At 69.3% G+C, this 57671-nt stretch carries 51 protein-coding genes and 2 tRNA genes (1 of these 53 running past the window's edge); 25 read left to right on the top strand and 28 right to left on the bottom strand.

Translation table 11 applies throughout. From position 1 onward, the window contains the following. The 4 genes from G531_RS0104500 to G531_RS0104485 all read right to left on the bottom strand — a co-directional run. On the bottom strand, positions 1 to 1516 hold the 5' portion of the coding sequence (locus G531_RS0104500; RefSeq protein WP_026926331.1) for a serine/threonine-protein kinase. Its footprint begins 131 nt before the window's first position; only the first 1516 of its 1647 coding nucleotides appear in the window; the start codon lies at positions 1514 to 1516; the stop codon falls past the left edge of the window. 63 nt (positions 1517 to 1579) lie between these two features. Next, positions 1580 to 2509 carry a prolipoprotein diacylglyceryl transferase gene (gene lgt, locus G531_RS20415; protein ID WP_211221764.1) on the bottom strand — a complete coding sequence of 310 codons (930 nt, stop codon included), beginning with the start codon at positions 2507 to 2509 and terminating at the stop codon, positions 1580 to 1582. Between the two features lie 61 nt (positions 2510 to 2570). Further along, entirely contained in the window at positions 2571 to 3734 is a 1164-nt protein-coding gene (locus G531_RS20410; protein WP_051215039.1) for a PTS sugar transporter subunit IIC, read from the bottom strand. Between the two features lie 15 nt (positions 3735 to 3749). Next, on the bottom strand, positions 3750 to 4355 hold the full coding sequence (locus G531_RS0104485; RefSeq protein WP_026926330.1) for a DUF1269 domain-containing protein: 606 nt from the start codon (positions 4353 to 4355) through the stop codon (positions 3750 to 3752). Between the two features lie 149 nt (positions 4356 to 4504). On the opposite strand from G531_RS0104485, the gene G531_RS0104480 reads away from it, so the two are divergent. Beyond that, positions 4505 to 5845: a PucR family transcriptional regulator gene (locus G531_RS0104480; protein WP_026926329.1), complete on the top strand. Its 1341-nt coding sequence runs from the start codon at positions 4505 to 4507 to the stop codon at positions 5843 to 5845. 118 nt (positions 5846 to 5963) lie between these two features. Here the strand turns inward: G531_RS0104480 and G531_RS0104475 are convergent. The 6 genes from G531_RS0104475 to G531_RS0104450 all read right to left on the bottom strand — a co-directional run bounded on the left by G531_RS0104475 (position 5964) and on the right by G531_RS0104450 (position 11321). Continuing rightward, positions 5964 to 6036 (bottom strand) — tRNA-Arg (locus tag G531_RS0104475). A gap of 76 nt (positions 6037 to 6112) precedes the next feature. Continuing rightward, positions 6113 to 7699, bottom strand: coding sequence for an ArnT family glycosyltransferase (locus G531_RS0104470; RefSeq protein WP_026926328.1), 1587 nt, complete (start codon positions 7697 to 7699; stop codon positions 6113 to 6115). Further along, positions 7696 to 8274: a GtrA family protein gene (locus tag G531_RS20405; RefSeq protein ID WP_051215038.1), complete on the bottom strand. Its 579-nt coding sequence runs from the start codon at positions 8272 to 8274 to the stop codon at positions 7696 to 7698. The genes G531_RS0104470 and G531_RS20405 overlap by 4 nt, the downstream gene beginning before the upstream one ends. 5 nt (positions 8275 to 8279) lie before the next feature. Further along, a complete protein-coding gene (locus G531_RS0104460; protein ID WP_026926327.1) occupies positions 8280 to 8993 on the bottom strand; it encodes a glycosyltransferase in 714 nt (237 codons plus the stop codon). A gap of 124 nt (positions 8994 to 9117) precedes the next feature. Next, entirely contained in the window at positions 9118 to 10305 is a 1188-nt protein-coding gene (glf, locus tag G531_RS0104455; RefSeq protein ID WP_026926326.1) for a UDP-galactopyranose mutase, read from the bottom strand. A 134-nt stretch (positions 10306 to 10439) separates the two neighbouring features. After that, positions 10440 to 11321, bottom strand: a complete 882-nt coding sequence (locus G531_RS0104450; protein ID WP_026926325.1) for a glycosyltransferase family 2 protein — start codon at positions 11319 to 11321, stop codon at positions 10440 to 10442. A 102-nt stretch (positions 11322 to 11423) separates the two neighbouring features. Between G531_RS0104450 and G531_RS20400 the strand changes: the two genes are divergently transcribed. Continuing rightward, positions 11424 to 12722 (top strand): polysaccharide biosynthesis protein, encoded by a 1299-nt coding sequence (locus tag G531_RS20400; protein WP_145978579.1) that lies wholly within the window; start codon positions 11424 to 11426, stop codon positions 12720 to 12722. Between the two features lie 6 nt (positions 12723 to 12728). On the opposite strand, the gene G531_RS0104440 is transcribed toward G531_RS20400, so the two are convergent. Continuing rightward, on the bottom strand, positions 12729 to 13718 hold the full coding sequence (locus tag G531_RS0104440) for a glycosyltransferase family 2 protein (RefSeq protein ID WP_026926324.1): 990 nt from the start codon (positions 13716 to 13718) through the stop codon (positions 12729 to 12731). Positions 13719 to 13771: 53 nt separating this feature from the next. Further along, positions 13772 to 14482 (bottom strand): SDR family NAD(P)-dependent oxidoreductase, encoded by a 711-nt coding sequence (locus G531_RS0104435; RefSeq protein WP_026926323.1) that lies wholly within the window; start codon positions 14480 to 14482, stop codon positions 13772 to 13774. A gap of 107 nt (positions 14483 to 14589) precedes the next feature. Between G531_RS0104435 and G531_RS0104430 the strand changes: the two genes are divergently transcribed. The 4 genes from G531_RS0104430 to G531_RS0104415 all read left to right on the top strand — a co-directional run bounded on the left by G531_RS0104430 (position 14590) and on the right by G531_RS0104415 (position 17755). Continuing rightward, positions 14590 to 15456, top strand: a complete 867-nt coding sequence (locus G531_RS0104430; RefSeq protein ID WP_026926322.1) for a helix-turn-helix transcriptional regulator — start codon at positions 14590 to 14592, stop codon at positions 15454 to 15456. Positions 15457 to 15641: 185 nt separating this feature from the next. Further along, positions 15642 to 16202, top strand: coding sequence for a hypothetical protein (locus tag G531_RS0104425; protein ID WP_145978578.1), 561 nt, complete (start codon positions 15642 to 15644; stop codon positions 16200 to 16202). A 28-nt stretch (positions 16203 to 16230) separates the two neighbouring features. After that, a complete protein-coding gene (locus G531_RS0104420; protein ID WP_026926320.1) occupies positions 16231 to 16821 on the top strand; it encodes a hypothetical protein in 591 nt (196 codons plus the stop codon). A gap of 208 nt (positions 16822 to 17029) precedes the next feature. After that, positions 17030 to 17755: a hypothetical protein gene (locus tag G531_RS0104415; protein WP_026926319.1), complete on the top strand. Its 726-nt coding sequence runs from the start codon at positions 17030 to 17032 to the stop codon at positions 17753 to 17755. Positions 17756 to 17910: 155 nt separating this feature from the next. Here the strand turns inward: G531_RS0104415 and G531_RS0104410 are convergent, their stop codons facing one another. Continuing rightward, positions 17911 to 18423 (bottom strand): flavodoxin family protein, encoded by a 513-nt coding sequence (locus tag G531_RS0104410; protein WP_026926318.1) that lies wholly within the window; start codon positions 18421 to 18423, stop codon positions 17911 to 17913. Between the two features lie 139 nt (positions 18424 to 18562). On the opposite strand from G531_RS0104410, the gene G531_RS0104405 reads away from it, so the two are divergent. The 3 genes from G531_RS0104405 (at position 18563) to G531_RS20395 (ending at position 24626) form a co-directional block, all read left to right on the top strand. After that, positions 18563 to 20485 (top strand): NAD(P)/FAD-dependent oxidoreductase, encoded by a 1923-nt coding sequence (locus G531_RS0104405; RefSeq protein ID WP_026926317.1) that lies wholly within the window; start codon positions 18563 to 18565, stop codon positions 20483 to 20485. 147 nt (positions 20486 to 20632) lie between these two features. After that, positions 20633 to 22441: a phosphoenolpyruvate carboxykinase (GTP) gene (locus G531_RS0104400; protein WP_026926316.1), complete on the top strand. Its 1809-nt coding sequence runs from the start codon at positions 20633 to 20635 to the stop codon at positions 22439 to 22441. Positions 22442 to 23687: 1246 nt separating this feature from the next. Next, positions 23688 to 24626 (top strand): type IV toxin-antitoxin system AbiEi family antitoxin domain-containing protein, encoded by a 939-nt coding sequence (locus G531_RS20395; RefSeq protein WP_051215036.1) that lies wholly within the window; start codon positions 23688 to 23690, stop codon positions 24624 to 24626. Positions 24627 to 24941: 315 nt separating this feature from the next. Here G531_RS20395 and G531_RS24370 read toward each other — a convergent pair whose 3' ends face one another. The 6 genes from G531_RS24370 to G531_RS0104365 form a co-directional block, all read right to left on the bottom strand. Beyond that, entirely contained in the window at positions 24942 to 25355 is a 414-nt protein-coding gene (locus G531_RS24370) for a VanZ family protein (RefSeq protein WP_051215035.1), read from the bottom strand. Between the two features lies 1 nt (position 25356). Beyond that, positions 25357 to 26136 carry an aquaporin Z gene (gene aqpZ, locus G531_RS0104385; protein WP_026926315.1) on the bottom strand — a complete coding sequence of 260 codons (780 nt, stop codon included), beginning with the start codon at positions 26134 to 26136 and terminating at the stop codon, positions 25357 to 25359. An 81-nt stretch (positions 26137 to 26217) separates the two neighbouring features. Then, positions 26218 to 27246, bottom strand: a complete 1029-nt coding sequence (locus G531_RS24365; RefSeq protein ID WP_051215034.1) for a hypothetical protein — start codon at positions 27244 to 27246, stop codon at positions 26218 to 26220. 108 nt (positions 27247 to 27354) lie between these two features. Beyond that, complete coding sequence (locus G531_RS25615; RefSeq protein WP_145978577.1) at positions 27355 to 28227, bottom strand: glycosyltransferase family 32 protein; 873 nt, start codon at positions 28225 to 28227, stop codon at positions 27355 to 27357. A 125-nt stretch (positions 28228 to 28352) separates the two neighbouring features. Next, positions 28353 to 28443 (bottom strand) — tRNA-Ser (locus G531_RS0104370). A 50-nt stretch (positions 28444 to 28493) separates the two neighbouring features. Then, positions 28494 to 29561, bottom strand: a complete 1068-nt coding sequence (locus G531_RS0104365) for a glycosyltransferase (RefSeq protein WP_026926313.1) — start codon at positions 29559 to 29561, stop codon at positions 28494 to 28496. A 36-nt stretch (positions 29562 to 29597) separates the two neighbouring features. On the opposite strand from G531_RS0104365, the gene G531_RS26080 reads away from it, so the two are divergent. Next, positions 29598 to 30503, top strand: a complete 906-nt coding sequence (locus G531_RS26080) for a PIG-L deacetylase family protein (protein WP_162143141.1) — start codon at positions 29598 to 29600, stop codon at positions 30501 to 30503. On the opposite strand, the gene G531_RS0104355 is transcribed toward G531_RS26080, so the two are convergent. The 3 genes from G531_RS0104355 to rfbA are packed head-to-tail and all read right to left on the bottom strand — an operon-like array spanning position 30481 to position 33636. After that, entirely contained in the window at positions 30481 to 31548 is a 1068-nt protein-coding gene (locus G531_RS0104355) for a glycosyltransferase (RefSeq protein ID WP_162143140.1), read from the bottom strand. The two genes, G531_RS26080 and G531_RS0104355, sit on opposite strands and share 23 nt — an antisense overlap. 8 nt (positions 31549 to 31556) lie before the next feature. Continuing rightward, entirely contained in the window at positions 31557 to 32771 is a 1215-nt protein-coding gene (locus tag G531_RS0104350) for a glycosyltransferase (RefSeq protein ID WP_026926311.1), read from the bottom strand. Then, complete coding sequence (gene rfbA, locus G531_RS0104345; protein WP_026926310.1) at positions 32764 to 33636, bottom strand: glucose-1-phosphate thymidylyltransferase RfbA; 873 nt, start codon at positions 33634 to 33636, stop codon at positions 32764 to 32766. The genes G531_RS0104350 and rfbA overlap by 8 nt, the downstream gene beginning before the upstream one ends. 68 nt (positions 33637 to 33704) lie before the next feature. Here rfbA and rfbB point away from each other — a divergent pair, with 68 nt between their 5' ends. From rfbB to G531_RS0104330, 3 genes are read left to right on the top strand one after another with little or no spacing between them, the layout of a single operon-like run. Further along, positions 33705 to 34703 carry a dTDP-glucose 4,6-dehydratase gene (gene rfbB, locus G531_RS0104340; RefSeq protein WP_026926309.1) on the top strand — a complete coding sequence of 333 codons (999 nt, stop codon included), beginning with the start codon at positions 33705 to 33707 and terminating at the stop codon, positions 34701 to 34703. Then, complete coding sequence (locus G531_RS20370; protein ID WP_035757485.1) at positions 34703 to 36043, top strand: sugar nucleotide-binding protein; 1341 nt, start codon at positions 34703 to 34705, stop codon at positions 36041 to 36043. The genes rfbB and G531_RS20370 overlap by 1 nt, the downstream gene beginning before the upstream one ends. A 4-nt stretch (positions 36044 to 36047) precedes the next feature. Next, the gene (locus G531_RS0104330) at positions 36048 to 36782 is read left to right on the top strand and encodes a glycosyltransferase family 2 protein (RefSeq protein ID WP_162143139.1); all 735 of its coding nucleotides are present in this window, start codon (positions 36048 to 36050) and stop codon (positions 36780 to 36782) included. A 14-nt stretch (positions 36783 to 36796) separates the two neighbouring features. On the opposite strand, the gene G531_RS20365 is transcribed toward G531_RS0104330, so the two are convergent. Continuing rightward, the gene (locus tag G531_RS20365) at positions 36797 to 37780 is read right to left on the bottom strand and encodes a glycosyltransferase family 2 protein (RefSeq protein WP_162143138.1); all 984 of its coding nucleotides are present in this window, start codon (positions 37778 to 37780) and stop codon (positions 36797 to 36799) included. A 146-nt stretch (positions 37781 to 37926) separates the two neighbouring features. On the opposite strand from G531_RS20365, the gene G531_RS20360 reads away from it, so the two are divergent. Continuing rightward, positions 37927 to 38799: a glycosyltransferase family 2 protein gene (locus G531_RS20360; protein WP_035757407.1), complete on the top strand. Its 873-nt coding sequence runs from the start codon at positions 37927 to 37929 to the stop codon at positions 38797 to 38799. Continuing rightward, positions 38796 to 40694, top strand: coding sequence for an ABC transporter ATP-binding protein (locus G531_RS20355; protein WP_051215031.1), 1899 nt, complete (start codon positions 38796 to 38798; stop codon positions 40692 to 40694). Before G531_RS20360 ends, G531_RS20355 begins: the two co-directional genes overlap by 4 nt. A gap of 4 nt (positions 40695 to 40698) precedes the next feature. Here the strand turns inward: G531_RS20355 and G531_RS20350 are convergent, their stop codons facing one another. Beyond that, positions 40699 to 41523, bottom strand: a complete 825-nt coding sequence (locus tag G531_RS20350) for a glycosyltransferase (RefSeq protein WP_162143137.1) — start codon at positions 41521 to 41523, stop codon at positions 40699 to 40701. 217 nt (positions 41524 to 41740) lie between these two features. On the opposite strand from G531_RS20350, the gene G531_RS0104305 reads away from it, so the two are divergent. From G531_RS0104305 to G531_RS0104295, 3 genes are read left to right on the top strand one after another with little or no spacing between them, the layout of a single operon-like run. After that, on the top strand, positions 41741 to 42616 hold the full coding sequence (locus tag G531_RS0104305; RefSeq protein ID WP_211221763.1) for a glycosyltransferase family 2 protein: 876 nt from the start codon (positions 41741 to 41743) through the stop codon (positions 42614 to 42616). Then, positions 42613 to 43593, top strand: coding sequence for a CgeB family protein (locus G531_RS0104300; RefSeq protein WP_026926306.1), 981 nt, complete (start codon positions 42613 to 42615; stop codon positions 43591 to 43593). Before G531_RS0104305 ends, G531_RS0104300 begins: the two co-directional genes overlap by 4 nt. Further along, a complete protein-coding gene (locus tag G531_RS0104295; RefSeq protein ID WP_145978575.1) occupies positions 43572 to 44585 on the top strand; it encodes a hypothetical protein in 1014 nt (337 codons plus the stop codon). Before G531_RS0104300 ends, G531_RS0104295 begins: the two co-directional genes overlap by 22 nt. Here the strand turns inward: G531_RS0104295 and G531_RS0104290 are convergent. Both G531_RS0104290 and G531_RS20345 read right to left on the bottom strand, forming a co-directional pair. After that, on the bottom strand, positions 44582 to 45676 hold the full coding sequence (locus tag G531_RS0104290; RefSeq protein ID WP_026926304.1) for a hypothetical protein: 1095 nt from the start codon (positions 45674 to 45676) through the stop codon (positions 44582 to 44584). The two genes, G531_RS0104295 and G531_RS0104290, sit on opposite strands and share 4 nt — an antisense overlap. Further along, a complete protein-coding gene (locus tag G531_RS20345) occupies positions 45673 to 46656 on the bottom strand; it encodes a glycosyltransferase family 2 protein (protein WP_051215027.1) in 984 nt (327 codons plus the stop codon). Before G531_RS20345 ends, G531_RS0104290 begins: the two co-directional genes overlap by 4 nt. Before the next feature lie 114 nt (positions 46657 to 46770). On the opposite strand from G531_RS20345, the gene G531_RS20340 reads away from it, so the two are divergent. Genes G531_RS20340 through G531_RS0104265 form a run of 4 tightly spaced genes read left to right on the top strand, consistent with a single transcriptional unit; the run spans position 46771 to position 52576 of the window. Then, positions 46771 to 47838, top strand: a complete 1068-nt coding sequence (locus tag G531_RS20340) for a glycosyltransferase family 4 protein (protein ID WP_051215026.1) — start codon at positions 46771 to 46773, stop codon at positions 47836 to 47838. A gap of 1 nt (position 47839) precedes the next feature. Then, positions 47840 to 48991, top strand: coding sequence for an O-antigen ligase family protein (locus G531_RS0104275; protein WP_026926303.1), 1152 nt, complete (start codon positions 47840 to 47842; stop codon positions 48989 to 48991). Then, on the top strand, positions 48988 to 51156 hold the full coding sequence (locus tag G531_RS25610; RefSeq protein ID WP_145978573.1) for a glycosyltransferase family 4 protein: 2169 nt from the start codon (positions 48988 to 48990) through the stop codon (positions 51154 to 51156). Before G531_RS0104275 ends, G531_RS25610 begins: the two co-directional genes overlap by 4 nt. Next, positions 51128 to 52576: a sugar transferase gene (locus G531_RS0104265; RefSeq protein ID WP_051215025.1), complete on the top strand. Its 1449-nt coding sequence runs from the start codon at positions 51128 to 51130 to the stop codon at positions 52574 to 52576. The genes G531_RS25610 and G531_RS0104265 overlap by 29 nt, the downstream gene beginning before the upstream one ends. On the opposite strand, the gene G531_RS0104260 is transcribed toward G531_RS0104265, so the two are convergent. Both G531_RS0104260 and G531_RS20330 read right to left on the bottom strand, forming a co-directional pair. After that, the gene (locus G531_RS0104260; RefSeq protein ID WP_026926301.1) at positions 52570 to 53646 is read right to left on the bottom strand and encodes an acyltransferase family protein; all 1077 of its coding nucleotides are present in this window, start codon (positions 53644 to 53646) and stop codon (positions 52570 to 52572) included. The genes G531_RS0104265 and G531_RS0104260 overlap by 7 nt on opposite strands. Continuing rightward, positions 53643 to 55247, bottom strand: a complete 1605-nt coding sequence (locus G531_RS20330; protein WP_051215024.1) for a tyrosine-protein kinase domain-containing protein — start codon at positions 55245 to 55247, stop codon at positions 53643 to 53645. Before G531_RS20330 ends, G531_RS0104260 begins: the two co-directional genes overlap by 4 nt. Before the next feature lie 185 nt (positions 55248 to 55432). Between G531_RS20330 and G531_RS0104250 the strand changes: the two genes are divergently transcribed. Genes G531_RS0104250 through G531_RS0104240 form a run of 3 tightly spaced genes read left to right on the top strand, consistent with a single transcriptional unit; the run spans position 55433 to position 57040 of the window. Further along, positions 55433 to 56269, top strand: a complete 837-nt coding sequence (locus tag G531_RS0104250; protein WP_145978571.1) for a nucleotidyltransferase family protein — start codon at positions 55433 to 55435, stop codon at positions 56267 to 56269. Beyond that, positions 56262 to 56534 (top strand): PqqD family protein, encoded by a 273-nt coding sequence (locus tag G531_RS20325; protein ID WP_035757399.1) that lies wholly within the window; start codon positions 56262 to 56264, stop codon positions 56532 to 56534. The genes G531_RS0104250 and G531_RS20325 overlap by 8 nt, the downstream gene beginning before the upstream one ends. After that, positions 56534 to 57040, top strand: a complete 507-nt coding sequence (locus tag G531_RS0104240) for an arsenate reductase/protein-tyrosine-phosphatase family protein (RefSeq protein ID WP_035757395.1) — start codon at positions 56534 to 56536, stop codon at positions 57038 to 57040. The genes G531_RS20325 and G531_RS0104240 overlap by 1 nt, the downstream gene beginning before the upstream one ends. Positions 57041 to 57671 lie beyond the last annotated feature (631 nt).

Raw genomic sequence — 57671 nt, 5'->3', positions numbered from 1 at the left:
CGAAGGTCTGCTGCAGCACGGTCCGGGTCGTGGGGTCATTGACCTGACCCAGCGCCGTACGGGCCTGGGTCACCTTCTCGGAGTAGTTCGCGTTGCCGTCACCACTGGTGCCGTTGCCGGAATTCCCAGTGCCGGAGTTGCCGTTCCCGGAGGTCCCGCCGGTGGTCTCCCCGGCCGGGGTCGAGGGCTGCGTCGGCGGGGTCGGCTGGCTGGTCGTGGTCTCCGGCTGGGTGGTCTGCGTGGTCTGGCTGCGGGTGGGCGCCTGCGTGGTCGGAGCGGCCTTGCTGGTCGGCGGCCGCGTGGTCGGCGGCCGCGTCGTGGTGGTGGCCGTGCTCGGCTCGGTCGACCGGGCGGCCGTGGGCGTCGGGGTGGCCGGCGGCGTTACCGACGCCCCGCCGGAACCGGTGCCGGGCATCCCGAGCAGCAGCCAGGCGCCCCCGCCCAGCGCCAGCAACCCGATCACGATCGCGACCGCCCACAGCGCCCCGCGGCCCTTCTTCCGATCCTGCTCAACGGCCTGGTCCCCGTACGCCCCCGACGCCACCGGAGCCTGCTGGTACGGGCCGGCCGGAGCGTCGATCGGCGTCGGCTGATGCACCGGCTGCTGCGGCGGCAGCAACTGGGTCGCGGCCGTCGCGGTGGGGGCGGCCGAGGTGGCCGGCAGCGCGGTGGTGACCGCATCCATCGCGGTCGCGGAGTACGGATCGCGGCTGAGCTGACGGCATGCCTCCAGCAGCTGATCTGCGGTCGGGCGCTGATCGGGATCCTTGCGGAGCAGGCCGTCGATCAGCGCGCTCAACGCCGGCGGCAGGTCGGGCCGGCGATCGGCCAGCCGCGGCGGGTCCGCGGTGATCTGCTGGGTGGCGACGGTGATCGCATCACCCTGGAACGGCGGCTGCCCGGTGAACATCGTCATCATCACGCAGCCCAGGGCGTACATGTCGGACGCGGCAGTGACGCCCCGGCCCGAGGCCTGCTCCGGTGACATGTACGCCGCGGTCCCCATCGTGGTGTGCGTCGCGGTGAGATGCTCGCCGTCGGCCAACTGGGCGATCCCGAAGTCCACGATCTTGATCTGGTTCTCGTGGTACATGATGTTGCCGGGCTTGATGTCGCGGTGCACCACGCCGACCGCGTGGGCGGCCATCAGGCCCCGGGTGACCGCATCGAGGACCCGGACCCCCTCCTCCAGCGGAGCAGGACCGTTCTCCTTGAGCGCCTGCTGCAGGCTCGGCCCGGTCAGCAGTTCCATCACCAGGAACGCCAGATCACCGTCGTAGCCCGCGTCGTAGACCGACACCACGTGCGGATCGGACAGTCCGGCGGTAGCGATTGCTTCGCGCCGGAAGCGGGCTTTGTCGGTGGGATCCTGGCTCGTGCTGCGGGTGGTCTTGACCGCGACGATCCGCTCGAGCACCTGGTCCCGGGCCCGATAGACGTCGCCCATGCCACCGCCGCCGAGCCGCTCGAGCAATTCGTAGCGGCCGGCCAGCACGTAGGGCAGGTCGAGACTCATAGCGGCAATGGTGCCACGCCGGGGTGCCCGACGAAGAACTGTGCGGTGTCGCGTCTTTGGGGTTCAGTCCGCGGAATCGGCGTCGGTCTGGGGCTTGTGCGCGGTGCTTCCACCACTCCCCCTCCGGCCGGCCGCCCCCTTCGCCGCCACCGGAGCCGCTTCCGCCCGGGGCGGATGCACATTGCGTCGCCGGGCCCAGATCCATCCGATCACCCCGAGCACGATCATCGGCAGCGACAGCCATTGCCCCATCGACAGGCCGAAGCCCAGCAGCCCCAGGAAGCCGTCGGGCTCCCGGAAGAATTCCGCGAGGAAGCGCAGTGTGCCGTAGCCGATCAGGAAGGCTGCCGACACCTGTCCCTGAGCGCGTTCCCGGCGGGCGTACGCCCACAGCAGGATGAACAGCAGGACGCCCTCGAGCAGCATCTCGTACAGCTGCGAGGGGTGCCGCGGGGTCGGTCCCCCGGTCTGGAAGACCATTGCCCACGGCAGACTCGGGTCGGCCGGACGCCCCCACAGTTCCCCGTTGATGAAGTTGCCGAAGCGGCCGAAGGCCAGTCCCGGCGGGATCGCGGGCACCATCAGGTCGGTGACCTCGAGGAAGGGACGCTTGCGGCGCCAGGCGTACACCGCGAGGGCAACCACCACGCCGAGGACGCCGCCGTGGAAGCTCATCCCGCCCTGCCAGACGAAGAGGATCTCCACCGGGTTGGCCAGGTATTTCGCCGGCTCGTAGAACAGGCAGTAGCCCAGCCGGCCCCCGACGATCACGCCCACGATGATCGCGACGATGATCTCGTCGATGTCATCGGGGGTCCATTTGCGCGGCCGGGTGATCCGGGCGTACGGCTGGTGCCGGATCCGGACCCGCAGCAGCACGTACCCGACCGCGAATCCGAGCAGGTACATCAGCGCGTACCAGTGGATCTGCAACGGTCCGAGCCGGATCGCGACCGGATCGAAGTTGGGATGGGTCAGCACCAGGGGGAGCACGGCGCCGAGCCTACCCGGGGTGCGGGGGCGGACCTATTCGTCGCGGCCCGGCCGCCGCCCCTCACTCGCTGTTGCTGTCGGTGATCTCCGCGATCTGCTCGTCGGTGAGCGGTTCGTAGCGGATGAACCAGGCCACCAGGAACGCGACCCCGAAGGCGATGACGATCACCACCAGGCTGGACAGCAGGTTGCCCCACCCCTGATCACCGACGTAGAGGGTGATCGAGGTGAGGCCGGCCGGTGCCATCCCGTACACCTTGAAGCCGGTCAGGCCGGCCACCAGGCCACCTGCGGCACCGCCGCTCATCACGGCCAGGAAGGGGCGCCGCAGCGGGATCGCGACCCCGTAGAGCGCCGGTTGCGCGACGCCGAGCAGGGCCGTCGCGCTGGCGGTCAGGCTGTACGACTTGTACGAGGTGTTCTTCGATTTGAGAGCCACCGCCAGAGCCATCCCGGCCAGGGCCATATTGCTGGCCAACATCCCCGGGCCGTACACCGTGTCGAAACCCTGCGCGGTGAAGCCCGCCACCGCGATCGGGAAGAGCGCGAACGACATCCCGACCGAGATCAGCAGCGCGCCGAACATGCCGACCAGCAGCGGGACCAGCCAGGGGGCACCATTCTGGGCGGTGGTCACCACCCAGGTGATCACCTTGGTCAGGGCGGCGCCGATCGGCCCCATCACCAGAAGGCCCAACATCGTGCTCAGGGCGACGGTGATGGTGGGCACCAGGACGGTCGCGAGAAGCTTCGGGATGATCTTCTGCACCCAGCGATGGATGTAGGACATACCCCAGATCATCAGGATGATCGGGATCACCGACGAGGTGTAGGTGGTCTTCACGATCGGGATGCCGAACAGCGACAGCGGCGCGTCCGAGGCCATCGCGTCGACCATGTCGGGATACAGGAAGAACGCCACCACCGCGATCGCCAGATACGGCGAGGTATTGAAGGCTTTCGCGGTGGAGGCGCCGATAAGGAACGGCAGGAAGTAGAAGATCGCCGTGGAGATCGTGCTCAGCACGGTGTGCGTCGGCATCCCCTCATGCAGGACACCGAAGGCCACCAGGATCGACACGATGCCCTGCAGGATGCCGGCGGCGATCAGCGCCGGCAGCATCGGCAGGAAGATGTCGCTCATCACATCGCCGAAGCCCCGGCGCTTCTTCGCCGGCGCCGTCCCGGTCTCTTGCTCCGTCTCGGGAGTCTCCTGCTCACTCACTGTCGTTCCTCCGAATCACTTGATGCCGAGCTTCTCCTTGAGGCTCGTCACACGCTGGTCCCAGTTCTCCTTGCGCTCGGCCTTGCGCTCTTCCTTGGCCTTCTTCTCGGCCTCCTTGCGGGCCTGCTCGTAGGCTTCCTCGGTGACCTCGAGTTCGGCGAGCACCTGTTCAGCCGGGCGGCGCAGGATGACCCCACCCAGAGCACCCATCGCCTCGTTGAGGACCTCGGGGGTGAACTCCTCGACCTCGGCGACGATCGCGGTCCCGCCGGGCGGGATCGAGTTGCTCAGGTCGGTCAGCAGGCCGGCGGTGCGGTCCTGGCGCTGCACGTCGGAGCCGCCACCGATGAGCATGCCGGCGGTCCACCCGAACAGCATGCCGATCGGGCCGCCGAGGATGCCGATCAGCAGACCGATCAGGCCGCCGCCGACCAGGCCGGAGTCTCCTTCGGTGTCGAAACCTTCGGGAATGCTGAGGCGGCCGTTCTGGTCGCGCGTTACCAGATGAGCACCAACGAGCACGATCCTCTCGTCAGCAGCCAGATTCTTCAGGGTGCTGAACGCCTGGTAGGCGTTCGAGCTGTCGGCGAAGGAGACAACGATCGCATTGTGGTCGGTCATGGAAGTCCTTTCAATACGGGGCGGGGAGGCATGCGGTCCCCACTTCCTCAGTCTTCCAGCAGCCTCGTGGGGTGTGCACCGTCTGAGCGACCCCTTCCCGCCGGCATCGCTGTGCACACTGCACAGGGGTGGTTGCGTACGATGTGGCCATGAGCGAGGTTGCCACCATCCGCCGGATTCTGCGCCAGCTGGACTGGGACGGACCCACCACCCCGCCGATGGATGAGCAGACCCGGCTGATCCAGGCAGACCTGGGCGACGGGGCGGTGCGCTGGATGGTCGGAACCGTGGAGGCGGCCTTCCGGGAGCTGAAGCACGGTGAGCATCCCGACATGTTGGCGCCCTGGGCCAAGATCCGGGTGCTGGCGCACGGGATGGCGGCGCAGGTGCTGCTGGACCTGCTCGGGGCTGCCCCGGTTGCGGACCCCGACCCCGACCCCGGCCTGGTGGAAGACCTGGTGAGCCGCGACGTCGACATGACCAAGGTGGTGTACTCGCTACGGGTACTGCAGAATCTGTGGATCTCCACGCTGGTCGAGGCCGCGCTGCGGGTTCCCGACGGCGGATCCACGGTGCCCGCCCTGGTGCAAACGGTGACGCGCGTGGTGGACCGGGCGGCGGACCGGCTCAACGCCGCGGTGCTGGCCGAGCGCCGGCTGGTGCTGCAGCGGGGCCGGGCCCAGATCCGGCACATGATCGAGGCAATGGTGGCCGGCCAACTCCTGGACGAACGAGTTGCGACCGACACGCTCGGGATCCCGATCGGGGGCTGGCACCTGGGCTGCGTCCTGCACGCCCCACCCGGCGCCGAGGTGGCCCGGGGTGAGGTGGACGCTGCGGTCACGGCCTTCGCCGAGCTGTCCGGCGGCGATCCCCTGCTGCGCCACGAGACCAGCGAGGGGCAGGTCTGGCTGTGGGCCAGCGGCTTCCGGGCGCGCCGCTTCCCCACCGGAGCCGACCTGCGGCTGCAGTCCCCGCTGACTGCCGGCATCGGCGAACCGCATCAGGGCATCACCGGCTTCCGGCGTACGCATCTGGAGGCCGCCGATGCCCTGCGGATCGGGCTGCTGTGCCGCCAGCGCATGCGGACCCACCAGTATCGCGACGAGGGCCTGGCCGCCCTGCTCAGCCAGGACGCCGAACGGGCCCAATGGTTCGTGCACAACGAGTTGGGCGAGCTCGCCGAGGACACCCCGGAAATGGCGGAGTTGCGGCACACGCTGCGGACCTACTTCGGGGCGCAGATGCGGATCGCCCCCGCCGCGGAAACCCTGTACCTGCATCGCAATACGCTGCGGGATCGGCTGCAACGGATCGAACGGATTCTCGGCTACCAGCTGGCCCACCGGTCCGCGGAGTGTCAGGCCGCCCTGCGGCTGTGCGAACTGAGCGACAGAGGGGAAAATCCCCCGACCAACGGCCGAAGGTTTTCCGGTTCCGATGATCTGCGCACCTTCGTAGAGAGTGTGCAAACCCGTCCCCGGCCCTGAGCACCGTCCGAAGCGGGGGCGCGACATGGGTCCTGGTTCGACGGCGCTCAGCCGGCCCGGTCGCAGTTCGGGAAACAAAAATTCCTCCGACCCGATGGGCCGGAGGGAGAGGATCTTGCGCACCCGGAGGGATTCGAACCCCCAACCTTCTGATCCGTAGTCAGATGCTCTATCCGTTAAGCTACGGGTGCTCAGCCCCGGGAAAACTGCTCCCTGAACCGAGTGATTACTCTACGCACAACTGCCCGCGAGGGCAAATCGAGTGCCTCAGACCCGACAGATGAGCAGATCGCGCTCGGCGTACAGGATCTGGCCGTAGCACCGGTGCACCATGAAGCGGGCGTCGGGGAACCCCTCGACGACCAGGGCGTTCAGGGACGTGTACACCTTCACCGTCGGGGCGCCGACCCCGGGCCTGCTCTGCGCCGGAATCCCGGTGAGGATCAGCATCTCCGGATTGTGGAACCAGTCATTGATCGGCAGCGAGGGCGTGCCCGACCGCTGCAGCGCCAGCACCCCGGCCTGCTGTTGGGTACGCATCTCCCGGGCGCTGGGATCCAGGAACACCAGCACCGTCTGCACCGCCCCGAAGGCGCCGATCGCCATCGCCAACGCCGGAACCAGGAGCCGGACCGAGTGCCCGTGCACCCGCAGCGGCCGGACATGGCGCAGTTCCCGGAGCACCGCGAGTCCCAGCAGCGGCACCAGGATCAGCACGGTCGGCAGTCCCTGGCGCACGCTGTCCTGCTTGGACTGGAAGATCCAGGTCGCCAGCAGCACCACCGCACCGACGGCCAGGGCCAGCATCAGTGCGGTCATCAGGTGCTCCCGCTGCCGATCCGTACGCCCGGTCGACGCGGTCGACGACCCCGCGGCGTGCCTCCGGGCCCGGCGCCACACCGCATGAACCGCGGCCAGCACCGCCACCGCCGCGAGCACATAGCCGCCGACCGAGACCAGTTGCGCGAACGGTGTCAGCCGCGCCCACGGATCGACCACATTGGTGGTCTGCGCATCGACGAACTGCTGCAGTTCGGTGACGCTGGCCTGCCACAGCGTGATCGAGCCGCCGAAACTGATCAGCCGATAGATCTCGAAGGCGATGGTCGGCAGCACCGCCCCCGCGGCCGCCCACAGTCCGCGCACCGGGAAGCGGCGCCGCTGGATCCAGGTGGTGACGAACCAGGTCAGCAGCAGAATCCCGCCGGCCAGCACCAGGTTCGATTTGGTCTGCACCGCCAGCCCCGCGGCCAGCCCCGCCAGCAGCGGCCGGTCCCGCATCAGCCACCAGAAACAGATGTAGAGCAGGCCGACGCCGACGAACTCGCCGATCATCCGCCCGGGCACCAGGGAATCGGTCACCAGGTCCCGGCTGCCCACGTGCAGCAGCAGCGGGCAGGCCGCCAGCACCAGGCCGCCCCAGCGCCCCAGGACCTGCGCCCCGATCCGGTAGAGCACGATCAGGAAACCGGTGAACAGCGCCAGCGGGACCAGGCGTACCGCCCACAGCGCACCCCCGGAGATCCACCACAGCAGCCCGGCCGGCAACAGCATGGTCGGGCCGGTGGTGATGTAGGGGTCGAACAATTTCTTGTCGACCCCGAACATGGTCCCCTCGGTGGCATACCCGTGGCCCAGGGCCAGGTTGCGCGAGACCTCCAGGTTGTACGCCTCATCGAACTCCAGCCCGGCCCCGAGTTGGTTGACATACAGCAGCGCGTACGCGGCGACGATCACCAGCAGGGTCAGCCCCCAGGCCAGATCGGTGTTGCTCGCGCGCTCGGGCAGCCAGCCGAACAGGGTGCGCCGGGGCCGCTCGGTGCCGCGGGAGTCGGTGCTCGCGACGGCCGTCATTCCTGGCCCCGCTCGGGGTGGCCCTCGACCCGGTCCGCGGAGTCGGCCGCCTCGGGGCCGCTCGGGGACAGGCCCGGCCGGTCCTCCGTCGGTTCCCCGACCGCATCGCCCCCATCCGGAGCGCCCTGATCCGGCTCCCCCTTGTCCAGATCGCGGAAGGTCCAGTAGCGGTTCGCCAGGAACTGCAGCAGCACCACCGGCGGCAGCGTGAAGGCCTTGGCCCAGACCGGGGGCACCGCCAGGTAGTGGGTGAACACCGCGAGCAGCCCGGTGGACAACGCCAACCCGGTCAATCCGACGGCGAAGAAGCGCAGCGCGCGCTGCAGGGTCCGGTCACTGCGCCGGAAAGTGATCCGGGAGTTGAAGGTGAACGAGACCAGGATGCCGACCGGCACCGAAATGATGTTGCTGGGCAGGGGCGCCAGATGCGCCTGGTGGACCAGCAGCGTGTAGACGCCCAGATCGGACAACGCGCCCAGGCTGCCGAAGATGCCGTAGCTGATGATCTGCCGAGTGAACCGAAGCCACTTGCTCAGCGGCTTGCCGAGGAAGGACCTGGTGGAATGCGCTGCCACCGGCGTCACCGTCCGGCGCCGAACCACTGCTTGGTGGCGTTCACACAGAAGGTCAGGAAGCGCTTGGTCGGCAGCGAACGGCGGCGCTGCCCCCAGGTGGATCCGGCGGCCTCCCCGCCCCGACGATCCAGCGACTCCACGGGAAGTTCGATCACCCGCAGCCCGCGCCGGCGGCTGGCCGCGGAGATGATCAGGTTCGGGGTGTACGCGTCGGCCGGAACCAGATCCAGCAGGGGGGCCAGGACTTCGGCCCGGTAACCCCGCAGCGGGGTGTTCGCGTCGCTCGGGCGTACGCCGGCGCGGGCCTGCACCAGCGTCCGGGTGGCGAAGGAGGCGATCTGGCGGAACAGCGGATCACCCCGATGGGTCCGTACGCCCTCGACGATGTCCACGGTCCCGGTCAGGGCGAGATCGGCCACCCGGCGCAGATCCGCACCGTAGAACTGGCCGTCCCCGTCGACGGCGACCACGACCTGCGGATCGGCCCCCAGGCCGGCTCGCAGGGCCTTGACTGTGGTCGGCCCGTGCCCGGCGTTGGGGGTGGAGCGGATCAGCGTCACCACGCCGCCGTGGGCGGCCGACCAGTCCTCGACCACCTGGGCGGTGTCGTCGGAGGACTGGTCATCGACCACGAAGATGCGCGTGTCGAGGCCGGTGAAGGCGTTGGTGATCTCGGCGAGGAACTCCGGAATGCCGTTGGCCTCGTTGTATGCAGGCATTACGACACTGACGGTGGTCACTCGCTACTCCCAACTGTCGACGTCGATTGCGCCAAGCCGAAACTCTACCCGTCCCGGCGGCTGTGTACGAACCTGAGTCAGGTCCCCGGTGTCGCCGAGCGGCTCACTCGTCGACGCCGCCGCTGGTGAACTCCGCGCCCCCGGCGAAGTGCGGTTTGACCTTGTTGTCGTACATCGACAGTGCCGACCCGATGGCCATGTGCATGTCGAGGTACTTGTAGGTGCCCAGCCGGCCGCCGAACAGGATCTTCTTCTCCGCCCGGGCGCGGTCGCGGTAGCGCAGCAGGACGTCGCGGTCCTCGGCGGTGTTGATCGGGTAGTAGGGCTCATCGCCCTTCTCGGCGAAGCGGGAATACTCCCGCATGATCACCGTGGCGTCCTTGGTGTAGTCCCGTTCGGGGTGGAAGTGTCGGAACTCCAGGATCCGGGTGAAGTTCACATCCGGATCGGGGTAGTTCATCACCGGGCAGCCCTGGAAATCCTCGATCGGCAGGACTTCCTGCTCCAGGTCGATGGTGCGCCAGGTCAGGTCGCCCTCGGAGTAGTCGAAGTAGCGGTCGACCGGGCCGGTGTAGACGACCGGAATGTTGCCCAGCACCTTGCTGCGGCTGTACTCGTGGGAGTCGTCGAAGAAGTCGGTGTCGAGGCGTACCTCGATGTTGGGGTTGTCCAGCATCCGCTCGAACCACGCGGTGTAGCCGTCGGTCGGCAGCCCCTCGTAGGTGTCGTTGAAGTAGCGGTTGTTGTAGGTGTAGCGCACCGGGAGCCGGGAGATGATCGAGGCGGGCAGGTCGGAGGGCTCGGTCTGCCACTGCTTGGAGGTGTAGTACTTGATGAACGCCTCGTACAGCGGCCGCCCGATCAGCTGAATACCCTTGTCGTTCAGGTTCTGCGGGTCGGTCCCGGCCAGTTCGCCGGCCTGCTCGGTGACCCAGTCACGGGCCTGCTGCGGGGTCAGATTCGAGCGCAGGAACTGGTTGATCGTGCCGAGGTTGATCGGCATCGGGAACACTTCGGAGTTGTGCGTGGTGTAGACCCGGTGCTGGTAGCCGGTGAAGGTGGTGAACCGGTTCACGTACTCCCACACCCGCTTGTTGGAGGTGTGGAACAGGTGCGCGCCGTAGCGGTGGACCTCGATGCCGGTGTTGGCTTCCTTCTCCGAGTACGCGTTGCCGCCGATGTGCGTACGCCGATCCAGGACGACCACCTTGCGGCCGAGTTCATTGGCGACCCGCTCGGCAATGGTCATGCCGAACAGTCCCGAGCCGACTACCACGAGATCAGCGCTCACGGGGTTCCTTTCCGTCGTTCACCAGTTCCACCGCGCGTACGCCCGGTGTCGCCAACGTACCCGAGATGCGCCCCGACCGCGCTGCTCACCCGGCCGGGGCCGCGGATTCGTTCCGCGCAGCGAATTCGGGCCGGTCAGCGGACCACGTGGGTGGCGAGATTCTTCACACCACTCCACTTCTTGTTCAGCGCGGCGCGCGGCAGCAGGAACCCGGCGTGCAGCCGGGAGGACAGGTGGGCCCGGGCCACCGCCGCGGCCCGCTTCCAGCCCTTGGCGTCCATTTCCTTGGCCATCTGGGTGAAGAAGGCGCGCTCCTCGGCGAACCGGGTGCCCTCCAGGGCCTTGACCGAGGAGTCCGAGCCGGAGTGGCGGCGGTACTGGAAGCAGGCGTAGTCGTCCAGCAGCAGCGAGCCGCCGTCCATGATGATGTCCAGCGCGAGCGCCAGGTCCTGCACCACGTTGTATTCGGGGCGGAAGTTGTGCTTGGTGATCGCCTCGGCGCGCCACGCGATCGAGGGGAAGTAGAGCCAGTTCGACCCGAGCAGGGACGCGGCCAGCTTCTCCCCCGACAGCAGCCGCGGGCCGTGGCCCTTGGGGCGGGCGCGGTCCTTGATCTGCTCGACCAGGCCGTGCGCCGGCGCGCCGTGCTGGTCGATCACGAACACCCCGGGCTGGAAGATCTGCGCCTCGGGGAACTCCGCGGCCCGGTCCACCAGCCACTGCAGGTAGTTCGGCATCATCACGTCGTCGGCGCCCATCACGATCACAAGTTCGTTCTCGACCAGGCTGAGCGCCTTGCGATAGTTGCCGTTCGCACCGAGGTTCTTCTCATTGCGCTGGTAGGACACGCGCGGGTCGTTCAGTGAGGCGAACCAGCCCGGGATCGAGTCGTCGGGGTAGCCGTCATCGACCACCACCAGCCGGAAATCGGTGTATTCCTGCTTCAGCACGCTGTGGACGGCGAGCTTCATCAGGGCGACATCCCCGTAGTAGGGAAACAGTACGTCGACGGTCATCGTCATTCCTTATCCAGTGGGGATCGGCCGGACGGGTCCATGGGCGTGGTCATCATAGCCACGAGAGCGCCCGGGGGCTCAGACCCGCCTAGACTCAGCCGGGTGAGTGAGCAGAGCGCAGCCGAGCCGACCGCCCCCTCCGGGAACGAGTCGGGTGGGACCATTTCGAAGGGTCGCGCCTCCGGAATCGTGCTCGCCTCGATCGCCGCGGCGGTCTCGACGTTCGCCATCACCATCGTCGCGGCACGGACGCTGGATCCGGTCGGCAACGCCGAGTTCCTGGTGTTCTGGTCGGTCACCTTCGCGGTGATCGGCCTGATCACCGGGATGCAGAACGAGGCCACGCGGGCGGTGAGCGTGAGCCGGCAGGCCGGTGCCGCCGCGACCCAGGGCGCCCGGATCCTGCAGGGCGGGCTGGTGATCGGCTTCGTCGTCGCGGTGCTGGTGGTGGTCTCGGCGATCTGGTGGGGCGGGCGGCTGGTGCCCACCACCAGTCCGCTGATCGTGCTGGTGATCGCGGTCTCGGCCATCTCGTACGCCGCACACACCAATATCGCCGGGGCGCTGGCCGGGCTGAAGATCTGGGGCCCGTTCGCGGGGATGCTCGGCGGGGAGGCGATCTTCCGGCTGGTGCTGGTCCTCGTGGCCGGGCTGGCGCTGGGCGGGCTGTGGCCGCTGGAGATCGCGGTGGTCATTCCGTTCGCGCTGTGGCTGGTGTTCCTGGCGGCCTCCCCGGGGGTCCGGCAGGCGGCCGCGGCCCGGGCCGACGTCGGCCTGGCCCAACTGCTGCGCAACAACGCGATGGCCCTGGTCACCTCGGCCTCGGCGGCGGCGCTGCTGACCGGGTTCCCGGCGCTGCTGCGGCTGACCAGCCCGGATGCGCCGGCCCCGTTGCTGGCCGGCACCATCCTGGCGATCTCGCTGACCCGCTCCCCGATCATGATTCCGCTGCAGGCCTTCCAGGGGGTCGCGGTGTCCGCGTTCACCGAGGCCCGCGGCAACCGGCTGAAGGCGCTGGCCAAGCCGCTGGCGCTGCTCGGCGCCATCGGCCTGGTCGGGGCGATCCTGGCCGCCCTGCTCGGCCCCTGGCTGCTGGCCCTGATCTGGGGGCCGGCGTACCAGATCACCTGGTGGACCTTCGGCGGCCTGATGCTGGCCGCGGTCGCGATCGCCTGGCTGACCCTGACCGGAACCGCGACGATCGCGTTGAGTGCGCATCGGGCGTACGCCGGCGGCTGGGCGTTGGCGGCGGTGGTGTCGCTGGGCCTGCTGTTCCTCCCGCTGTCGGTGGAGGTCCGCTCGATCGTCGCGCTGATCGTGGGGCCGACGCTGGGCGTGATCACCCACCTGATCGCGATCGCCGCGATCGACCGCCGGCTGCTGACCCAGCCGACCCCCTGAGGCCGGTCACGCGGTGATGGCGTACCTCTTGTTCACGTACGCCCGGTAGAGGCGGGCGTACGCCGCCGGGGCCGCCTTCAGCAGCGACGCCGCCGCCCCGAAGGTCGGCCGCGCCTTCGTGGTGGCGCGCAGGTCGGCCGCGGAGATCCGTTTCGCGCAGGCCTTCGCGAACGGCACCACCTCAGCCTCGGGCAGCTTCGCGATCCCCTGATGGGCCGCCGACAGGTACGCCGAGGTGGACGCCACCGCCAGCGCGTCGCGGCCCCGGGCGGAATCACCGAGCAGTCCGGCGGCCTCGGTCAGGGCAGCCAGCAGTTCCTCGGTCTCGGCCACCGTCGCCACCCGGCCCCAGGTCAGCGAGGTGCCGGTGATGTAGTAGCGCACCAGCGAATCCGGAATGCAGACCACGACCCGCGATTTGATCAGGTGGGCGAGCACGAAGACCTTGTCCTCGGCGCGGTGCACCGGCTGGTAGCGCAGGTCGCCGACCGTGCTCGCCCGGAACAGTTTGTCCCAGGCGTACGGCGGGATCCGGTCCTCCAGCGCGAAGACCGCGGCATCCCAGCCGCCGATCGGATCCGTGCCGTCGGCGCCCCGGACCCGGGTCGTGCCGTCGGAGGCGATCATCGTGTGGCGACAGACCACCAGGTCGATCTCGTCGTCGGTCACCGCCGCAAGCATCTTGGAGAGCCGGTCGGGGGTGTACTCGTCATCGGAATCCAGGAAGGAGAACCACTCCCCCGTCGCCACGTCCATCCCCTTGTTGCGGGCCCGGGGCAGGCCGACGTTCGCGCCGGTCAGGATCCGCAGCCGCGGATCAGCCAGTTCGGATTCCAGGTCCTGCAGGATCTGCAGCGTCTCATCGGTCGAGCCGTCATCGACCACGATCAACTCCCAGTCGGCCCGGTCCTGGGCAAACACGCTGCGTACCGCCCGTTCGATGGTGTCCTCCGCGTTGTACGCGGTCATCACGATGCTGACGGTGGGTGTGGTCACGCGGCTCTCCGGTCCTGAGGTGGGTGGGCAATTGCGGCCAGCCTAGTTTGTCCTCACCAGGGCACGTTCCCGTCCCGGCCGAAGAACATGCCCGGGATGCTGTCGGCGGTGACCGCCTGCACGATCGCGTCGGTGCCCTGCTGGACCGTCTGCGTACCGCGGTGATCGGTGAAGTCGGTCGCGGTCCAGCCGGGATCGACCGCACAGACGCGGATATGGGGCAGCGCCTTGGCATACTGCGTGGTGATCATGTTGAGCGCGGTCTTCGACGAGGGGTACGCCAGCCCGTCCAGCGCGTAATACACGTGGGCCGCGTCATTGGCGTGGGTCAGCGACCCGACACCGCTGGAGACCATGACCAGGCGCGGAGCCGCGGACCGGTCGAGCAGGGGCAGGAACGCCGAGGTCACCCGGACCGGGCCGAGCACATTGACCCCGTACACCGCGATGAAATCGGCCGGGGTGCATTCGCGTGGCGGGACCGGCCGGCCACCAATCCCGGCGTTGTTGATCAGGGCGTCCAGCCCGGTGTCGGCCTCGGCCACCGTACGCACCGCTGCGGTGACGGAGGTGTCGTCGGTGACGTCGAGGGGGACCACGCGCAGGTCGGCGGCCGGGTACGCGTGGGTCAGTTCGATGGCGACGGTGTCGCCGGCCTCGGGGTCGCGGGCGCCGAGCCACACGGTCCAGCCGAGCGCGGCCAACCGGCGGGCGGTCTCGCGGCCGAGGCCACGGGTTGCGCCGGTGATGAGTGCAGTAGTCATGGCAACCACACTGCCGCCGCTTCCCGACCGGCAACAGGACCGGCTGATCGTGGGACTCGCAGTCCTCCCCGAATGCCGGCCACCGGATGCATGCTGGAGGGGTGAGCATGAATCGCGGGGAGCTGGCGGCCTTCCTGCGGCGCAGCCGCGAACGAGTACGCCCGGAGCAGGTCGGGCTGACGGCAGGTTCGCGGCGGCGTACGCCGGGTCTGCGACGCGAAGAGGTCGCCCTGCTGGCGGGCATCAGCGTCGACTATGTCGTGCGGCTCGAGCAGGGACGCGGCCCGGCCCCGTCCGCCTCGGTGATCGGCGCGCTCGCTCGCGCGCTGCGCCTGGAGCCCGCCGAGCACGATGCCCTGTTCTATCTGGCCGGCATGTCACCCCCGGGACCCGGCTCGATCCGGATGCAGGTGCGGCCCAGTGTGTTGCGCCTGCTCGATCGCTTCCACGATCTGCCGGTGATCGTGCTGAGCGCCAAAGGCGACGTGCTCGCCTGGAACGCGATGTCGTCCGCGCTGCACGGCGATTGGGCCGCGCTGGCGCCGGCGCGACGGAACCTGCTACGGTTGCGCTTCCTGCCCGAGCCGACGCCCGAAGCGCGCAGCAGCGTCGGCGCGAGCCCCGCGGAGGCAGCCGACGCCGACGCCCTGGTCGTAGCCAGCCTGCGGGCGGCGGCCGCCCGATACCCCGACGATCCCGCCCTCAGGTCCCTGATCGCCGAGCTGCTGGCCGGGTCGGTGCGGTTCGCTGGCCTGTGGGAATCGACGTTCGCCGGCTTCATGCGCAGTCACGCCAAGACGGTCATCCATCCCGAGCTCGGTCCGCTGCGGCTCGAATGCGACACCCTGGAGATCCCTGACGACGACCAGCAGCTGATTGTCTACTCCGCAGCCCCCGGCACCCGCGAGGCCGAGGCGCTGGAACTGCTTCGGGTGATCGGCACCCAGTGGCCGGCCCCGAGCAGCGCCGAGTGATCGCGCTCGTCCCACGCGCCCGGCCGGCGCCCGCCGGGAGGGTGAGGAGATTCTCAGCGATCAAGCCTTTCGAAGTGTTTGCACTTCTTTGCAGTTTGAAATAGTGTCTGTGTCAGTTGCCCGGCGGGCACCACCGCCCCCGGCCCGTACGAGAGGAATCCACCATGCGCCCCATCCGACCCGCCATGATTGCAATCGCAAGCCTCGCCTTCGCTGCTGCCGGTACCGGCACCGCCCTGGCCGTCACCCCGGTCCTCGCGAACAGTGCCGAGCCGATCGACGTCCTCTACTGGGAGGAGTTCGACGTCAAGCCCGACAAGGGCCCCGGTACGCAACTCTGGGTGGGCGACTCCTTCACTGTCACCGGAACGGCGAAGAGTGCCACCGCCAAGGTCAAGGACCGCCGGCCGGTGGACCCGACCCCGAAGGCGTCCAACTTCACCCTCTCCTTCCACAGCAGCTCGAACCCGGAGATGGACTGCACCGCCCAGTCCCCCGACGGCGAGGCGAAGGGGGGCACGATCACGTTCACCGGCAAGGAGTCGGGCAGCTTCACGGTGCACTGCACCCTCACCCGGGCGCCCCGGATCGTCCAGGGACTGAGCCTGAGCAGCCACAGCAGTCACACGTTCATCGGCCAGGACGCGGGCTACCGGATCATCACGGTGGGGAAGGACCGGACCACCCTGATCGTCGAAGGTCGGCGCGCCGGCTCCGGCGGCAAGCTCGCCAAGACCGGCCTGTGACCCACCGAACCCGGAGAGGAATCCACCCATGCGCATCGCCCGCCCCGCCCTGATCGCCGCGCTCGGCCTCACCCTCACTGCCACCGGCCTCGGCACAGCCCTGGCCGTCACCCCGGAGACCGGCAGCGCCTCCGCGGACCGGCCCAGGAATGTCATCTACTGGGACAACCTCGACATCGTGCCGGACAAGGGGCCTGGCACGCTCCTTGGCAAGGGCGACACCTTCACGATCACCGGCACCGCGAAGAGCGCGTCCGCAGTCGTACGCAACCGCCAGGTCGTCCAGGCCACCCCCAAGGCGTCGGAGTTCAGGATCTGGTTCCGCTCCGCCGAGCAGCGTGACGTCACCTGCACCGCACAGTCGCCCGACGGCGAGGTGACCGGGGCCCACATCAGGTTCATCCAGAAGGAATCCGCCGACTTCACCGTCACCTGCCGGATGAACACCGAGCGCGTGCAAGCCGTCCACTATCTGACGTTGGCTGCCCACAGCGAGCACTCGACCGTCGGCGAATCGACCGGCTGGTCGTTGCGTACCGCGACGACGAACGACGCGGTGCTGACCTTCCTGGGCAAGCGCTCCATCCCCGGCGGCAAGCTCGCCAAGACCGGCAGTTGAGGCGCATGGGGGTGCCGAACCGGACTTTGGGGTCAGAATCCCCTGAGATTGAATGAGCAAATCCTCAGTTGCGTAATCCCCGTTTCAGGTTTGCGCTGCTTCGCAGATCAAAATAGAGTCCGGCGCAGTTGGACCTTGACCTGACGGCAGCCGGTAGCCATCGGTACCCCAGCCAGGGCCACCCCCGAAGACGAAAGAAGGAATGACAATGCGAGCTTCTCGCCTGGCCATCACCGCGGCTTTGGGCGTTGCCCTCACCGCCGCCGGTGCCGGTACCGCCCTGGCCGCCACCCCGACCCCGACCCCTGCCGCGGACTCGAAGGCCAGCACCAAGACGGTCACCCCGCACGCCACCACCCCCGGCGCCGCCGCCCCGTCGGCCCAGCGCGACGCCGTGGTGTGGACCAAGTTCGACATCACCCCGTCCTCGGTCCGCCCGGGTGACAAGTACACGATCCAGGGCGAGGCCAAGAGCGTCACCCTTGCCACCTTGGACGGCAAGGAGGGCATCCTCAAGGCCAAGGCCTCCAACTTCAGCGTCACCTTCGAGACCAGCCCGGCCGGCGGCACCGCCACCTGCTCGGCCACCTCGACCAACGGCACCGTGAACGGTGGCAAGATCACCTTCTCCGACAAGGAGACCGGCTCCTTCACCATCAACTGCACCTACAACAAGCAGGGCCGCTTCAAGTCGGACGTGAAGCTGTCCGCCGACAGCGCCGGCTTCGCTTTCGTGGGCGAGCAGGGTGGCTACACCATCGGTATCGACCCGACCACCTCGCCGACCGCGACCAAGTCGGCCACCACCAAGCCGACCGCGACCAAGTCGAGCAGCAAGCCGACCGCGACCAAGTCGACCAGCAAGGCGACCGACCAGAAGGGTGCCGACAAGAAGGCCACCTCCGGCGGCAAGCTCGCCAAGACCGGCGCCTGATTCCTCGGATTTTCGATCCGCCCCGCAGGGGCTCGCGATGTTCATCGCGGGCCCCTGCGGCATTTTTCCGGGGTGATTGCCGCATTCCGGAAGTTTCCGTTTCGTCGGAACCGCAATTCCGACCGGGAACTTTACCCTTCACGTTTGCTGGGATTTCACAGCAGCAGCGCGGCCAGCGTCCCGCCCAATTCGTACGCCGCCGCCCGCGCGGCCCCGTCGATATCACCCATCACCCGAACCGCCGGGGAGACCGCCTTCCAGCGCAGGGCCCCGACGATCGACTCCACCGAGCGCACTGCCCCCTCCGGGTCGTAGCGTCCGTGCACCAGCAGCCCGTACGCCCGCCCGGCCGTCCCGGCCGCCCCGTCGGCGGCCGAACCGTCCGGGGCCAGCGCTCCGCCGATCTGCAGAAAGGTGGAGTCGAACACGTGCTTGAGGGCCCCGGACATGTAGCCGAAGTTGGCCGGCGTCAGCAGCAGATAGGCATCGGCGGCCAGCAGATCGCGATGATCGGCCTCGCCGCGGGCGAAGGCCAGGGCGGGGAGGTCGCGTACGTCCACCCGGCCCAGTTCGGTGAGCTCGGGATCGCGCGTCCCGGCCAGGGCCGCCCGGGTGAGCTCCTGCATCGAGCGGGTCGGCGAGTGGTGGATCACCAACAGTGTTCCCATGAGTGCCCCTTGCGGCCGAAAGTGCGTTCTGTTGAGCGTACGCGGCCCGATCCGGACACCTTTTGCCCACCTGCCGGTCATGGTTACGCCACCGAAACAACCCGCTCGCTACACTCACCAAGCAGAGTGAGGAACGAAGATGACCTTGGATTGTCTGCTGGAACCGGGACAGTGGGGGCCGCTGCCGGTCGCCAACCGGATGTTCATGGCCTCGATCACCACGCGTTATGACGCGGCGGCCAATCGTGCCTTCTTTGCCGAGAGGGCCCGTGGTGGCATCGGGCTGATCATCACCGAAGCGGTCGCCACCACCGCTGATCTGGACGTCTCCTTCGCCGATGCGGCGCTGACCACCGACTTCGACAGCGCCCTGGGCGCGGAGCAGGTGAGCCAGCTCAAGGAGACCGCCGACGCGATCCACACCGGCGGGGCACGCGCGGCGATCCAGCTGTCGGCGGGCACCGGTCGGCTCGGCCGGGGAGCCCCGGACGGCGGGCCGGCCTGGTCCGCCTCGGCCACCCCGATGCTGCGCCGGCCCGACGAGCTCTGCCGCGAGCTCGACCCCGATCAGATCGAGGCCCTGATCGCCGGGTTCGAGCCGGCGGCCCTGCGCGTACGCGAGGCCGGGTTCGACGCCATCGACGTGCACGGCAACCAGGGCAATCTGATCGACCAGTTCCTCACCCCGGTGTGGAACCGGCGCACCGACGCCTGGGGCGGGAGCTTCGACAACCGGATGCGGTTCGCCCGGGAGATCGTCGCGGCGATCCGGCGCGGGGCGGGGGCGGACTTCCCGATCAGTTTCCGACTGACCGCGCGGCATTTCATCGAGCAGGACCGGACCACGCAGGAGTTCATCGACATCGCCCAGGCGCTGCAGGGGGCCGGGATCGACGTCCTGATCATCGACGGCGGCACCCTGGAGCGCCCGGAGTACATGTTCCCGCCGTACTACCTGGAGGATGCCCCGTTCCTGACCGACATCGATGTGGTGCGCGACTCGCTCAGCATTCCGCTCGCGGCGACCGGGAACCTCACCGTGGAAGTGGGCGACCAGCTGCTGCGCGAGCGCCGCTGTGACTTCATCGGCCTGGCCCGCCCGCTGATCGCCGACCCCGAGCTGCCCCGGCATGTCGCCGAGGACAATGCCCATCTGATTCGGCCCTGCATCCGGTGCAACGAGATGTGTGTCGGGAATGCGCTGGCCCTGGACCCGATCAAGTGCGCGGTCAACCCGCAGGTGGGCTACCCCGATCGTCGGGTCGTCCCGACCGACCGGCCGCAGCATGTGGTGGTGGTCGGGGCCGGACCGGCCGGGCTGGAGGCGGCCCGGGTGGCCGCCTGGCGCGGTCATCGGGTCGACCTGTACGAGCGGACCGGCGCGATCGGCGGCCTGCTGGAGGTCGCCTCCGACGGGGTGGCGTTCAAACAGCAGTTGCATCGGATGGTGGATTGGTGGACCAATCAACTCGCCTTCCTCGGTGTCAGCATTCACCTGTCCCACGAGATCACCGAGGACTCCCCGGAGTTGGCCGAGGCCGACCGGGTGATCGTGGCGATCGGCTCGCTCCCGGTGTGGCCGAACATTCCCGGGATCGACGGGCCGAATGTGGTCGAGGTGCTCGACTTCCATGCCGGGGCTGCGGTGGCCGAGCGGGTGGTGGTCTGCGGCGGTGGGTGGTCCGGCTGTGATGCGGCGCTGGAGATGGCGACGGCCGGTAAGCAGGTGACCATTGTGGAGGCCGGGGACCGGCTGGCGCGGGGGCTGCTGGAGATCAACCGGAACGCGTTGTTGAGCCGGCTGGCCGAGGCGGGTGTCGAGGTGCGTACCGGCGCCCAGGTCTGTTCGATCGGGCCGGATGCGGTGACGATTCGGTCCGCGGCCGGGAGCGAGCAGTTGGCCTGCGACTCGGTCGTCCTGGCGTTCGGAATCGTCCCGGACCGGGTCCTTCCCGAATCGCTGGAGGACCGCAGCAAGGTCGAGGTGATCGGCGATTGCCGGGATCTGGGCAGTGCCGCCGATGCGATCCACGAGGGCTTTCTGGCCGGTCTGCGGGCCTGACTCCGCGGGCGGATTCCGGTCGATCCGGGCGGGCCGGGTGAGCAGACTCACACCACTGGGGGCCTCACACCGTACCGAACCGGCAGGGGGACAGGGATAATGTGGCCAAGAGTTGCCATGGACCGCTAACCGCAGGAGTACGACGAAGTGACTGCCATCGAAGGTCAGAAAATCCCAACCAAGCACCAAGAGCTGCTCGCCTGGGTGGAGGAGATCGCGGCGCTGACCAAGCCCGACGCCATCCGCTGGTGCGACGGGTCGGACGCCGAATGGACCGAGCTCACCGACCATCTGGTGGAACGCGGGGTCGCGACGCGGCTCAATTCGGAGGCCAAGGAGAACTCGTTCTACTTCCGCAGTGACCCGGCCGATGTCGCCCGGGTCGAGGATCGCACCTTCATCTGCTCCGAGACCAAGCAAGCTGCCGGCCCGACCAACAACTGGGCCGCCCCGGCGGAGATGAAGCAGACCATGTCGAAGCTCTACGACGGCTGCATGAAGGGCCGCACCATGTTCGTGGTGCCCTTCTGCATGGGCCATGTGGACGCCGACGATCCGAAGTTCGGGGTCGAGCTGACCGACTCGGAGTACGTGGTCATCTCGATGAAGATCATGACCCGGATGGGCACCGAGGCGCTGGAGGCGATGGGCACCGACAAGCCCTTCGTGAAGTGCCTGCACTCGGTCGGCGCTCCGCTGGCCGAGGGCGAGGAAGACGTCCCGTGGCCGTGCAACGAGACCAAGTACATCTCCCACTTCCCCGAGACCCGCGAGATCTGGTCCTACGGGTCGGGGTACGGCGGCAACGCGCTGCTGGGCAAGAAGTGCTACGCGCTGCGGATCGCCTCGGTGATCGCCCGCGACGAGGGCTGGATGGCCGAGCACATGCTGATCCTCAAGCTGACCTCGCCGGAGGGCAAGAGCTACACCATCGCCGGCGCGTTCCCGTCGGCCTGTGGCAAGACCAACCTGGCCATGATCGAGCCGACCCTGCCGGGCTGGAAGGCCGAGACCATCGGTGACGACATCGCCTGGATGCGGTTCGGGCCCGACGGTCGCCTGTACGCGGTGAACCCGGAGAACGGCTTCTTCGGCGTCGCGCCGGGCACCGGCTATGGCACCAACCCGAATGCGATGCGCACCATCGAGCGTGGCAACTCGCTGTTCACCAACGTGGCGCTGACCGATCACGGGGACGTCTGGTGGGAGGGCATGACCGAGGTCAAGCCGCAGCACCTGACCGACTGGCAGGGCAACTCCTGGACCTCCGAGGACGGCACCAAGGCCGCACACCCGAACAGCCGGTTCACCACCCCGATCGCCCAGTGCCCGACCCTGGCCGAGGAGTTCCACTCCCCCAACGGCGTACCGGTCGACGTGATCCTGTTCGGTGGCCGTCGGGCGACCACCGTCCCGCTGGTGGCGCAGGCGCGCGACTGGCAGCACGGGGTGTTCATGGGTTCGACCTGTGCGTCGGAGACCACCGCCGCCGCCGCCGGTGCGGTCGGTGTCGTACGCCGCGACCCGTTCGCGATGCTGCCGTTCATGGGCTACAACGCCGGTGACTACACCCAGCACTGGCTGGACATGGGTGCCAAGGGCGGGGACAAGATGCCGGCCATCTTCTTCGTGAACTGGTTCCGCAAGAGCGCCGACGGCAAGTTCCTGTGGCCGGGCTTCGGCGACAACAGCCGCGTGCTGAAGTGGATCGTGGAGCGCCTCGAGGGCAAGTCCGAGGCCGTCGACACCCCGGCCGGTCTGGTTCCGGCCCCGGGTTCGCTGGATGTGGAGGGTCTGGACATCACCCAGGCCGACCTCGATGCGGCGGTCAAGGTCGACAAGGAGGAGTGGCGCGCCGAGGTTCCGCTGATCGAGGAGTGGTTCGACAAGCTGGAGACCATCCCGCAGCCGGTCAAGGACGAGTTGGCGAAGCTGAAGCAGTCCGTCGAGGCGTGATTCGTTGGTGATCATTGGCCGTTGGCGCTGATCAGCGGCCTGGTACGAGGCCCCCGGGATTCCCGGGGGCCTCGTTGCGTCCGAGCGAGGGTTCGTGGCGTTCCGGCGAGGCTTGGTTTCCGTCGGGCGAGCCCGAGCACCCACGCAGCGAGCCAGACCGCCGGACCAGCGAGCCCGACTTCCGAGCAGCGAAGCCCCACCCCGGACAGCGAAGGCTGCTGACCTCGCTCCCGGAGACCTTCCTTCGCTGCTTGCCACCCGGCATCCCACGCATGCCCAGTCACCGGTGGCGGCCCGCGGGCGAGTCCCGATGGCGACGTACCAGCGAGGCCAGGCGGCCGAACAGCGACAGTCGGCGATCCGGCGCCAGCCCTCGCGGGCCCCAGCCAGAGGCAGCGAGGCTCCGCTTCCATCGGGCGAGCCCACCCCCGCAGGCGCGATCCCCACTCCCCGAGCAGCGAGCCTGAGCACCCACGCAGCGAGCAGGAGTGCCCAAGCAGCGAGCCACACCGCCGGACCAGCGAGCCCGAGCACCCACGCAGCGAGCCACACCCCCAGACCAGCGAGGCCGACTTCCGAACAGCGAAGCCCCACCCCAGACAGCGAAGGCTGCTGACCTCGCTCCCGGAGACCTTCCTTCGCTGCATGCCACCCGGCATCCCACGCAGGCCCAGCTACCGGTGGCGGCCCGCGGGCGAGTCCCCGTGACGACGTACCAGCGAGGCCAGGCGGCGGTCAGCGGTCCGACGCCAGCCCTCGCGGGCCCCCAGCCGCAGGCAGCGAGGCCCCGCTTCCGTCGGGCGAGCCCACCCCCGCAGGCGCGATCCCCACTCCCCGAGCAGCGAGCCTGAGCACTCACGCAGCGAGCCCGATCACCCACGCAGCGAGCGACACCCCCCAGACCAGCGAACCCGACTTCCGAGCAGCGAAGCCCCACCCGACAGGCAGCGAGCCCGAGCACCCACGCAGCGAGCCAGACCGCCGGACCAGCGAGGCCGACTTCCGAGCAGCGAAGCCCCACCCCGAACAGCGAAGACTGCTGGCCTCGCTCCCGGAGACCTTCCTTCGCTGCTTGCCGCCCTCAGCCCGAGCCCCCTCAGCCCGAGCCCCCAAACCCACACCCCGCCCCCCAGAACACCACCCACACTCGCCTCCACCGTCACAAACCCGGCACGAAAGAAGTTTCCCTGTGGACAACCCCGCTCCGGACCTACGCACCGAGGCCCCGATGCGGTCTGCTGGGGGTGTGGACCAGCAGATACTGACAACCCAGGACCTCTTCACCCGGGGCTACACCCATGCCGCGATCCGCCGGGCGGTCGCCAAGGGAACCCTCGTCCGGCTGCGCCGGGGCCGCTATCGCCGGGCCCGTCCCAGCGACACCCTTCCGATCCCGCAATGGCCCGACGGCGAGGCCGAACTCCGGCACCGCTACCTCCTCCGCGCCGCCCTTCCCTTCGCCCCCGGTACCGTGGCCAGCCACCACAGCGCGGCGATTCTGCACGGACTCCCGATGCCGAACCGCATCCTCGGGAAGGTGAGCATGCTGCGTCCGGGGTCGGGTCAGGGCACCTGCACCAGTACGCGGCAACTGCGCCGGGCAGCCCTGCCGGCCTCCGACATCGTCGAGATCGGAGGAATCCCGGCCACGTCGTTGCCGCGTACCGTCATCGATGTGGCGCGGACGCTGCCTTTCGCCGACGCGGTACCGGTCGTCGATGCCGCCCTGCATGCGGCACCGTCCCCGGACCTGTTGCGGTCCACCCTCCTGGCGCAGCTGGCCCACCGACAAAGCGGCAACGCCGCCGCTCGACGGGCGGTCCTGTTCGCCGACTCGCGGGCGGAGTCGCCGGGCGAGTCCCGCTGCCGGGCCGCGTTCGAGTTGGCCGGGCTGCCGATCCCGGAGCTGCAGTTCGAGATCACGAACGCCGAGGGTGAGTTCGTCGCGCGGACCGACTTCCGCTGGCCCGGGCTTCCGTTGGTGGGCGAGTACGACGGGATGGTCAAGTATCGCGGGGACGGCGCCGGCTCAGCCCTGTGGGACGAGAAACGACGCGAGGACCGGATCCGCGAACTGGGCTGGGACATGGTCCGCTTCATTCATACCGACCTGGCCGATCTGGGGCGTCTGCGCGCTCGGCTGCAGCAGGCATTCCAACGGACCTCCGGACGCCGGGCCGGTTGAGGAGTTCGGGACGCCGGGCCGGCTGAGAAGTTCGGGACGCCGGGCCGGCTGAGAAGTTCGGGACGCTCGGCCGGCTGAGGATTCCACCAAGGTCGGAGCCCCCCGGCCAGCGGTTGAACAGCGAAGCAAAACCTCACCGAGCGAGGTCACCAGTACTCGCTGCCCGGGCCGAACCCTCGCTGCTGGTCACGTTCCTTCGCCACCCGGACACCACCCTTCGCCACCCCGACACCGGCCTTCGCTACCTGGACAACACCCTTCGCTGCTTGGGCACAACCCCTCGCTCCCCCGGCACAAACCCCTGCCGGGCCACCCTCACCCCTCGCTGGTACGCCGGGCCCGGCGAATCCCGACCACCGCGGCCCCGACCAGTGCCCCACCGGTGTTCAGCGCCACATCACCCAGCGACGGTTCCCGCCCGATGAAGGACTGCACCACTTCGAACGTGCCACTCAGCACCAGCACCCCGACCGGCCAGATCCACCAGCGGACCTTCGGCCACACGATCGCCGCACACGCGGTCAGCGGGATGAACAGCAGCAGATTCCCGAGTGCGGCGTACCACTCCGGCGTCACCGAGGGCGGGATCCCGAACGTGTGCAGCCCGATCAGGTAGACGCTCACATAGAACCGGTTGATCGCCCAGCCGTCGGGAAACAGCAGGACGAACGCAACGGCGGCGCCGGAGACCAGCCCCAGCGCCGCCGCGATCCGTCGGCTTCGCGACATGTCAGGAGACCGGGGTAAGGGCTTCCTGGGTGTCCTCGATCTGCGCCGGGTCCATCCGCTTCTCGGCGGTCAGGATCGAATAGGTCACACCGGCGATCAGGGCGCCCACGATCGGGGCGACCCAGAACAGCCACACCTGGCCCAGCGCGGCCGGGTTGTAGACCGCCACACCCAGCGAACGGGCCGGGTTGACCGAGGTGTTGGTGACCGGGATCGAGATCAGGTGGATCAGGGTCAGCGCCAGGCCGATCGCGATCGGACCGAAGCCCTGCGGGGCCCGCTTGTCAGTGGCACCGAGGATGACCCAGATGAACACCGCGGTCAGCACGATCTCGATCAGCAGCGCCGAGACCAGCGAGTAGCCGTGCGGGGACAGGTCACCGTATCCGTTGGTCGCGAATGCGCCCGGGCTGCCGGCGTCGATCTTGAAGCCGGACTTGCCACTGGCGATGCCGTACAGCAGGCCGCCGGCGGCGATGCCACCGATCACCTGCACGATGATGTAGAAGGGGACGGCCTTGGCCTCGATGCGACCGGCGACCCACAGGCCGATGGTGACCGCCGGGTTGAAATGGCCACCGGAGATGTGGCCCAGGGCGTACGCGCCGGTCAGCACGGTCAGGCCGAACGCAAGCGCAACCCCGAGGTAGCCGATACCGGCCGGGAATTGGGAGTCGGTGACGACGGTCGCGGCCAGTACCGCACTGCCGCAGCCGCCGAAAACGAGCCAGAAGGTTCCGAGAAACTCTGCCCACAGGCGAGCGTGAAGGGGATGTGTCACAGTCTTTCCTGTTCTGGGGCACCACCTTGGCGCACCGGGCCTAGAGTTTTCGTGGATTTCCTGCGAAGGTCAAACCGAGCGCTACAATGCCCGCACTTCGGAGGGCAGCGTCTCCAGGACGCCGGCGGCGACGAGTTCGACCAACACCGAGCGGGTCAGCTCCGCCGCATCGGGGTGCGGACCGTGCGCCTCGACCAGGGCGGTGACAAGTTCGGATTCGGTGCGGGGCGCGCCCGCGGCCAGCCACAACGTCGCCGCGATCCCGGCCAACGCCCGGAACTGCTGGCCCTGCAGCAACAACAGCGTGTCCTCGGTCTCGATCGCGTCGGCGTACGCGCTGCGCCGCCACTTCCCCGCCTCAGGGTCGCCCGCATCGGGCTGCGGCGATGCGGTCCCCGGATGGTGCACCCAGGCGATCGACTGCGGAGCCGCCTGGAGTGCCTGCTGCACCGGCCCGGCCAGGTCGGCGGCATCGCTGTAGCTGACCTCGTGGACGCCGCCGCAGGCCTGGATGGTGGTCACCAGGTGCGCCAGCGGATCGGTGAGTTGGCTGACCGCCGACATGTTCTCGATCACCGCGCCCACCCCGTACGCCGTGCTCAGCAATTCCACCTGCACCGGTCCGGGCTCGGTCCGCCGTTTCAGCACGATCAGGCCGGCCAACCGCAGCCGGGCCGGGGCATGGCGCAGGCCCAGCGCATCGGGGCTGAGGTGATCCTTGAACTCCTGGGAATCGGTGCTGCTCTGGTGCAGCGCGATCGGCTTGGGGAACGGCAGGACGCTCCCGTCCGGATTGACCGCCACCGTCTCGTCGGTGACATACCCGTACCGGTCGGTGCACAGCGCGATCGAAGCGGTGCTCTTCCCGGTTCCGCTGGGCGCGACCAGGGCCGCCACTCGGCCCTCGGCATCGCTCACCCCGGCGGCGTGGAACATCAACAGGTCGCCGGCCGCCTCGGTGATCGCGTCGATCGTGGCCGCCGAGGTCCAGGAGTACGCCCGGGCGGACTCCGGCAGTTCCGCGGTGACCGGATCCTCGGTCCGGCAGCGCGACCAGGAGTCGGCCCAGTCCGGATCGGGCAGTTCGAAAACCTCCCGCAGAATCTTCACCCGTGGCGCATCCTGGCTCACTGCGTACTCTCCCCCCAGAGTCCGGAACCCCGTTCCGGGATCGGCTCCGATCCTCCCGCGTCGGCTCCCAAACCAAAAATCGGCGCGCTATCTGTAGTCGCGCAGCAGGGGCCGAACGGCATCGGTGAACAGAATGCGGTCCTGATACTTCAGACACAGCGGCTGCACAATGTCGCCCAATATTTCACTCCACCGAATCGGGTAGTGCAGCGGCTTGTCATACGGCGACCCCTCGCCCCAGCCCGCTTCCCGCAACGGCTCGCGAAAGTAGTCCAGCCGGGCGTGCATTTCCCGCACCCATTCCCCGGTGAAGGCGGTACCCGGACGAAACACAAAGCCCGAGGGACCGATCACGCGACGGTACTCGTGCTTGAGGTACCAACCCAGCTCCCGGGGAAGATCCGGCACATGGCGAGAGGTCACCTCGCGATACCCGGCCAGCCAGAGTTCCGGCGAGGAGTTGAGCTCGTCGATGACATCCGCCACCGGGCATTCCAGCTGCTTGATGTCGGCGTACGCACCACCGTGGTGATGCATCACATAGGCCCGCAGATAGTCCGACTTGTGCATCGGGTTCAAATCGATGAACGCGGGATGGAACGGGTGGTCAGGGAGTTCGACCTCGGCCGGATCGGTCACGATCCGCACCTCCACCCGTGGCTGCCGGCGCAGGTTGGCGATCGCTTGATTCCTTCGCGCATTGGGCTCGGCCGGGCCCAGCCAGAATGCCCACAGGATATTCGGGACCGCGCTTTCCTGGGTCACTTCGCGCACCGGGAGGCGGGTCAGGAATGTGGCACCGAATTGCTCGGGGTGGTACCCGAATGTGCCGCCACGAGAACGCGCCGCCCAGTGGGTGTCGGCCACGCGAATCTTCCAATCTCTCATCGTCCATCGAGCCTTCTTGGTGACGATGAAGGCCCGGTGCTTCGCGGTCCTGGCCCAGTCGAGTGCGCGCATGGGCGAACCCTAGCGAGGATCACTCAGCTTGGTACGCCGCACGGTCCAGCGGCAGTCACCACGGAACGACAAAAAAATCCTGGGCTGCGACACCGCGTGCGCGATCTCGCAGCCCAGGACAAGGGCGGAGGCGGCGGGATTTGAACCCGCGATGGGATTTAAGTCCCAAACCCGCTTAGCAGGCGGGCGCCATAGACCGGACTAGGCGACGCCTCCAAACCTGTGACAGCTTACCCGGCACGCTGCTCACCCGGCAAACCGAAGGGTCAGCGGGCCAGCGCGGTCCAGTGCTCGTACACCTCGCGCCACAGATTGTCCGCATTGTAGGTCCGCTCCACCGCGGCCCGGGCCGCTCGACCCAGCCGGGCCCGGAGATCCGGATCGCCATCGGCCATCACCAGGGCATCGCGGAGCGCATCCGGATCTCCGCTGGCCGGCATCAGCGCGGTCTGCCCATTGATGAAAAGCTCCCGCATCCCCGGGGTATCGGAGACCACCACGCAGGCCCCGGTCGCCGCCGCTTCCAGCGCCACGCTGGACCCGGTGGGATACATCATCACGTGGGTCGGCACCACAACCACCCTGGCCCGCTGCAGCATCCGGCGGTAGGTCGGCAGATCGACGGTCCCATGGAGCGTGACGTTGTCCGGCACGGTCAGTCCCGCCAGATTCTGCGGCTTGCACACCACGTCCACCCGCAGATCGGTGCCCTCCACCGCCGCGAACAGGGTGGCGTAGTCCCGGCCCCGGTCCTGCCCGACCGAGAGGATGTCGATGTCCTTGGCCACGGTCGGATCCGGCACGTAGTAGCGATGGCTGAACCCGGAAGTGACCCGGAGCAACTGCTCCGGCGCGAACCCGGCCTCCACCAGGACCGCCGTTTCCTGGTGGGTGAAATGGGTGATCAGATCGGCGCCCCGATAGCGCCGCAGCAACGCTGCTCGCCCCGCCGGGGTGGCCCGGGTGAGATCATCGGCCAACCAGCACCCGAAGATCACCACCGCAGTATCGGCAAAAACCCCGACGCGGCGATACCGAGCCTGCGCCGCGGCCGCCCCCTCGGCCTCCATCAGCGCCAGCACGACATCCGCTTCCGGCAGCAGCCGCCGGGCCGACAGGAGCCGATGGACCGGGTACCCGAGCCGGTGATGCGCGGCCGTGGCCGCCTTCTGCAGCCAGGGCCGGTCCGGCAACGGGTCGGGGGCGGCCAGATCCACCCCGAGCCCGAGCAGCGCATCCACCCCGTACGGCAGCGCCGCCGGGCGCTCGCCCCGCTGATAGGCCCGGCGCCAGGCGCCCACGTCGTGCTCCGAGAGCACCAACCACTTCTCCACCGCGACCCCTTCCCCGAATCGACGTACGCTGGGCGCGTGCCGACGATCCCACCCCGTGTTCGTGTCGTGCTGGGGGCTGCCCGGAGGCGGGCCCGCTTCGCCGTGCTGAGTCTAGCCAGGCCCTGGCTGGAGCCCCGGCGTCGCCGGCTCAATGCCGAGTGGCGGACCGCCGTGCTGGCTGCCGCAACCCCCGCCGCGGCCCCCGCCCGGTCACTGCTCGTGCTGGCCCCGCACCCCGACGACGAAACCATCGGGTGCGCCGCCACGATCGCCCAGCGGGTCGCCGCCGGGCAGCGGGTCGACATCGTGGTGGTCAGCGACGGCGGCGATTCCCACCGCTCGGAGCGAATCTCCCCGAGCGAACTGGCCGAGCTGCGCCGCGAGGAATCGGTCGCCGCCGCCGGAGTGCTCGGCGTACCGGCGGCGCGGGTGCACTTCCTCGGCGCCGATGCCGACGAGCTGCGCACCGGAACCGACGCCATCATCGACCGACTCTGCCCGGTGCTGACCGACGTCGATCCCCAGGAGGTGCTGCTCATCTCCGCCGAGGAGTGGCCCGAGGAGCACCGGCTGGTCCATCACCTCGGCCTCGCCGCCCTGCGCCGGGTCGGCTTCTCCGGGCCGGTCTCGGCGTACCCGGTGTGGCAGTGGACCGACGGCCCGATGCGGACCGCCCCGTTCGCTCCACTCCCGACGCAACTCCGGGAACTGCGTCGGGCCCGGCGCGAGCCGGTCGCGCCCGGTTGGTGGTCAGTGCCGGTCAGCGATCCCGACCTGAAGCGGCAGGCCTTTGCGGCGTACCGGACGCAGACCACCAGCTACACCGGGGAGTCGTCCTGGGTGCCCTTCCCCGACAACTGGCTGGCGCCGTTCCTGGACCGCGAGGTGTTCCGGCCGGTCGACCCCGGCTCCCACGCGGTCAGGGGCGACGCAGCGCGGTGAGAGTGCGGCGGGCCAGCCGACGAGCGCCGCGGTAGGCGGTGGGCCACCAGCCGGTTGCCGGAGCGTGTGCCTGGTAGTGCTGGACCCGGATCGGTTCGGTGAGCACCGCGGCCGAGTCGGGGGCGAGCAGCGTGCCGAAGCTCGCCCGGACCTCGCGGGCGAAGACCTCGGGGGCGTAGCGGTTCCGCACCAGGTCCCGACCACGTGCCGTCCGCTCGGCGAACCAGTCCGCGCCGGAGTCGTACGCCCGGATCGCCGCGTCGAGCGCGTCGGCCAGGGCCAGCACGTCGTCATCATGGACCACACTCGCCGTGTCCGCCCGCAGGTACTCCGCGCCGCCGGTTCCGGTGAAGCCGACGACATGGCATCCGGCCGCCATCGCCTCGGCCCCGGGCAACCCGAAGCCGTCGCGTTCGGCGCCGCTGAGGTAGATCGCGGCCCGACCCAGGATCTCGGCCACCTCCGCACGGGTTGCCCCCTCGATGGCGACGAACTCCCAGCCGGCCGGCGTTCCGGTCCGGCGCAGCAGTTGCAGCGCCCCCTCGATGTCGGTACGCCGGCGCCGGGGCATGTACGCCACGACCCGCTGCTTGGCCGCCGGCCGAAACACGGTGTCATCGACCAGCACCGGCACTCGGTGCACCGGCAGATCCCCGGACAACCGACCAACCACCGCGGCGATGTAGTCGCTCGTGGCGACCACCGCGCGAACGTTCGGCCAGCCCGGATAGCCCGGCTCGACCGGAGTCTGCGGCGTCAGGAACTGGTAGGCGAAGGTGTATCCCTGACACAGCATGACCACCGGCGCCCCGGCGGCCAGGAACTGCCACTTCGGCCCCCCGGTCTCGGCCAGCACCAGCAGGTCGCCGGGCCGCAGCTCGGCCTCAAGCCCGTGGAAGACCGGCGCGGCGGAGTCGAAGGTGTCGTAGCGCAGCCCGGGGGTCCCGTGCCAGACCGTGGCCGGCAGCCCGCCCGCGTCGAGGGCTTCGGCGATGGCGTACATCATCATCAGCCCGCCGCTGGCGGTCGGCAGGTCAGGGGCCATGAACCAGATCATCGAAGCTCCGGTGCGTACGCTGCCTGCAGACTCGACTCGAACGCGCCCGGGCCGAATTGCTGCCCGGCCCGGGCCTGCGCGGCTCGGGCCCGGTCCCGAGCGGCGGCCGGATCGGCCAGGACCCGGGTGAGCGCATCGGCCAACTCCCGCGGAACGGTACTCACCGCTTCGACCAGATCGGCGGCGTCGATCCCCTCGAGCCCGACCGGCGTGGTGACCAGCGGTACGCCACCGAGCAGCGCCTCGATGGTCTTGAACTTGATCCCCGCACCCAGTCGCAACGGCACCACCACCGCCCAGGCCCGGGCGTACGCGGCCCCCAGATCATCGACGAACCCGTCCAGCACGACCCCGGCAGCCGCTTCGGCCACCGCCCGGACCCGCTCCGGAGCCCGCGCCCCGACCAGGTGCAGTTCGGCGTCCGGGAAGCGCTCGCGCACCAGCGGCCAGATCTCGGCGACCAGCCATTCCACCGCATCGATGTTGTCGTCGCGGCCCAGATTTCCCACGAACAGCACCGTGGGCCGCGCGGACCGCGGCTGCTCCGACTCCGGCGCCGGGATCGGCGGCGTGATCACGGCGGTACGGGCCCGCCCGCCCGGAAGCAGCGCGCGATCCTTCTCGCTCAGCGTGATCGCCAGATCGAGCCGTCGCAGCGCCCGACGCTCGGCGGCGCGCATGAACCGGGCGCTGCTGCGCCACGCCCACCGGGGCAGCGAGCGTTCCCCCGCCTCGGCGTACCGCTGATACCGCTGGGAGAGCACATCATGGAAGGTTCCCACCAGCCGCGCCTGCGGGGCGAGCCGGCGCACCAGCGGGGCCAGGCCGATGAACTCGCTCCATTGCAGATCCACCACGCGAGCCCGCCGCAGTTCGGCCCGAGCCGCCCGATCGGTCAGCAACGCCCAGCCGAACACCAGCGGGGGCGGACTCGCATTGACCCGACCGACCAGCCGACGGAGGTGGAACAGCAGCCAGGAAATCGCGCGCACCGGCACGGCCCGGGCGGAGGTGTCGAGCAACCGCCCCGGCACCACGCCCGGCTGCTCGCGGGCCGCCCGATTGGTCGGATCATTGGGGACCAGGACCGTCACCTCGGCCTCCGCGGCCAGCGAGGTCACCACGTGGTACACGTAGTTGCCGCCCGCATTGTCCATCCTGGGGTGCGGCAGCACCGCCGACAGCACCACCACGCCGGGACGCTCAGCCACGCTCACGTTCCAGCATCTGGCGCAGATATCCGCCGTAGCCCGATTTTTCCAGCGCCGCCGCGCGCTCCAGCAACTCCGCATCGGTCAGCATGCCGTGGCGCCAGGCGGCCTCCTCCGGACAGCCGACCAGCAGACCCTGTCGTTTCTGCAGCGTGCCGACGAACTCGCCGGCCTCGCGCAGCGAGTCGAAGGTGCCGGTGTCCAGCCAGGCGGTGCCGCGGGGCAGCACGTTCACCTCGAGTTTGCCCCGCTCCAGATACGTCCGGTTCACATCGGTGATCTCGTACTCCCCGCGCGCCGAGGGGCGCAGGTTCGCGGCGATGTCGACGACCTGGTTGTCGTAGAAGTACAGGCCGGGAACGGCGTAGTTGGACCGCGGCCGGGTCGGCTTCTCCTCGATCGACAGGGCGCGGAAGTCCTTGTCGAACTCGACCACGCCGTAGCGCTCGGGGTCAGCGACCCAGTACGCGAACACCGCTCCCCCGTCGATGGTGCTGAAGCGGTGCAACTGGTCCCCCATCCCGTACCCGTGGAACAGGTTGTCGCCGAGCACCAGCGCCACCGGTTGGTCCCCGATGAACTCCCGTCCCAGCACGAACGCCTGGGCCAGCCCGTTCGGTTCGGCCTGCACGGTGTAGCTCAGCGAGATCCCGAACTGGGACCCGTCGCCCAGGAGTCGTTGAAAGGCGGCCTGGTCATGCGGAGTGGTAATGATCAGAATGTCCCGGATACCGGCCAGAATAAGCGTGGTAAGTGGGTAGTAAATCATGGGTTTGTCGTAGACCGGCAACAGCTGCTTACTGGTGCCGAGCGTGATCGGGTGCAACCGCGTCCCCGAGCCTCCGGCCAGAATGATCCCCCGCATGGGTTCAGTCTGGCTTATCGCTCACTTCGATGCGAAACGAACCGAATCATCCCCCTAGGATGACGGCCATGCAACGGATCCTGGTCACCGGCGGCGCCGGATTCATCGGTTCGAATTTCGTGCGGTTGGCGGTGGCGAACACCGATCGGCACATCACGGTGCTGGACGCGTTGACCTACGCCGGGGACCGGGCCACACTGGCGGAGTTGCCGCCGGACCGGGTGGCGTTCGCGCACGGCAATGTCGCCGATGCGGACCTGGTCGACCGCTTGGTCGCCGACACCGACACGGTGGTCCATTTCGCCGCCGAATCGCACAACGACAACTCCCTGCGCGATCCGAGCCCGTTCCTGACCACCAACCTGATCGGCACCTACACCCTGCTGGAGGCGGTCCGCCGGCACGGGGTCCGGCTGCATCACATCTCCACCGACGAGGTGTACGGTGACCTCGAACTCGATGATCCCGAGCGGTTCACCGAGGCCACCGCGTACAACCCGTCCAGCCCGTACTCGGCGACCAAGGCCGGCTCCGACCTGCTGGTCCGGGCCTGGGTCCGCTCGTTCGGCGTGCAGGCGACGATCAGCAATTGCTCCAACAACTACGGGCCGTGGCAGCATATCGAGAAGTTCATTCCGCGCCAGATCACCAACGTGCTCGACGGGCGGCGCCCGAAGCTGTACGGGGCGGGACTGAACGTGCGCGACTGGATTCACGTCGACGACCACAACTCCGCGGTGCTGACCATCCTGGAGCGGGGTGAGTCGGGCGAGACCTACCTGATCGGCGCCGACGGCGAGGTCGACAACAAGACAGTGATCGAGACGATCCTGCGGTTGATGGGTGAGCCGGCCGACGCGTACGACCACGTCACCGACCGGGCCGGGCACGATCTGCGGTATGCGATCGACTCGACCAAGCTGCGCACCGAACTGGGCTGGCAGCCGCGGTTCTCCGATTTCGAGGCGGGCCTGGCGGCCACGATCGACTGGTACCGGACCCACGAATCCTGGTGGCGTCCCCGCAAGGAGGCCATCGAGGCCGCGTACGCGAAGGCGGGTCAGTGATGGCCGGCGCCCTGGCGGTCCGCGAGACCGCGATTCCCGGGCTGTTGATCGTGGACCTGCCGGTCCACGGCGACGCGCGCGGCTGGTTCAAGGAGAACTGGCAGCGGGCCAAGATGACCGCGCTCGGCCTGCCCGACTTCGCCCCCGTGCAGCAGAACGTCGCGCACAACGAACAGGTCGGGGTCACCCGCGGCATCCATGCCGAGCCGTGGGACAAGTTCGTCTCGGTCACCAACGGGCGGATCTTCGGCGCCTGGGTCGACCTGCGCGCCGGGGACTCCTTCGGGCAGACCGTGACGGTGGAGCTGGGGCCGGAGACCGCGGTGTTCGTGCCGCGCGGGGTCGGGAACGCGTACCAGACCCTCGAGCCGGGCACCGGGTACGCCTACCTGGTCAACGACCACTGGAGTGCCGCGGCGAAAGCGTCCTACACCTTCCTGAACCTGGCCGACGAGACCGCCGCGATCGCCTGGCCGATCCCGCTGGAGCAGGCCATCCTGTCCGAGGCCGACCGGGCCCATCCGCGGCTGGCCGAAGTCACCCCGTTCGCGCCCCGGCGTACCGTCATCATCGGCGCGAACGGACAGCTCGGCAAAGCTCTGCAGCCGCTGTTCCCCGACGCGACCCTGCTGGCCCGGCCCGACTTCGACCTGCAGCACCCCGACACCCACGACTTCACCGGGGTCGGCACGATCATCAACGCCGCGGCGTACACCGCCGTGGATCGGGCCGAGACCGAACGAGCCGCGAGTTGGGCGAGCAACGTGACCGCGGTCCGCAAGCTGGTCGGGATCGCCCGGGAGCACCGGGCCCGGCTGGTGCACGTGTCCAGCGACTACGTCTTCGACGGAACCCAGCCCGAGCACACCGAGGACGAGCCGTTCTCCCCCCTCGGGTTCTACGGGGTGACCAAGGCCGCCGCCGACGAACTGGTGATGACCTGGCCGCAGCACTACCTGGTGCGCACCTCCTGGGTGGTCGGCGATGGCGCGAACTTCGTCGCCACGATGCAGAGCCTGGCCGCGCGTGGGATTGCCCCGTCGGTGGTCGACGATCAGCACGGCCGACTCACCCACACCTCGACCCTGGCCGGGGCGATCAAGCATCTGCTGGACACCGAGGCGGCGTACGGCACCTACAACGTCACCGACGACGGCCCGACCGAGACCTGGTTCGCTATTGCTCGCCGGGTGTACGCCGAGGCCGGCGTCGACCCCGCCATGGTTTCGCCGACCAGCACCGAGGAGTACGCCCGGGGCAAGGCGATGGCCGCTCGGCCGCGGCACTCCACGCTCAGCCTGGCGAAGTTGGGCGCGACCGGATTTCGTCACCATGGCTGACGAAATGAGGATCGACGAGACGACAACCGGACGGTTCTCGGTGCTCATTCCCACCCTGCAGCGCTCGGAACACCTGCCTCAGGTCGTCGATACCTGCGCGGGACATCCTCGTGTTCTCGAAGTGCTCGTCATCAACAATGCGCCCGACCCGCTGCACTGGGATTCCCCCAAGGTGCGCGTGCTGCAGCAGGAACGAAACATCTTCGTCAATCCGGCCTGGAATCTCGGCGCTCGCGAAGCGCGCGGGGAATACCTGGCGATCGTGAACGACGACGTACTGTTCGATGCCGCAGCTTTCGACGTGGTGGGAAAGGCGCTGTCCCGCGGCCTCTTCGGCGTCATCGGACCGGATCGTTCGGCATTCGCCGAGGTCAGCGGTACGCCACGGGTGACGCTGGCCCGCGCCAGCACCACCTCATTCGGCTTCGGGGTGTTCATGTGCCTGCGCCGCCGGGATTACTCCCCGATCCCGGAGTCGATGCGAATCTGGGGCGGCGACGACTGGTTGATCATGGCGCAGCGTCGACCTCCGGGTGCGATCCTCGGGGTCCGCTTCGAGACCGAAATGGGGTCGACCACCCAGACTCCCGAGATCCAGAAGTTGCGCGCCGAGGAGCAGGCCGAGGCGGACCGAATCCTGACGCCCCTGGAAGGCACACGCTGGTGGGAACACCTGGTCCGTGCCGTCGAGGGGGTCCGGCTGGCGCGTCACCGCCTCCGACAGCACCTGCCCCGCTGATCCGAGGAGCGCCCCTACTTCCGGGTCGCACCCTCGTCGCTCACCTGCGACCAGATCTCGGCCCACTGCCTGGCATGGCGCCAGTGACACTCCCGGAGCTCTCCCCGGGGAATCCATTCCATGATCTCCGGCGCCCGCCCGTTGAGCAGGTCGCTCCAGGCCGTGCGCAGGTCTGCGTCGTCCAGCAGGGCCAGATCCCGCCAGTGGTCGCCGCCGGTGTCAGAGTCCGTACGCCGCCCGCGAGCAAGATCCATCGCCGCAGCCCCCAACCGGATCTTGCGCTCGAACTGCTCGAACGACCGCCACGGCGTATGCAATACCCGAAGCCGCTCGGTCGGCCGCCCGGGCCGAAACACTGCATGATTTCCGTGGTGGAGGTATGCCAACCGATGCCAGCGGAAAGCCACCTTCTGCAGCCGGGCCGGGCTGGTGTCCAGACGCCAGCCACCCCCTTCCGGCGAGGGAAACGCGTTGTGGACGTGCGCGACCGCGATCGGGCTGGCGAGGGACCGCAACGAGTCGATCAGGCTGCCCTCGAGCCCGAACCAGAATTCGTCCCCATCGAACGGGACGATCCAGTCCGCCCCGGCACCGGCGGCCCTACGCGCGAGTTCGGTCAGCTTGGCCGCTTGGAAGAAGGCGGGCTCCCGGTCGTCGACCAGATACACCCGCGCATCGTTCAGGCCTCGAATCACCTGTGCCGTGCCGTCGACCGATCCATTGTCGGCCACCAGAATGCCCGCCACGCCTTGATCCAGCAGGTGCTGCACAGTGTCCCCGATGACGTCCGCCTCGTTGCGAACCATCGTGACCGCCCACACACTGCCTTCCTGCCGTGAGCGTTCCGGCAACTCCGGAAGGTGCAATCCAGCCACTGCCAGCTGCCGCTCGCGGCGCAGTTTCGGATCGGTGCGCGCGCGAATTCCCTGGCGGAGTTGACCCAGATCACGGGTGGCGAGCAGCCCCTGATGTTTGGTTGCCCGCGCGGCTGCCAGCACTCGCTCACTCCACCACATGGGGCCATCCAATACCATCACCGGCGAGTGTCCAAAACGGCGATTACCGGGAAGACTCACCGTGATCCGGGACACGTTGCACCGGTTCGGATCAGGCGTTCCGAGGAATTTATGGCACTGTAATCCCCATGCCCGAGAGTCCGATCGCGAGCGTGGTTATTCCGGTGCGAAATGGCGCCGATGTGCTCCATCTCGAGCTCGCCGCGTTGGCCGTCCAGCAGACCGACTATCCCTTCGAGGTCGTGGTGGCCGACAACGGCTCCACCGACGCCACCCGTACCGTCGCTGAATCCTGGGGCGACCGGCTGAACCTGCGCGTCATCGACGCGAGCGGCCCGGCGAGCGTCTCGACCGGGCGCAACGCCGGCGGTCTGGCGGCGCGGGGTCGCTACGTGATGTTCTGCGATGCCGACGACGAGGTCGAACCCGGTTGGGTCCAGGCGATGGTGGACGGGCTGCAGACCGCCGACATCGTCAGCGGCAAGCTGCAGTTCGGCAAGGTCAACACCCCTGAGGTGGTCGAATGGTACGGCTATGCCGATTCCACCGGTCTGCCCACTGCACTCGATCATCGCGAGTACGCCATGGGCGGAAACATGGGGATCCATGCCGACCTCTTCGCCGAGTTGGGTGGCTTCGACGAGACCTACCGCGGCGGCCAGGAGGAGGTCGACTTCTGCTGGCGCGCCCTGGAGCGGGGCGCGACAATCGGTTTCGCTCCCGATGCCGTCCTGAACTACCGACTGCGCAAGTCCTACAAGGGACTGCGACGCCAGTTCTACCGGTACGGCTGGAACTATGCGAAGTTGTACGCCACCTGGCGGGACCACGGCATCGAACGCAACAGCCTGAAAGCAGAGATCCGCAACTGGCTGATCCTGGCAAGCCGGATTCCCGGCCTGAACACCGAGAACAAGCGCGGTCGCTGGGTGAAGAACGTCGCGTGGGGCATCGGCCGAATACGCGGCAGTATCCATTTCCGGGTACGGTGCCCGTTGTGACCGACGCCCAGCCCGCCGCCGATTCGGGACGCCGCTCGCGCCCGGCCGGCGTCAACCTGATGTTCGATCGCTCGACCAAGATCCGGTTCCTGCTGGTGCTGGTCGGATCGGTGCTGATCGCGTTCGCCGAAGTTGCCGGTGTTGCCGCGGTACTGCCGCTGATGGAGCTGCTCACCGGCATCCAGGCCGGCGGGCTGCTGGACCTGTTGCGGGGCTGGTTCGGAAACCCGCCGCAGGACCGGCTGGCGATCTACATCGCCGCGATCGTGGTGCTGGCCTTCGCGATCAAAGCACTGCTCACGATCGTCATCCGCTGGTGGTCCAGCGGCGTGATGGCCCGCCAGCAGGTCGCCACCTCGACCCGGCTGTTTCGCTATTACCTGCGGGCTCCGTACCAGTTGCACACCCGGCGGGGCACCTCCGACCTGATCCGCACGATGAATGACGCCGTGGGGCAGGCCTATTCACAGACCGTCCAGGCCACCATCAGCGCCACCGCCGACCTGATCTCGATCCTTGCGCTGCTGGTGGTCCTGCTGATTGCCGCACCGGGGCCCGCGCTGGTCGCGGTCGTCTACTTCGCGGTCGCCTCGCTGTTGCTGCAGCTCTACATCCGACCGCGGGCCCACCGGGCCGGTCAGCAGGTATTGGAGTCCTCCCGCGAGGTCTACATGGCCGCGTTCCACGCGCTCGGCGGGATCAAGGAGATCAAGATCCGGCATTCCCAGGAATGGTTCCTGGCCCGCTACCGGAAGGCCCGCTGGGACTCCGCCAGCGCCGGCCGGATCGCCTCCTTTCTGACCGAGTTGCCCAAGCACATCCTCGAGGTGATGTTCGTCCTCGGCATCGGCGTGATGACCGCAGCCATCTTCGCCGGTACCCCGAGCCAGCAGGCGATCACCACCCTGGCGCTGTTCGCCACCGCCGGGCTGCGGATCCTGCCCTCCATCTCCCGGTTCATGGGGTCGCTGACGATGATCCGATCCGGTCAGGAGGCCTGGGACCTGGTCGTCTCCGAGCTGGCCAACGCCGAGCAGTACCCGACCTCCCCCGACCCGGACGCGACGCCGCTGCCGTTCACCGACCAGGTGCGTTTCGAGCACGTCCGGTTCCGGTACGACGACGGCACCGCCGAGGTGCTGCGCGGGATCGACCTGACCGTCCCGGCGGGGAATTCACTGGCGATCGTCGGCGGCTCCGGTGCGGGGAAATCGACCCTGGTCGACATACTCCTCGGACTGCACGACCCGACCTCCGGGCGGGTGCGCGTGGACGGCGTCGACATCGCCGGCGACATGGCCGGCTGGCAGCGCAATGTGGCGATGGTGCCGCAGGAGGTCTACCTGTTCGACGTCTCGCTGGCGGAGAACATCTCCTTCGACACCCCGCGCGCGCAGATCGACCCCGACCGGCTGGCCGAGGCGATCCGCGGCGCCCAGTTGGAGAGCTTCGTCGCCGACCAGCCCGAGGGCGTCGATACCGACTTCGGCGAACGCGGCTCCCGACTCTCCGGCGGTCAGCGACAGCGGATCGGCATCGCCCGAGCCCTGTACCGGGACCCGAAGCTGCTCGTCCTGGACGAGGCCACCTCGGCGCTGGACAACGAGACCGAGCGCCGGGTCACCGAGACCGTGCAGGCGCTCAGCGGCCGGATCACCGTCGTCGTGGTCGCCCACCGGCTCTCCACGGTGCGTCACTGTGACCGGGTCGCCTTCCTCAAGGAGGGCCGGGTCGAGGCGTACGGCACCTTCGACGAGGTTCGGGAGCAGAGCGCGGAGTTCAATCACCTGGTCGAGCTGGGACGCCTGGAGGGTGAGGCGCCGGTGCCGGCGTCCTTCCAGGAGGTCATCGACGAGGTCGAGGGCGACCGCGATGCGGTCGCCGACCCGCGCTGAACCGCTACTGGTAGTCGGTGAAGCGGGGCCGGATCCGCTCGTCGATGATCAGCCGGTCGGCGTACTTGAGGCCGAGGGGTTGGAAGATGTCACCCAGGATCCCGGTCCAGCGGATCGGATAGCCCGGGTTGTCGCCGCGCGCATCGCCGGGATGTTCGGCCAGGCGGGGCGCGAAGGCGTCCAGCCGCCGGTTCAGTTCGGCGAACCATTCGGTGGTCAGCGGAGTCCGGCTGCGCAGGATGACGGCACTGGTTCCGATCAGAATCGAGTGGTAGCGGGCGATGTCCCGCCCGACCGGGCCGGGGAGGATCGCCGCCATCCGGGACGACAGTTCACGAAAGCCCAGGGCCCACTTCGTCGGCTCTGCTGCCAAGAGTTCGAAGCTGGGCAGCCAACCGCGGTCGATCGGTTTGATGTCGCAGTAGCCTCCGCCGTAGTGGTGCAGCAGATAGCAGCGCAGGTAGTCCGAGCGGTGCACCAGCGAGAGATTCTCGTACGCGGGGTGCAGCGGCGCTTCGGGCAGCACCCAGTCGGCGAGAGTGTCCCGGGTGACCAGGCGTACCTCGAGTTCGGGATTCTGCTCGATCAGGCTGGCCAGCCCACGTTCCCGGTTCGGGGTGAGTGGGTTGTCTCCGGTCCAGCAGCACCACAGCACCCGCGGCAGCTCGCTCGGCAAGGATGCCACCGGCGGGTCCTGGGTGATGAACTCCCCGGGGTAGCGGGCCGGGTCGAAGCGGTAGGGTCGCACTTTCGCCCACGCGGTGAACGCGGCATCGTGCACCTCCCAGGCCCGGGCGGTCGTCCAGCGCCGGGCATGCTTATTGATCACAAATCCTCGGTGCTTGATCTGCTTGGCAGCGTGTATCGCCATTTCCCCGACCGACATTCCTTGACCCTTTCCCCCTGTGCAACCGAATCCTGCCAGCGCGGGAATCTCCGTGTTGGATCGGTCCCAGGATCGGCTCCGATTGTCTCGGTCGAGCGGAGATATGCCAGACTGCGACCAGTCCGAGTCGGAACCGGGGGGATCTGTGGCATCGGTCAGCGTGGTTATTCCGCATTTCGGCGACCCTGCACCCACTCAGGAATTGGTCCGGCAACTGCTGGCCCAGCAGGATTCGCCGATCGTCGAGATCATCGTCAGCGATGACCACTCCCCCACCCCGTTCCCGCCGGCGCCCGGAATCCGCGTGATCCACCGGGAGACCAACGGGGGCTTCGGGGCCAACGTCAACAGCGGTGCCGCCGCGGCCACCGGGGAATACCTGCTCATTCTGAACAGTGATCTGGAGATCGGGCCCAGGTTCGTTGCCGACCTGGTCGAGGCGGCCGCTCCCTGGCAACCCTGCGTCGCGGGGTCCGCCATGGTCGATCCGGCCGGGCATCCCGCCCCGACCGCGCGTCACTTCCCCACCACGGGTCACCAGGTCACCGAGTGGCTGACCCCGCTGGCCCGTTTTCGCGACCGGCGGCCCCTGCACGAGGCGGTGGGCCACGACACCCGCGCGGTCCGGGGGGCGACCCTTCCGGTGGACTGGCTGGTCGGCGCCGTGCTGCTGATCCCGACCCGGGTCTTCCGTGACGTCGGCGGGTTCGACGAACGCTTCTTCATGAACTCCGAGGAGGTCGACCTGCAGCGGCGGCTGCGTGGGGTCGGGATCCCCTCGATCTACTGCGGCACGGTCAGTGTCACCCACGAGTCCGGTGGCTCCAGCGACCCGGGTCGGCGGCGTACCTGGCTGGTCGACTCGCGGCTGACGTACGCGAACAAGTGGGGCGGCCGGCGGCGCCTGCAACTCGGCCTGACCGCGGCGAGCGTGGCCAACCTCGGCTGGAATACCACCCGGCGGCTGCGGGGCGTCGACGTGGCGCCGGTCGCAACGCTGCGCTCCGAACTCGATCTCATCTGGGGCCGGCGATGACCGCACGGCGGATCCTGCTGATCAGTCCCGCTTTCCACGGCTACCACCGCGCGATTGCCGACGCCCTCCGGGCGCGTGGCCACCGGGTCACCACGTTGCAGTACGACCGCCTCGCCAATCCCGTGCGTCGGGTCCACAACAAGCTGCGCCGGGAGGGATTGCGGATCGGCCAGGACCCCTCCACGAAGGCGGCGCTGGACGCCCTGCAGTCGAATCCCGACCTGGTCCTGGTGGTTCGGGGTGACCACATCGGCCAGGCCTTCTGGGAGACGCTGGACGAGCGCGGGATTCCGCGCGCCCTGTGGATCTATGACGAACTGCGCCGGATGGAGTGGACCCCGCAGCGGTTGGAACTGGTCGGGCCGATCGCGTCCTACTCACCGCTGGACGTCACGACCCTGACCGAGCAGGGCTTCGAGGCGATGCATCTGCCGGACGCCTTCGACACCCGGTGCGAGTTCACTCCGAAGCCATCACCGGAGATCACGTTCGTGGGCGCCAAGTATCCCCGCCGGGAGCAGGCCCTGCTCGCCCTCGATGCGGCCGGTATCCCGGTCCGGGCCTACGGGCGGGACTGGTCCCACGCCCCGCTCGACCGGCTCCGGACCCGGAACCGCCCCCGACCGGACATCCCGGCCTCTCCCGAAATCTCCCGAGCCGAGGCGTACGCGGTGATGGCCGGCTCCCAGGGCACCATCAACATCCACGGGGACCAGGACGGATTCACCATGCGCACCTTCGAGGCACCCGGAGTCGGCGGGGTGCATCTGGTGGACCGTCCCGATATCGAGCTCCACTACGAACCCGGCATCGAATGCCTGGTGTTCACCAGCGACGAGGAACTCGTGGACCTGTCGCGCCGGCTGATCAGCGACCCCAAGTGGGCCGACGGGATCCGGGAACAGGGCCGCCGGCGCACGCTGGCCGAGCACACCTTCGACCATCGCATGGCCCAGTGGGAGCAGCAGTGGGGGTGATGTTCCCGCAGGACCTCGCGGGCTGGCGACGCTGGCACGAACAGCGGCGCCCGCTACGGGCGGTCCGGGCGGTGAAGGATCGGGTGCGCCCTCGGCCACCGGCTCCCGGCGTGGTCTGGGTGCGGGGCAGCGACCCGCGGACGTTGGCGATCCTCGAGTCGGATTCCATCACCGGGCGGCTGGCCGTCCTCCAGCCCCTGGCGTCGTTGGACTCGGCAGCGGTGCTGGCTCCCACCGGCGTGGCGGTCCCCGGGTTTCGGGCCGGCGACCTCGGCCTGGCTGACGTAGCCCCCGAACGAATCCTGGCCATCGGGCACTACCTGCCGCTCGGCGCGGAGGCGTACGCCTGGTCCCGGCGGTCCGGCGCGGAATTCTGGGTGGTGCAGCACGGACTGCTCACGCCGTGGGCTCCCCCGCTGCCGGCCGAGTCACGCCTGCTGGCCTGGACCGCGGCGGATGCGGCGTACTGGACCGCGGGCCGCGACGACGTCAGCACCGCGGTCGTGGGGTCGCAGTTGTTGTGGCAGGCCGCCCAGCAACCGACTCCGGAGCCGTCGGCGCGGCCGGTGTGGCTGGGCCAATTGCACGGCACCGAGATCGATCGGCGGGCGATGGCCCGGGTGTCGGTCGAGTTCTGCCGGGAGTTCGACGCGACCTATCGGCCGCACCAGTCGGAACGCGACCGGCTGTCGCGCTGGCAGCACGCGCGGTGGCAGCGGCAGGGGCTGCGGATCGATTCCGCCCCCGCGCCGTTGGCCGAGGTCGGCGGGCCGGTCGTGGCCGCGTTCTCCACCGGCGTCCTCGAAGCCGCCGCCCGCGGCAGTGAGGCCTGGGTGCATTTCCCGGAGCCACCGGCCTGGTTGCCGGAGTTCTGGGAACGGTACGCGATGGCCCGCTGGGGTGGTGCCGCGCCGACCCCGTCCCCGGTCACCGCGTCCGGGACCGAGCCCGCCACCGCCGTGACCGACCTGCTCCGGGCCCAGACGGCCTAGAGCCCGGCCCAGCCGAGCTGCTGCAGCACGGTGTCCCACGGCAGCCGCAAGTAGTAGCCGCCGGCCTCGGGCAGGATCACCACGGCCGGCAGCAGCACCAGCAGGACGCCGAGGACCCCGAGCAGCCGCGGATCCGCTGCCTGGTGGCGACCGAGCCGGGCGTACCATACCCGCAGAATGCCCAGCAGGGCGGCCAGCGAGCAGGTGACGAAGACCCGGGTGCCGTCCAGGGTGAGCAGGCTCGCGCCCGCCGGGAGCAGCACCACCGCCGCCAACGCCCACCAGGCCCGGCGCTCGGCCCGCGCCAGCTGGGCGATCAGCACGACCAGGACCAGCCAGAAGATCCCCAGGAAGGCGTACGCCGCCAGCGGCCACACCCCCAGGAACAGCCGGACCCCCAGCAGCATCTTGGCCGGATCCGACAGCCACCCCAGGCGGGACCCGTCGCCGGTCGCGGCGCCACTGAGCCAGACCTGCAGCCCGGCCCAGGCCGCCAGGGCGACCCCGCCCCAGATCAGGCCGCGCAGCCACAGCTCCCGCGCCCGCAGCGCCAGCCCGACCCCGATCAGCGCCACCGCGGCCACCAGGCACTGCTCCGGATTCCCGAGCACCGCCAGCACGATGCCCAGCGGCCACAGCCGTCGCCCCAGCACCAGCAGCGCCGACCCGGCGAGCAGCCACAGGTCATAGTGGCCGAGCATCGACAGCGAGGTGGCCAGCGCCGGGGACGCGGCGATCAGCAGCACCGCAGCCCGGCGCCAGGCGCCGGCGGCCCGGGTCTGTCCCACCAGCGCGCCGAGCACCACTACCCAGGCCAGCCCGCCCAGGGCCCACCACAGGGCATCGGGCCGGTCGGCGACCAGCTTCGCCACCAGGACCGAGCCGAGCGACGAGCTGAACGATCCGGTCGGTTCGGGGAACGCGGCCCCGGCGGTCCGGATCGGCACCAGGAAGGCCGGCCCGACCCCGGACGGGCCGATCCGCACCGCGCCGATCCCCAGCACCAGGACGCAGAACACCGCGAACGGCAGGCGCTCCAGCCAGCCGCCCAGCCGCGTCATCCCGGCGGCAACGGTGTCCCCGACCGTCATCGGGTCTGCTCCGCGGCGATCTCCCGCAGCTTCTGCGTGGTCCAGCCAGTGCTGACCGCACCGGCCCGGGCGCCCGCCCGGCCGGCCGCCTCGACGGCCAGGGCGATCAGCTTGCGCGCCACCGGGGCCGGCACCCGCCGAATCACCGGGTCCAGGGCACGCCCGGCCCGGGCGCAGGCCGCCTCGGTCGACAGCACCCGGGCGGTGACCGCGACCAGGACCTCCCAGGGAGTCCGCGGGCGCTGCGGCAGCCGGGCGGCCTCGGGGTGGCGTTCGGCGAACCGGCGGCGGGACTCCCCGGCCAGGTACGCCCGCGGCACCCGCCGGGCCACCTCGTGGATCGGTCCGCGGTGAGCCACCTCCAGGGCCGGGTCGACCAGCATGGTGACCCCGGCCCGGTGCAGCCGGTAGCCCAGTTCGGAGTCCTCCCCGTAGCCGAAGCTCTCGTCGAATCCGCCGGCCGCCGCCCAGGCCGCCCGGTCGATCGAGGCGCAGGCCGCCCACAGCGTCCAGCGCTCCTCCGGGGCCAGTGCGTACGCCCGGGCCCGGGACTGCTGGTTCGCCGGGCGGGCGTACACCTCGACATAGCGGTTGACCGGATCGAACACGTCGCGGGTGACCGAGATCACCCCGACCGGGGTGTCCCCGGTGTGCTGGGCGAGATGCCCGGCCAGCCAGCCGGGCCCGGGGGTGAGGTCGTCGTCGCAGCGGATCAGCACCCGCCCGGCGGCCGCGGCGTACCCCCGATTCAGGGCGGCGGCCACCCCGCGCTGCGGATCCTGCACCAGCCGGCGTACCGGCAGCCGATCGGCATACCCGGCCAGGACACGCTCGACCGCCTCCGAGGGCCCATCCAGCACCACGATGACCTCGAAATCGCCGTCGAACTCCTGACCAGCCAACGCGTCGAGCAGGGCCGGCAGCCGATGTTCCCCGCGAAAGGTCGGAACAATGATGGATACTTTCGGTTGCTTCGGCACGACTGTTCCGCCACCCCTTTTCGGTTCCTGTTGCGGCTGATTTCCTGAGCCGAATGCGCTCGGGATAATGTCCCGATCAGGATTACTGTCGCACAGACCTGCCGGGGGGTACGCATGGCGCAGCCATGGACGTTGTGGGTACTGCCGACCAGTGCCCTGGGCGGGGTCGCGCGGCACGCGCTGGACGTGGCGCGCGTCGGGATTCCCGGGTATCGGCTCGCGGTCCTGGCGCCGGCCGGCCCCCTGCTGGGGCAGCTTCAGGAACTCGGGGTACCGACGATCGAGGCCGAGTTCGGTCCCGAGCACGGCCTGCGGGCGTCCCGGGCGAGTCTGCAGCATGCCGTCGACGCGTTGGCCCCCGCCGTGGTGCATTCGCATCTGGCGTACGCCGACGTGGTCACCGCCCTGGTGCGTACGCCCGGCGTCCGGGTCAGCACCGAACACGGGATCGCCGCCGACGACCTCGTCTATCACGGCTCCCGCACTCGGGCCACGGTGATGGCCCGGGCCCATCAGGCCCGCACCGCCCGGTTCGCCGCACTGATCGCGGTCTCGGCCGCAACCCGGCAGGCGATGCAGGCCAAGTGGCATCCGCGGACACCGATCACGCTGATCCGCAACGGAATCGACCCGGTGCCCGCCACCCCACAGCCCGGGCTGCGCGTCGCCTCGATCGCCCGGCTGGCGCCGGAGAAGCGGATCGACCAGTTGCTGCGCGCGTACGCCCAGCTGGCCGACGAACCGGGCGCGACCCTGACCATCGCCGGCACCGGCCCGCTGGCGGGTGAACTGAAGGCGCTGGCGGCCGAGCTCGGACTGCAGGTGGCGTGGCCCGGACACGTCGACGCCGCCGAGCTGCTCGCCCGAACCGATGTGCTGGTGCAGCTGTCGGTCTGGGAGAACTGCTCGTACTCCCTGCTCGATGCCGCGGTGCGCGGGGTCGGGGTGGTTGCTTCCCCGGTCGGTGGGAATCCCGAGATCGTGCCCGACCGGTGTCCGGTCGACCCGGGCGATCCGGGCGCGGTTGCCGCCGCGATCCGGACCCAGGGACAGGACCTGTCCGCCCGTCCCGTCCTGACCGAGTGGCCCACCGTCGCCGAGATGGGCGCCGACATTGCCGGTGTCTATGACCGCGTACTGCACCGACCGGTCGGTCCCATCAGCTACGCAGGAGCACACTGAGATGGCCAAAGCACCCCTGGCGTGGGACCTCGGCGAGGAGACCGAGAAGGCCAACCAGATCCGGCGCCTGGACTTCATCCTGTTCGCGCTGCTGGTGTTCGACGGGGTCGCCCTGGTCGTCGCGCCGCTGAACGAGATCGCCTTCGGTCTGTTGGCACTGCTGGCGCTCACCCGACGTCCGGACCGCAAGGTCCCCCTGTTCTTCCCGGTGTTACTGGTGGGCCTGGTCGGCGTCATCGCCGTCTCGGGCTTCCTCAACCACGTGGACGGGACGCGCCGGGTGCTGCACCTGGTGTTGTACGCCCTGACCGCGATGTTCATCGCCTCGGGCCGCGTCCACCTCAAGTCGGCTGCCTGGGGCCTGTTCGCCGGGCTGGCGATCAACCTGGTGTGGGGACTGGTGTTCATCACCACCGCCCCCTACCCGAACCGGCTCGTGGGCTTCATCATGGACCCCAATGCCGCCGGGTTGATCTTCACCACCCTGGGCGCGGTGGCGCTGTCCCAGATTCCCCCGGGCCGCTGGCGGGTGATCCTGCAGATCATCGTGGTGGTGGCAGTGGTCGCCACCTTCTCCCGCACCTCACTGCTGGCCCTCGGGCTGGGCTATGCCTGGCTGATTCTGGGGCACCGAATCCATCCGATTCTGGGTACCGGGGTGCTGGGCGGGCTGATCTACGGCATCGCAAACCTGCCCGACACCTGGATCCGGATCGGACCCTGGGCCGAACGCACCGGCAGCGATCTGCTGCGCGACCGGATCCTGATCCAGGAGCAGATCATCGTCGCGCAGTCCCCGGTGTACGGCACCGGCCCGGGCACCGCCAAGGTCCAACTCAGCGAGAACGTCCGCCTGTTCTTCCACTCCAGCTATCTCGCGCTGCGCGCCGAGGGCGGCTGGATCGCCCTGGTCTGTCTGATGGCGCTGTTGGTAATCCTGTTCTGGCGGCTGCTGTGGCTGGGCAAGCAGCGCTCCCCCTGGCTCGAGGTCGCCATCATCGTGCTGCTGACCTGTGCGACGAACATCGGCGAGGCCCTTCTCACCCTGCAGGCCGCGGTGGTGCTCGGGTTCGCGATGCGGCATCTGATCCTGCAACGCGAGGAGCCCGACCTGATCCCGGCGCACTACCGCAATCGCTGGGAAAAGCTGTGAGCCTCCCCTCCGCCACGAGCCAGACCTTCGCCACCAACCTGACATTCGCCACAAACCTGACCTTCGCAACAAACAACGGCGACATCGGCGGCGGCGAGGTGATGCTGTTCGAGCTCGCCGAGGCGGCGCGCGAGCTCGGCCATCAAGTCACCATCGTCGGCCCCAGTCACCCCCGCGAGGTCGTCGAGCAGGCGCTCGACCGCGGGTTCGCGACCGTCGAGATCACCGCCCGAACCCGGCCCCAATACCTGCGCGGACTGCGTCGCTGGGACGCCACCGAGCGTCGCGGGGTGCTGTGGTGCAACGGACTCGTCCCGGCTCTGGCCACCGCCGGACACCGCGACCGGATCGTGCATCTGCACCGAATGCCCAGCCCCCGACAGCTGCCCGCCGCCCGGCTGGCCCGGCTCGGGGCCCGGGCGACCGTGGTGCCGTCCCAGTTCCTGGCGGACCGGTTTCCCGGCGCGGACGTGCTGGCGAACTGGACCGAGCCGATCCCGGCCCCCACGGTGCGGCAGCAGCCCCCGGGCCCGGTGCGGGTCGGCTTCCTGGGCCGCCTGGCGGTGGAGAAGGGCATCGTCGAGTACGCCCGGGCGGTGCGCCAGTTGCAACGCGACCAGCCCGGACGGTGGCTGGCCCGACTCGGCGGCGAGAGCAGATTCACCGACCCGGAGCAACGGCGTACCGTCGAGGCGGAGTTGGCCGACCTCGACCCGGTGGACCGGCTCGGTTGGGTGAATCCGGCGGACTTCTTCGCCGAGGTGGACGTCCTGGTCGTCCCGTCCCGCGCCGAGGAGTCCTTCGGCCTGGTCGTCGCCGAAGCGCTCGGCCACGGCGTGCCGGTGGTGATCAGCGATGCCGGGGCGCTGCCCGAGGTGGCCGGCCCCGACCATCCGTGGGTGGTTCCGGCCGGCGACCCGGTCGCGCTGGCCCGGGCCATCACCGCAGCCGCAGCGTCGGGCCCGACCCCGCAGGGCCGGACCCGGTGGGAACAGCACTACTCCCCCGAGGCGGGTCGGGCCCGCTTCGCCGAACTGCTGCCCCGGGTACTGCCGGCGCCGATCGCCATCGCGCACGACTATCTCACTCAGCGGGGCGGGGCCGAGCGGGTCGCGCTGACCCTGGCCGAGGCCTTCCCGGGTGCCCCCCTCTACACCACGCTGTACGAACCCGCCGACACCTTTCCGGAGTTCGCCGCGATCGACGTCCGCCCCAGCTGGCTGAACCGGTTCGGTGCGCTGCGACGCAACTACCGCGCCGCCCTCCCGCTGCTGGGCCTGGCCGCCGCGACCCACCGGATCGACGCGCAGGTGGTGATCGCCTCCACCTCGGCGTGGTCCCACGGGTTTCCCACCCGGGGCCGGCGGATCGCGTACTGCCACTCCCCGGCCCGCTTCCTGTATCTCAGCGAGGAATACCTCGGTGGTCCGCTCCACCGCTCCCCGAAGGGGTGGCTGTTGGCAGCCCTGCGTCCGGGACTGCGCCGCTGGGACCAGCGCGCGGCGAGCCGGGTCGATACCTACCTGGCCAACTCCACCGTGGTCCGCGACCGGATCGAGCGGTTCTATCACCGCCGCGCGACCGTGGTCCCCGCGCCGCACAGCATCGATCCGAGTGGCCCCCAGGAGCCGTTCGCCGGGATCGAGCCCGGCTACTTCCTGGTGGTGTCCCGGCTGCTGCCGTACAAGAACGTCCAAGTGGTGATCGACGCGTTCCGGGCCATGCCGGCCGAGCGTCTGGTGGTGGTCGGCACCGGCCCGTACGAAGGGACCCTACGTCGGGACCTGCCGGACAACGTCACGCTCGCCGGCCGGGTCGATGACGCGCAGCTGCGCTGGCTGTACGCGCACGCCGAGGCGCTGATCGCGATGAGCTTCGAGGACTACGGACTCACGCCGCTGGAGGCGGCCTCCTTCGGCCGGCCCACCATCGCGTTGCGTGCGGGAGGCTTTCTCGACACCATCATTGACGGATGCACTGGTGTATTGTGCGACGAGGCAACAGCTGATTCCGTACTGAGAGGCATTCAGGTGAGTCGGGGGACTCACTGGTCACCGGAGCGGATCAGACAGCACGCCACCATGTTCGACCGAACTCATTTCGTCGGGCAGGTGACAGCGCTCCTGGAGGGGGACCATGAGCAACACCCAAGCACGCAGAGGTAGTCCACGACTCACGCGGCACCACCGCGGCAGGCTGGAGTCACTGGCCCTGCTCACCATCGACGGGCTGCTGATCGCGCTGGCCAATCTGGCCGCCGTCTACGGGCGCACCGGCGTGCGCTGGCCGAGCAATGCCACCAACGTGGTGGAACTGGCCGAGCAACTGGTGGTTCCGGTCACGCTGACGTGGGTGCTCATCTCACTGTTGCGCGGCGCCTATCGCGCCGACACCCGCGGAACCGGGACCAAGGAGTACACCATCGTGCTCCAGGCCGGCCTGCTCACCGCGAGTCTGCTCAGCGTCTGGGCGTACCTCTTCCAGGTGCCGCTGTCCCGCGGCTACTTCGCGCTGCTCTTCCTGATCGGGATCCCGCTGCTGCTGGTCGGTCGAGTGGTGATCCGCCGGGTGATCCATCGCCTGCGGGAGCGCGGTTTTTTCGCGAACCAGGTGGTCGTGGTCGGGCAGCCGCAGCGGGTTGCCGACCTGATCAAGGTGCTGGATCGAGAGTCCTGGCTCGGCTACCAGGTCCGGGCCCAGATCCTGCCGGCGCGGACCGAACCGACCAACGCGGCCGTCCCGGTCTCGGGGACCCTCGACGACATCGTCGCCGGGATCGAGGCAGTGCGCTGCGACTCGGTCCTGTTCACCGAGGGAGCCTTCACCGAATCGGCCGACTTCCGTCGCCTGGTCTGGGAGTTGGAGGACAAGAACGTCGACGTGATCCTGGTCCCCGGGCTGAGCGACATCTCCGCCGACCGGGTCCGGATCCAACCGGTTGCCGGTCTGCCCCTGATGCACGTGGAGCGGCCCGGATCGGTTGCGGCCAACCGGGGGTTCAAGCGAGCCTTCGATCTGACCGTGGTGCTGCTCGGCCTGCTGCTGGGATGGTGGGTGCTGGTTGCCGTGGCGATCGCGGTCAAGCTCGGCGACGGCGGCCCGGTGCTGTACCGGCAGATCCGTGTGGGCCGCGAGGGCAAGCTGTTCTCCTGTTTCAAATTCCGGTCCATGGTCCCGGATGCCCATCTTCGGGTCCGCGAGCTCCAGCAGCACAACGAGGGGTCCGGAGTTCTGTTCAAGATGAGCGGCGATCCCCGGATCACCCGGGTCGGCCGGTTCCTCCGCCGGTATTCGCTGGATGAGTTGCCGCAGCTGTTCAACGTCCTGCGCGGCGAGATGAGCCTGATCGGGCCGCGTCCGGCGCTCCCGGACCAGGTGGCCCGCTACGACGAGGACATGCGGCGTCGGCTGCAGGTGCGTCCCGGCCTGACCGGGCTGTGGCAGGTCTCTGGTCGCAGCGACCTGTCCTGGGAGGACACCGTCCGTCTCGACCTGTACTACGTGGACAACTGGTCAATGCTGCAGGACCTGAGCATCCTCGGCCGGACCCTGCATGCGGTCATCATCGGTCGCGGCGCCTACTGAGCACTCCCCCAGCGGGGCCGGCGGAACAGCCACCACAACGGCTTCCCGAGCAGGGTGGTCAGCAGCAGGGGGCCGCCGATCCCGGCCGCCGTTCCGGCGACCAGGTGCAGCCACACATCGGTGACGCCCAGCCGGAGCAGCACGACCCGGACCCCGGCGGCAAAAGCGATATGAGCCAGATAGATCGGGAGTGAGTCGCGGCCCAGCCGGGCGAACCAGTCGAGCTGCCACCGTCGGGCGATCGCTCCGGCCAGCAGCAGCACCACCAGCACAGCCAGAACCGAACAGAGCACGCCGAGAAGCACCGACGTGGGCCCGTACGCCGGACCGGTACTGGTCGGGGGCAACGCCCACGGACTGAGCACCACGATCAACCCGGCCGCGGCCACGAGCACCGCGACGGCCACGGCCGGACGATCCAGGAGCCGACCGGCCACCCGGGCCCAGCGCTCGTACCCGCACAGCGCGCCGAGGACGAAGAACGGCAGCAGCGCCCCGCCGGCGAACATGATCTGGTCCTCATGTCCCCAGGCGGCCAGCCCGACCACGATGCTGACCCCGGCCACCAGCCGGGGCCGGCCCGACAGCGCCGAAACCCCGAGCACGGTCCCCAGGGCGAGCGTCGGCAGGAACCACAGATGCCCGATCGGCACGAAGATATTGACCACGTCCAGCCAGGTGACCGGATTGTTCTTCACCGATGACGTGGCCACCTCCAGCCCGCCCTGCAGCAAGGTCCACAGCAGATAGAGGTACGCGAAATCCGCGAGTCGGGGCAGCAGGTACGCCCGAGCGCCCCGCTGCCGCACCGGGCGGGTCATCAGCAGCCCGGACACCCAGGCGAACACCGGCAGGTGGGTCAGATAGACCACCCGATCGACCGCCCGCAGCCCGCCGGCCAGCTCCGCTGGCACCAGCCCGGCGGTGAACACACCGCGCAGGACATGGCCGAAGACGACCAGGAGCATCGCCCAGCCCCGGGCCAGATCCAGCGACTGGTCCCGGGTCGGCCCGGTCGCCGTGGCCCCTTGGGTGGGGCGCCGCGCAGTGTCCGCCGGCGGAGTGGTCACAGCGCCCGGCGCGGGCGTTCCTTGTCCCCGCCACCGCGGGAGTCGTCACCGTTGCGGCTGTACTGGGAGGCCTTGGGCGCCCGGGCCCGCGGCGGGTTCTCCGGCTGACTCGCCACCTCCACGCCCACCCCGGCCGGGACGGCCGGCTGGGTCCGGGTGATCTCGGGCTCGGTGAACTGTTCGGTGCTGATGGCCCGGGCCGGACCGAGCACCGACGTCGTGTCATCGCGCATCGGCATCGGCTGGGTGGAGCGCAGCACCGAATCCTCGAACTCCGCGGTGTCCTCCACCATCAGCATCGGGACCTCTTCGGTCATCGCATGCTTGCGGTTGCGGTAGTAGTAGTCGTTCTTGTAGGTCCGGTAGCCGTACCCGTACATGACCGATCCGAGCTGACGCTGCGGCACAACGTTGAGTACGGTCCCGAGCAACCGGCCGTTCACCTGCTCGAGCACCTTGTTCGCCATCTTGACGTGCTCCTTGAACGTACGCCCGACCCGAATCACCAGCAGCGCCCCGTCCGAGGCGGCGGTGAGCAGTCCGGCATCGGTCACCGGCAGGATGGGCGGGGCGTCCAGGATCACCAGATTGTCCCGGGACAGCGCCTTGATCAGCGCAGCCATCCGCTTCGAGCCGAGCAGCTCGCTCGGGTTCGGCGGAATCCGACCGGCCGGCAGCACCTGCAGCAGCCGGCGCTCGGTGGCGACCAGGGCGTCCTCGATCGCGACCTCCCCGGCCAGCACTTGGGTCAGCCCGACATCGCCGTCGAGATTGAAGATCCGGGCCTGCATCGGGCGACGCAGGTCGCAGTCGATCAGGATCACCGGCTGGCCCGCGGCGGCCATCACCCGGGCCAGGTTGGAGGCGATGGTCGATTTGCCCTCGCCGGCGTGGGAGCTGGTCACCACGATCGACTGGGGCGGATTGTCCACGTCGACATAGCGCAGGTTGGTCCGCAGTTGGCGCATCGCCTCGGAGGCGACGCCGAGGTCGGTGGTGCCGCGCTGGCGCTGTTTGCCGATCTCGGAGGCCTTCGGGATCACGCCGAGGGCGCGGGAACCGATCAGTTCCTCGATATCGGAGACGTGCCGGATCCGGTTGTCGACACTCTTGCGCAGGAAGGCGATCAGGTACCCCACGACCAGGCCGACCAACGCACCGATGCCCAGGTTCACCCACAGGTTCGGCGAGACCGGAGACGTCGGCAGGGTCGCGTCCTCCAGCGGGACCAGCTTGATCACCGGTTCCCGGTCGGGATTCCCGCCGGTCTCCAGCTTGGCGGCCTCCTCGGCGGTGGCCCGGACGAAGGCGTCGGCGAGGTCCCGGGCCCGGCCCGGCTGGGAAGCGGTCGCGGTGATCCGGAGCATCGGCGACCCGTCGACCACCGCCGCCGTCGCGCTGTCGCGTACCGCGGCCCCACCCTCGGGGATGCCGAGTTCCTCGGCCACCCGGTCGGCCACGATGCCGCTGGTGACCAGGGGCACATAGGTCTGCGCGCGCTGCACCCCGAGGGTCTGGTTGGAGAAGGCCTCCCCCATCGAGGCGGCCGAGCCGGAGGTGATCAGGCCGGTCGCGGAGCTCTGATAAAGGGTCGGCTGCATTTGCGTCCAGACAAATCCGCCCGCAAGGCCCAGCAGTACGGCGACCACAAGGAGCATCAAATGTGCTCGGGTCATCCGTACGAAATCGAGTATGGTCACGCCAGCTCCCGCTCGGTCTTTTCAGGGTCGCTGCATTCTAAACAGGAAATGTCCCGGAACTGGCACTGACAGCTAGCATCAGCCCTGTGCCTGAGCTGTCGTTGCCCCTGCCGGTGCGGGTCCGGATGACCCATGCCGCCATGCAGTTCCTGGCCGACGAATCCGGCGCCGACTTATTGCACATCAAGGGGCCGGCCCTGGATCCGGAACTGGCCGCCCAACGGCCCCCGAGTTCGGACGCCGATGTGCTGGTCCGGCCGGCCCATTTGCGACGTTTCATTCGTGCCCTGGCCGGCACCGAGTGGAGCCTGCGGACCCGTTTCGCGACCGGCTCGGCCTTCGAGCACGCCGCGACCTACTGGAGCGAGGTCTTCGGCTACGTCGACGTGCATCGCTCGTTCCCCGGTCTGGAGGCCCCGGACACCTTCGAGGTGCTGTGGGCCGACCGGCATCCGGTCGACCTGGGCGGATATGCCTGCGCGGTTCCCGGACAGACCGCGCAGCGGCTGATCCTGCTGGTGCATGCCGCCCGCTCCGGCGGGTCCCGGGATGTCGGGATCGCCTGGGAGCAGGCCGACAGTGCCGAGCGGGCCCGGATCCGGCAGCTGGCCGAGCGGCTGGACGCCGAAATCGCGCTGGCCAGTGCCCTGGGGGATCTGGAGCAGTTCCGCGAGCACCGGGCGTACCGGCTGTGGCGTACCTTCGCCGACCCGAGCAGCACCCGCTGGGACGAACTGCGCGGGCGGGTCGAGGCGCACCCCCACCTGCTCGGCAAGGCGGGGATCCTGGTGCGGGCGCTGGTCCCGAATTTCGAGCATCTGCAGATGGCCGCCGGGCACCGGCTCAGCCGCCGCGACCGGGCGTACGCCTGGCAGGAGCGGTATCGGCGGGCCTGGCGGGAACTGAGGCACCGCCATGACTGAGGCAGCACGCCGCCTGCGCCGCCGGGCGTACGCCGATGTCGAGCACGACGGGGACCGCTTCGTGGCCCGGCTCCCCGATGGACCGGCGATGCGTCTGGTGGGTTCGGCCGGGGTGATCTGGGACTGTTTCGTCGACGGCGCCACCGCCGATGAGGTGACCGCCGAGGTTGCCGGCGCGGTGGGGCTGGCTCCCGACGCGATCGCGGCAGATGTGACACACTTCCTCGATGACCTCGTCCGCACCGGCCTGCTGGAGGTGACCTGATGCATCTGATGTTCGTGTGCACCGGAAACATCTGCCGGTCCCCGTACGCCGAACGCCGCGCCGCCCAGTTGGCCCCCGAGCTGACCGTCAGCAGCGCCGGCACCGACGCCATGGTCGGGGATCCGATGTATCCCGAGATGGCCGAGCAGGTGACCCGGCGCGGCGGTGATCCCGACGGGTTCATCTCCCGGCAACTCGATCCGGTGCTGGCCCGCCAGCCGGATCTGATCCTCACCGCCAGCGCCCGGCACCGCCGGTGGATCATCGAGGACTGGCCGGAGCTGGCCCGGCGTACCTTCACCCTGGATCAGTTCACCGGGGCAGCGGTACGGGTCGAGGACGCCACCGGCCCGGACCTGATCGACCGGGTGCATCGGATGCGGCCCCGGGCGGACCCGCTCGGTGACATTCCCGACCCCTACCGTCGCGGCCCGGCCGCCGCGGCCCAATGCGCCGACCTGATCGACCGGCACCTGACCCTGATCCTGCCCCGCCTGGTGGGCTGATCCGAGGCTGCGCGGGTCCTCCTGGCTGCTCGCAGGTTTCCCGACGGGTCCGCGGGCGCTCCTGGCCGCTCGCAGGTCCACATCCGGCCCGCGGCCCCTGCAGCACCCGCGCCACGGAACTCACCCCGCGCCACCGATCACAACCCGCGGACCCGAGTCGGCGCCGACCGCAGCCTCCATCCTCCTGGCTGCTCGCAGGTCCACATTCGGGCCGCGGCCCCTGCAGCACCCGCGCCACCGAACTCAACCCGCGCCGCTGAACATAGCCCGCGCGACCGAGCTCAACCCGCGCCACCGAACACAACCCGCGCAACCGAACTCAACCCGCGGACCCGAGTCGGCGCCGACCGCAGCCTCCATGACGGTCCGCGGGTCCCCCTGGCTGCTCGCAGGTCCACATTCGGGCCGCGGCCCCTGCAGCACCCGCGCCACCGAACTCAACCCGCGCCGCTGAACATAGCCCGCGCGACCGAGCTCAACCCGCGCCACCGAACACAACCCGCGCAACCGAACTCAACCCGCGGACCCGAGTCGGCGCCGACCGCAGCCTCCATGACGGTCCGCGGGTCCCCCTGGCTGCTCGCAGGTCCACATTCGGGCCGCGGCCCCTGCAGCACCCGCGCCACCGAAC

The organism is Granulicoccus phenolivorans DSM 17626 = NBRC 107789 = JCM 15570 (assembly GCF_000423085.1).
GTDB lineage: Bacteria > Actinomycetota > Actinomycetes > Propionibacteriales > Propionibacteriaceae > Granulicoccus > Granulicoccus phenolivorans.
Note: the sequence above shows the minus strand (reverse complement) of the source record. Positions and strands in the feature narration are given on the sequence as shown.

What these genes read in the sequence shown, in the direction of transcription:
- G531_RS0104330 (WP_162143139.1), top strand. Translation starts at nt 36,048, where the DNA reads ATGAGGATCGACGAGACGACAACCGGACGGTTCTCGGTGCTCATTCCC.
- G531_RS0104460 (WP_026926327.1), bottom strand. Translation starts at nt 8,993, where the DNA reads ATGCCTGCATACAACGAGGCCAACGGCATTCCGGAGTTCCTCGCCGAG.
- G531_RS0104290 (WP_026926304.1), bottom strand. Translation starts at nt 45,676, where the DNA reads ATGACGGTCGGGGACACCGTTGCCGCCGGGATGACGCGGCTGGGCGGC.
- G531_RS20325 (WP_035757399.1), top strand. Translation starts at nt 56,262, where the DNA reads ATGACTGAGGCAGCACGCCGCCTGCGCCGCCGGGCGTACGCCGATGTC.
- G531_RS0104435 (WP_026926323.1), bottom strand. Translation starts at nt 14,482, where the DNA reads ATGACTACTGCACTCATCACCGGCGCAACCCGTGGCCTCGGCCGCGAG.
- G531_RS0104405 (WP_026926317.1), top strand. Translation starts at nt 18,563, where the DNA reads ATGACCTTGGATTGTCTGCTGGAACCGGGACAGTGGGGGCCGCTGCCG.
- G531_RS20370 (WP_035757485.1), top strand. Translation starts at nt 34,703, where the DNA reads ATGGCCGGCGCCCTGGCGGTCCGCGAGACCGCGATTCCCGGGCTGTTG.
- G531_RS0104470 (WP_026926328.1), bottom strand. Translation starts at nt 7,699, where the DNA reads ATGACGGCCGTCGCGAGCACCGACTCCCGCGGCACCGAGCGGCCCCGG.
- G531_RS0104430 (WP_026926322.1), top strand. Translation starts at nt 14,590, where the DNA reads ATGAATCGCGGGGAGCTGGCGGCCTTCCTGCGGCGCAGCCGCGAACGA.
- G531_RS0104355 (WP_162143140.1), bottom strand. Translation starts at nt 31,548, where the DNA reads ATGGCCCCTGACCTGCCGACCGCCAGCGGCGGGCTGATGATGATGTAC.
- G531_RS0104425 (WP_145978578.1), top strand. Translation starts at nt 15,642, where the DNA reads ATGATTGCAATCGCAAGCCTCGCCTTCGCTGCTGCCGGTACCGGCACC.
- G531_RS20360 (WP_035757407.1), top strand. Translation starts at nt 37,927, where the DNA reads ATGCCCGAGAGTCCGATCGCGAGCGTGGTTATTCCGGTGCGAAATGGC.
- G531_RS0104420 (WP_026926320.1), top strand. Translation starts at nt 16,231, where the DNA reads ATGCGCATCGCCCGCCCCGCCCTGATCGCCGCGCTCGGCCTCACCCTC.
- rfbB (WP_026926309.1), top strand. Translation starts at nt 33,705, where the DNA reads ATGCAACGGATCCTGGTCACCGGCGGCGCCGGATTCATCGGTTCGAAT.
- G531_RS0104485 (WP_026926330.1), bottom strand. Translation starts at nt 4,355, where the DNA reads ATGACCGACCACAATGCGATCGTTGTCTCCTTCGCCGACAGCTCGAAC.
- G531_RS0104415 (WP_026926319.1), top strand. Translation starts at nt 17,030, where the DNA reads ATGCGAGCTTCTCGCCTGGCCATCACCGCGGCTTTGGGCGTTGCCCTC.
- G531_RS0104265 (WP_051215025.1), top strand. Translation starts at nt 51,128, where the DNA reads ATGAGCAACACCCAAGCACGCAGAGGTAGTCCACGACTCACGCGGCAC.
- G531_RS0104480 (WP_026926329.1), top strand. Translation starts at nt 4,505, where the DNA reads ATGAGCGAGGTTGCCACCATCCGCCGGATTCTGCGCCAGCTGGACTGG.
- G531_RS20340 (WP_051215026.1), top strand. Translation starts at nt 46,771, where the DNA reads ATGGCGCAGCCATGGACGTTGTGGGTACTGCCGACCAGTGCCCTGGGC.
- G531_RS0104450 (WP_026926325.1), bottom strand. Translation starts at nt 11,321, where the DNA reads ATGACCGTCGACGTACTGTTTCCCTACTACGGGGATGTCGCCCTGATG.
- G531_RS0104275 (WP_026926303.1), top strand. Translation starts at nt 47,840, where the DNA reads ATGGCCAAAGCACCCCTGGCGTGGGACCTCGGCGAGGAGACCGAGAAG.
- G531_RS0104410 (WP_026926318.1), bottom strand. Translation starts at nt 18,423, where the DNA reads ATGGGAACACTGTTGGTGATCCACCACTCGCCGACCCGCTCGATGCAG.
- G531_RS20330 (WP_051215024.1), bottom strand. Translation starts at nt 55,247, where the DNA reads ATGCAGCCGACCCTTTATCAGAGCTCCGCGACCGGCCTGATCACCTCC.
- G531_RS0104300 (WP_026926306.1), top strand. Translation starts at nt 42,613, where the DNA reads ATGACCGCACGGCGGATCCTGCTGATCAGTCCCGCTTTCCACGGCTAC.
- G531_RS0104240 (WP_035757395.1), top strand. Translation starts at nt 56,534, where the DNA reads ATGCATCTGATGTTCGTGTGCACCGGAAACATCTGCCGGTCCCCGTAC.
- G531_RS25615 (WP_145978577.1), bottom strand. Translation starts at nt 28,227, where the DNA reads ATGCGCGCACTCGACTGGGCCAGGACCGCGAAGCACCGGGCCTTCATC.
- G531_RS24370 (WP_051215035.1), bottom strand. Translation starts at nt 25,355, where the DNA reads ATGTCGCGAAGCCGACGGATCGCGGCGGCGCTGGGGCTGGTCTCCGGC.
- rfbA (WP_026926310.1), bottom strand. Translation starts at nt 33,636, where the DNA reads ATGCGGGGGATCATTCTGGCCGGAGGCTCGGGGACGCGGTTGCACCCG.